At 60.7% G+C, this 57,671-nt stretch carries 44 protein-coding genes and 3 tRNA genes (2 of these 47 running past the window's edge); 33 read left to right on the plus strand and 14 right to left on the minus strand.

The window, feature by feature from the left end; genetic code table 11:
* From ptsP to recD, 11 genes are all read left to right on the plus strand, one after another.
* Positions 1-305: the final stretch of a phosphoenolpyruvate--protein phosphotransferase gene (gene ptsP / locus ACMGF7_RS12390; RefSeq protein ID WP_049240055.1), read on the plus strand. It extends 1,942 nt beyond the left edge of the window; the window shows 305 of its 2,247 coding nt (coding positions 1,943-2,247); the start codon falls outside the window, past its left edge; the stop codon is at positions 303-305.
* A 222-nt stretch (positions 306-527) separates the two neighbouring features.
* The gene (lgt, locus tag ACMGF7_RS12395) at positions 528-1,400 is read left to right on the plus strand and encodes a prolipoprotein diacylglyceryl transferase (protein WP_019455719.1); all 873 of its coding nucleotides are present in this window, start codon (positions 528-530) and stop codon (positions 1,398-1,400) included.
* Between the two features lie 7 nt (positions 1,401-1,407).
* Positions 1,408-2,202 (plus strand): thymidylate synthase, encoded by a 795-nt coding sequence (gene thyA, locus ACMGF7_RS12400; RefSeq protein ID WP_016929918.1) that lies wholly within the window; start codon positions 1,408-1,410, stop codon positions 2,200-2,202.
* Positions 2,203-2,376: 174 nt separating this feature from the next.
* Entirely contained in the window at positions 2,377-2,880 is a 504-nt protein-coding gene (locus tag ACMGF7_RS12405; RefSeq protein ID WP_049240054.1) for a prepilin peptidase-dependent protein, read from the plus strand.
* The gene (locus tag ACMGF7_RS12410; protein ID WP_420286448.1) at positions 2,874-3,452 is read left to right on the plus strand and encodes a prepilin peptidase-dependent protein; all 579 of its coding nucleotides are present in this window, start codon (positions 2,874-2,876) and stop codon (positions 3,450-3,452) included. The genes ACMGF7_RS12405 and ACMGF7_RS12410 overlap by 7 nt, the downstream gene beginning before the upstream one ends.
* A complete protein-coding gene (locus ACMGF7_RS12415; RefSeq protein ID WP_049240052.1) occupies positions 3,449-3,895 on the plus strand; it encodes a YgdB family protein in 447 nt (148 codons plus the stop codon). The genes ACMGF7_RS12410 and ACMGF7_RS12415 overlap by 4 nt, the downstream gene beginning before the upstream one ends.
* Positions 3,885-4,241, plus strand: coding sequence for a prepilin-type N-terminal cleavage/methylation domain-containing protein (locus tag ACMGF7_RS12420; protein WP_152903395.1), 357 nt, complete (start codon positions 3,885-3,887; stop codon positions 4,239-4,241). The genes ACMGF7_RS12415 and ACMGF7_RS12420 overlap by 11 nt, the downstream gene beginning before the upstream one ends.
* 31 nt (positions 4,242-4,272) lie before the next feature.
* On the plus strand, positions 4,273-7,644 hold the full coding sequence (recC, locus tag ACMGF7_RS12425; RefSeq protein ID WP_197764033.1) for an exodeoxyribonuclease V subunit gamma: 3,372 nt from the start codon (positions 4,273-4,275) through the stop codon (positions 7,642-7,644).
* A gap of 232 nt (positions 7,645-7,876) precedes the next feature.
* Positions 7,877-10,765: a pitrilysin gene (ptrA, locus tag ACMGF7_RS12430; RefSeq protein ID WP_420286757.1), complete on the plus strand. Its 2,889-nt coding sequence runs from the start codon at positions 7,877-7,879 to the stop codon at positions 10,763-10,765.
* On the plus strand, positions 10,762-14,313 hold the full coding sequence (recB, locus tag ACMGF7_RS12435; protein WP_164095806.1) for an exodeoxyribonuclease V subunit beta: 3,552 nt from the start codon (positions 10,762-10,764) through the stop codon (positions 14,311-14,313). Before ptrA ends, recB begins: the two co-directional genes overlap by 4 nt.
* Positions 14,310-16,160, plus strand: coding sequence for an exodeoxyribonuclease V subunit alpha (gene recD, locus ACMGF7_RS12440; RefSeq protein ID WP_049240049.1), 1,851 nt, complete (start codon positions 14,310-14,312; stop codon positions 16,158-16,160). The genes recB and recD overlap by 4 nt, the downstream gene beginning before the upstream one ends.
* Positions 16,161-16,198: 38 nt before the next feature.
* On the opposite strand, the gene argA is transcribed toward recD, so the two are convergent.
* The gene (gene argA, locus ACMGF7_RS12445; RefSeq protein ID WP_004931881.1) at positions 16,199-17,524 is read right to left on the minus strand and encodes an amino-acid N-acetyltransferase; all 1,326 of its coding nucleotides are present in this window, start codon (positions 17,522-17,524) and stop codon (positions 16,199-16,201) included.
* 239 nt (positions 17,525-17,763) lie between these two features.
* Here argA and amiC point away from each other — a divergent pair, with 239 nt between their 5' ends.
* On the plus strand, positions 17,764-19,017 hold the full coding sequence (amiC, locus tag ACMGF7_RS12450) for an N-acetylmuramoyl-L-alanine amidase AmiC (protein WP_004931882.1): 1,254 nt from the start codon (positions 17,764-17,766) through the stop codon (positions 19,015-19,017).
* A gap of 90 nt (positions 19,018-19,107) precedes the next feature.
* Here amiC and ACMGF7_RS12455 read toward each other — a convergent pair.
* The 3 genes from ACMGF7_RS12455 to ACMGF7_RS12465 all read right to left on the minus strand — a co-directional run bounded on the left by ACMGF7_RS12455 (position 19,108) and on the right by ACMGF7_RS12465 (position 19,461).
* Positions 19,108-19,184 (minus strand) — tRNA-Met (locus ACMGF7_RS12455).
* Between the two features lie 65 nt (positions 19,185-19,249).
* Positions 19,250-19,326, minus strand: a tRNA-Met gene (locus tag ACMGF7_RS12460).
* Between the two features lie 58 nt (positions 19,327-19,384).
* Positions 19,385-19,461, minus strand: a tRNA-Met gene (locus ACMGF7_RS12465).
* Between the two features lie 216 nt (positions 19,462-19,677).
* On the opposite strand from ACMGF7_RS12465, the gene mltA reads away from it, so the two are divergent.
* Positions 19,678-20,814, plus strand: coding sequence for a murein transglycosylase A (gene mltA / locus ACMGF7_RS12470; protein ID WP_004931884.1), 1,137 nt, complete (start codon positions 19,678-19,680; stop codon positions 20,812-20,814).
* Positions 20,815-20,898: 84 nt separating this feature from the next.
* Positions 20,899-21,705: a tRNA cyclic N6-threonylcarbamoyladenosine(37) synthase TcdA gene (gene tcdA / locus ACMGF7_RS12475; RefSeq protein ID WP_004931886.1), complete on the plus strand. Its 807-nt coding sequence runs from the start codon at positions 20,899-20,901 to the stop codon at positions 21,703-21,705.
* Here the strand turns inward: tcdA and csdE are convergent.
* The gene (gene csdE, locus ACMGF7_RS12480; protein ID WP_044030600.1) at positions 21,696-22,130 is read right to left on the minus strand and encodes a cysteine desulfurase sulfur acceptor subunit CsdE; all 435 of its coding nucleotides are present in this window, start codon (positions 22,128-22,130) and stop codon (positions 21,696-21,698) included. The two genes, tcdA and csdE, sit on opposite strands and share 10 nt — an antisense overlap.
* A gap of 19 nt (positions 22,131-22,149) precedes the next feature.
* Positions 22,150-23,355, minus strand: a complete 1,206-nt coding sequence (csdA, locus tag ACMGF7_RS12485) for a cysteine desulfurase CsdA (protein WP_420286449.1) — start codon at positions 23,353-23,355, stop codon at positions 22,150-22,152.
* A gap of 196 nt (positions 23,356-23,551) precedes the next feature.
* On the opposite strand from csdA, the gene ACMGF7_RS12490 reads away from it, so the two are divergent.
* The 4 genes from ACMGF7_RS12490 (at position 23,552) to rlmM (ending at position 26,622) form a co-directional block, all read left to right on the plus strand.
* Complete coding sequence (locus tag ACMGF7_RS12490) at positions 23,552-23,776, plus strand: YgdI/YgdR family lipoprotein (RefSeq protein WP_025304050.1); 225 nt, start codon at positions 23,552-23,554, stop codon at positions 23,774-23,776.
* Between the two features lie 385 nt (positions 23,777-24,161).
* Positions 24,162-25,079: a transcriptional regulator GcvA gene (locus ACMGF7_RS12495; RefSeq protein WP_004931894.1), complete on the plus strand. Its 918-nt coding sequence runs from the start codon at positions 24,162-24,164 to the stop codon at positions 25,077-25,079.
* A gap of 51 nt (positions 25,080-25,130) precedes the next feature.
* Entirely contained in the window at positions 25,131-25,526 is a 396-nt protein-coding gene (locus ACMGF7_RS12500) for a DUF423 domain-containing protein (RefSeq protein ID WP_004931896.1), read from the plus strand.
* The gene (gene rlmM, locus ACMGF7_RS12505; RefSeq protein ID WP_004931897.1) at positions 25,519-26,622 is read left to right on the plus strand and encodes a 23S rRNA (cytidine(2498)-2'-O)-methyltransferase RlmM; all 1,104 of its coding nucleotides are present in this window, start codon (positions 25,519-25,521) and stop codon (positions 26,620-26,622) included. The genes ACMGF7_RS12500 and rlmM overlap by 8 nt, the downstream gene beginning before the upstream one ends.
* Positions 26,623-26,662: 40 nt before the next feature.
* On the opposite strand, the gene xni is transcribed toward rlmM, so the two are convergent.
* The 3 genes from xni to queF form a co-directional block, all read right to left on the minus strand.
* Positions 26,663-27,421 carry a flap endonuclease Xni gene (gene xni / locus ACMGF7_RS12510; RefSeq protein WP_049241677.1) on the minus strand — a complete coding sequence of 253 codons (759 nt, stop codon included), beginning with the start codon at positions 27,419-27,421 and terminating at the stop codon, positions 26,663-26,665.
* Between the two features lie 54 nt (positions 27,422-27,475).
* Positions 27,476-28,840 (minus strand): nucleotide 5'-monophosphate nucleosidase PpnN, encoded by a 1,365-nt coding sequence (ppnN, locus tag ACMGF7_RS12515; protein ID WP_021505658.1) that lies wholly within the window; start codon positions 28,838-28,840, stop codon positions 27,476-27,478.
* Between the two features lie 192 nt (positions 28,841-29,032).
* Positions 29,033-29,878: an NADPH-dependent 7-cyano-7-deazaguanine reductase QueF gene (gene queF, locus ACMGF7_RS12520; protein WP_004931905.1), complete on the minus strand. Its 846-nt coding sequence runs from the start codon at positions 29,876-29,878 to the stop codon at positions 29,033-29,035.
* 63 nt (positions 29,879-29,941) lie between these two features.
* Here queF and syd point away from each other — a divergent pair, with 63 nt between their 5' ends.
* Positions 29,942-30,490, plus strand: a complete 549-nt coding sequence (syd, locus tag ACMGF7_RS12525; RefSeq protein ID WP_004931906.1) for a SecY-interacting protein — start codon at positions 29,942-29,944, stop codon at positions 30,488-30,490.
* A 609-nt stretch (positions 30,491-31,099) separates the two neighbouring features.
* Here the strand turns inward: syd and ACMGF7_RS12530 are convergent.
* On the minus strand, positions 31,100-32,338 hold the full coding sequence (locus tag ACMGF7_RS12530) for an MFS transporter (RefSeq protein ID WP_015378900.1): 1,239 nt from the start codon (positions 32,336-32,338) through the stop codon (positions 31,100-31,102).
* 178 nt (positions 32,339-32,516) lie between these two features.
* Here ACMGF7_RS12530 and ACMGF7_RS12535 point away from each other — a divergent pair, with 178 nt between their 5' ends.
* The 5 genes from ACMGF7_RS12535 to ACMGF7_RS12555 all read left to right on the plus strand — a co-directional run bounded on the left by ACMGF7_RS12535 (position 32,517) and on the right by ACMGF7_RS12555 (position 42,680).
* Positions 32,517-32,843: a YqcC family protein gene (locus ACMGF7_RS12535; RefSeq protein ID WP_028127529.1), complete on the plus strand. Its 327-nt coding sequence runs from the start codon at positions 32,517-32,519 to the stop codon at positions 32,841-32,843.
* Between the two features lie 146 nt (positions 32,844-32,989).
* Entirely contained in the window at positions 32,990-38,965 is a 5,976-nt protein-coding gene (locus ACMGF7_RS12540; RefSeq protein WP_420286450.1) for an alpha-2-macroglobulin family protein, read from the plus strand.
* A 49-nt stretch (positions 38,966-39,014) separates the two neighbouring features.
* Entirely contained in the window at positions 39,015-41,363 is a 2,349-nt protein-coding gene (gene pbpC / locus ACMGF7_RS12545) for a penicillin-binding protein 1C (protein WP_049241684.1), read from the plus strand.
* 60 nt (positions 41,364-41,423) lie between these two features.
* Positions 41,424-42,194 (plus strand): tRNA pseudouridine(65) synthase TruC, encoded by a 771-nt coding sequence (truC, locus tag ACMGF7_RS12550; protein WP_015378897.1) that lies wholly within the window; start codon positions 41,424-41,426, stop codon positions 42,192-42,194.
* Positions 42,195-42,227: 33 nt separating this feature from the next.
* Complete coding sequence (locus ACMGF7_RS12555; RefSeq protein WP_197764040.1) at positions 42,228-42,680, plus strand: flavodoxin; 453 nt, start codon at positions 42,228-42,230, stop codon at positions 42,678-42,680.
* A gap of 57 nt (positions 42,681-42,737) precedes the next feature.
* Here the strand turns inward: ACMGF7_RS12555 and ACMGF7_RS12560 are convergent, their stop codons facing one another.
* The 4 genes from ACMGF7_RS12560 to map all read right to left on the minus strand — a co-directional run bounded on the left by ACMGF7_RS12560 (position 42,738) and on the right by map (position 47,646).
* On the minus strand, positions 42,738-43,127 hold the full coding sequence (locus ACMGF7_RS12560) for a DUF3461 family protein (RefSeq protein WP_004931929.1): 390 nt from the start codon (positions 43,125-43,127) through the stop codon (positions 42,738-42,740).
* A gap of 129 nt (positions 43,128-43,256) precedes the next feature.
* Positions 43,257-44,081: a 2,3,4,5-tetrahydropyridine-2,6-dicarboxylate N-succinyltransferase gene (gene dapD / locus ACMGF7_RS12565; protein ID WP_004931932.1), complete on the minus strand. Its 825-nt coding sequence runs from the start codon at positions 44,079-44,081 to the stop codon at positions 43,257-43,259.
* A 42-nt stretch (positions 44,082-44,123) separates the two neighbouring features.
* A complete protein-coding gene (gene glnD / locus ACMGF7_RS12570) occupies positions 44,124-46,778 on the minus strand; it encodes a bifunctional uridylyltransferase/uridylyl-removing protein GlnD (protein WP_164095969.1) in 2,655 nt (884 codons plus the stop codon).
* Between the two features lie 73 nt (positions 46,779-46,851).
* On the minus strand, positions 46,852-47,646 hold the full coding sequence (gene map / locus ACMGF7_RS12575) for a type I methionyl aminopeptidase (protein ID WP_004931936.1): 795 nt from the start codon (positions 47,644-47,646) through the stop codon (positions 46,852-46,854).
* Between the two features lie 345 nt (positions 47,647-47,991).
* Between map and rpsB the strand changes: the two genes are divergently transcribed.
* The 9 genes from rpsB to bamA all read left to right on the plus strand — a co-directional run.
* The gene (rpsB, locus tag ACMGF7_RS12580) at positions 47,992-48,717 is read left to right on the plus strand and encodes a 30S ribosomal protein S2 (protein ID WP_004931937.1); all 726 of its coding nucleotides are present in this window, start codon (positions 47,992-47,994) and stop codon (positions 48,715-48,717) included.
* A gap of 129 nt (positions 48,718-48,846) precedes the next feature.
* Positions 48,847-49,698 carry a translation elongation factor Ts gene (gene tsf, locus ACMGF7_RS12585; RefSeq protein WP_004931939.1) on the plus strand — a complete coding sequence of 284 codons (852 nt, stop codon included), beginning with the start codon at positions 48,847-48,849 and terminating at the stop codon, positions 49,696-49,698.
* A gap of 148 nt (positions 49,699-49,846) precedes the next feature.
* The gene (pyrH, locus tag ACMGF7_RS12590; RefSeq protein WP_004931940.1) at positions 49,847-50,572 is read left to right on the plus strand and encodes a UMP kinase; all 726 of its coding nucleotides are present in this window, start codon (positions 49,847-49,849) and stop codon (positions 50,570-50,572) included.
* A gap of 119 nt (positions 50,573-50,691) precedes the next feature.
* Positions 50,692-51,249 (plus strand): ribosome recycling factor, encoded by a 558-nt coding sequence (frr, locus tag ACMGF7_RS12595; protein ID WP_004931943.1) that lies wholly within the window; start codon positions 50,692-50,694, stop codon positions 51,247-51,249.
* A gap of 157 nt (positions 51,250-51,406) precedes the next feature.
* The gene (ispC, locus tag ACMGF7_RS12600) at positions 51,407-52,603 is read left to right on the plus strand and encodes a 1-deoxy-D-xylulose-5-phosphate reductoisomerase (protein WP_049241690.1); all 1,197 of its coding nucleotides are present in this window, start codon (positions 51,407-51,409) and stop codon (positions 52,601-52,603) included.
* A gap of 277 nt (positions 52,604-52,880) precedes the next feature.
* Positions 52,881-53,639, plus strand: coding sequence for a (2E,6E)-farnesyl-diphosphate-specific ditrans,polycis-undecaprenyl-diphosphate synthase (gene ispU, locus ACMGF7_RS12605; RefSeq protein ID WP_049241692.1), 759 nt, complete (start codon positions 52,881-52,883; stop codon positions 53,637-53,639).
* A 9-nt stretch (positions 53,640-53,648) separates the two neighbouring features.
* Entirely contained in the window at positions 53,649-54,491 is an 843-nt protein-coding gene (gene cdsA / locus ACMGF7_RS12610) for a phosphatidate cytidylyltransferase (RefSeq protein WP_004931949.1), read from the plus strand.
* Between the two features lie 27 nt (positions 54,492-54,518).
* Positions 54,519-55,874 (plus strand): sigma E protease regulator RseP, encoded by a 1,356-nt coding sequence (rseP, locus tag ACMGF7_RS12615; RefSeq protein ID WP_420286758.1) that lies wholly within the window; start codon positions 54,519-54,521, stop codon positions 55,872-55,874.
* 35 nt (positions 55,875-55,909) lie between these two features.
* A protein-coding gene (gene bamA / locus ACMGF7_RS12620; protein WP_004931955.1) for an outer membrane protein assembly factor BamA crosses the window boundary here: on the plus strand, positions 55,910-57,671 show its 5' portion. Its footprint extends 665 nt past the window's final position; only the first 1,762 of its 2,427 coding nucleotides appear in the window; the start codon lies at positions 55,910-55,912; its stop codon lies beyond the right edge, outside the window.

Below are 57,671 nucleotides of genomic sequence, written 5' to 3' on the forward strand. Positions count from 1 at the left end.
TGCAGGTGCTGAACTTGATCGCCGAGCAGGGGAACGCGGCCGGGCTGCAGCTTAGCCTCTGCGGTGAGTTGGCCGGCGATCCCATGGGCGCGCTGTTGTTGGTAGGCATGGGCTATCGCAATCTGAGCATGAATGGCCGCAGCGTGGCGCGCATCAAATACCTGCTGCGACATATCGACCTGGCCGACGCCGAAATGCTGGCTCACCGGGTGTTGAACACCCAGATGACCACCGAAGTGCGCCATTTGGTGGCGGCGTTTATGGAGCGGCGCGGCATGGGGGGGCTGATCCGCGGGGGCCGCTAACCGCCGCGCGGTGTGATTTTTTTACAGAACTTTTCCCACCCTGCCGGACCGGACCGCGCTAAGCCTATGTTATGATGCGCAACCTCAGCGCGGCGCATGCTCGTCGCCTTGCAGACCGCAGCGGCCAATGCTGTCGCTTGCAAGGCGCGGGATAATCTCCGTCGCCGCTTGGCACCTGCCGCCCCCGCATGGGGAAAAATAACAGACATGTTGTGGTGATAGATGAGCAATAGCTATCTGGCGTTTCCTAAATTTGATCCGGTCATTTTCTCCATTGGCCCGGTTTCTCTGCATTGGTACGGCCTGATGTACCTGGTCGGCTTCGTTTTTGCCATGTGGCTGGCGGTGCGTCGCGCCAACAAGCCGGGCAGCGGCTGGACCAAAGACGAAGTGGAAAACCTGCTCTACGCCGGCTTCCTGGGCGTATTCGTCGGCGGCCGCGTAGGCTATGTGCTGTTCTACAACCTGCCGCTGTTCCTGGATAACCCGCTCTATCTGTTCAAGGTCTGGGATGGCGGCATGTCGTTCCACGGCGGCTTGATGGGGGTGATTCTGGTGATGTTCTGGTTCGCTCGCCGCACCAAACGCACCTTCTTCCAGGTTTCCGATTTTATCGCGCCATTGATCCCATTCGGCCTGGGCGCCGGCCGCCTCGGCAACTTTATCAACGGCGAACTGTGGGGCCGCGTCACCACCGATACCCCTTGGGCGATGTTGTTCCCAAGTTCGCGCAGCGAAGACGTGGCCCTCGCCGCCGCCGATCCCTCTCTGTTGCCGCTGCTGAATCAGTACGGCGTGCTGCCGCGCCACCCGTCGCAGCTGTATGAACTGCTGCTGGAAGGCGTGGTGCTGTTTATCATTCTGAACCTGTTTATTCGCAAGCCGCGGCCGATGGGCGCCGTATCCGGCCTGTTCCTGATCGGGTATGGCGCATTCCGCATCATCGTTGAAGCGTTCCGCCAGCCGGATGCTCAGCTCGGCCTGTTCGACGGCGTGATCAGCATGGGGCAGATCCTGTCCATCCCAATGGTGGTGGCCGGTGTTATTATGATGATTTGGGCGTACCGTCGTCGCCCGCAGCAACAAGTGTCGTGAGGGACAAATGAAACAGTATCTGGATTTGATGAACAAGGTGCTCGCCGAGGGCACCCCTAAAGCCGACCGTACCGGCACTGGCACATTGTCGATTTTCGGCCACCAGATGCGTTTCAACTTGCAGGAAGGTTTCCCGTTGGTGACCACCAAGAAATGTCATCTGCGTTCGATCATTCATGAGCTGTTATGGTTCCTGAACGGCGATACCAACATCGCCTACCTGCGTGACAACAAGGTCACCATTTGGGACGAGTGGGCCGATGAAAACGGCGATCTCGGCCCGGTGTACGGCAAACAGTGGCGCGCCTGGGGCGCGGCGGACGGCCGTCAGATCGATCAGCTGAGCAACGTGCTCCAACAGCTGAAGCAAGATCCGGATTCGCGTCGCATCATTGTTTCCGCCTGGAACGTCGGCGAGCTGGATCAGATGGCGTTGGCGCCGTGCCACGCGTTCTTCCAGTTCTACGTGGCGGATGGCAAGCTCTCTTGCCAGCTGTACCAGCGTTCCTGCGACGTCTTCCTCGGCCTGCCGTTCAACATCGCCAGCTACGCGCTGTTGGTGCACATGATGGCGCAGCAGTGCGATCTGGAAGTGGGCGATTTCGTCTGGACCGGCGGCGATACCCACCTGTACAGCAATCACATGGAACAGACTCAGCTGCAGCTGACGCGTGAACCGCGTCCGTTGCCGAAACTGGTGATCAAACGCAAACCGGCTTCACTGTTCGATTACCGTTTCGAAGACTTCGAGATCGAAGGTTACGATCCGCATCCGGCCATCAAGGCGCCGGTCGCGATCTAACCTTAACCGCATCACACCAGGGGCGCAGCGATTGCGCCCCTTTTTTTATCCGCATTGCGTACCGCGCCGCATTTTTTTGTCGCGGTCTGCCGTCGTAGAGAAAACATTGCGCAGCTTGCCGCAGCGCTTGCGCATGTGGCTTTACCGCGTTGTTACGGCCCTTACACTGGCGGCATGAACGACAATACTCTCTCGAACATCGATGATCGCCAACGGGGCATGACGCTAATTGAGCTATTGGCGGCGATCCTGATAGCCGGCATGCTCTCCGGCTGGGGCGTCGGCCAATGGCGCTATCATCAGCAAGCGCTGCGGCTGGAACACACGGCCCAACAGCTGCTGGCGTTTTTGCTGCGACTGCAGGCGGACGCCAACTGGCGTAACCGCACGACGCTGCTGTGGTTCAAGAATGGCACGCCCTGGTGTCTGGGCGGCGGTGTGCCACCGACGGATTGCGCTTCCGCCGAAGGCTCCGTTTTCTTGCCGCCTTATCGTGACGTTGCGCTGAGCGGCTACTCCGGCAAAGAGATTGGGTTTTATGGTTTGCGCAATACTGCGCAGGCGGGGCACATCCTTCTCAGCAACGACGCAGGCAGCCTGCGGCTGGTGCTGTCCGGCCGTGGGCGGCTGCGTTTGTGCAGCGAAGGGCAGTGGGTCAGGGGCATTGCGCTATGTTGAATTTAGCACGCGGTTTTACCTTGCCGGAAGTGATGTTGGCGTTGCTCTTCGGCAGCGTGATCGCGCTCGGCGCGGCAAAAACTTACCCGCTGTTACGTCAACAGAACGTGGCCGTCGGTCAGCACTTTCGGCTGGAGTCAACGCTGCGACAGCTGGCGTTCGGCATTGAGAAAGATCTGCGCCGCGCCGGTTTTTGCGCCGGACAGTGCGCTGGCCGGCCGCTGCTGATAGGCCAGGCATCGGGAGAGGCGGCGGGCAGCTGCGTTATCGTTGCCTACGACATTGCTCGCAGCGGGCAATGGCTCACTTCGGGTGAGGATGCGGGCTATTTCGGTTATCGGCTACGCAATGGCGGCCTGGAAGGGCAGCGCGGCGTGAGCCAATGCGATGGCGACGGCTGGGAGCGGCTGCTCGATCAGGACGAAGTGCGCATTGAGCGGTTTCATGTGGCGATAGAGCGGGGCGATCACGGCGCGGCGTTGGCTCGCCTGACGCTGACGGGGCGCTCCGCCAGCGATACGCGTATCAGGCGTAGTCTGAGCGGGAGCGTCGAAATGGCGGCGCTGCCATGAACCGGCGAACTCAGCGAGGCGGTAGCACCCTGGCGGCGGTGATGTTGCTGTTGGCGCTGGGGCTGATGTTGCTCAATGCTCAGCATCGGCAATTGGATAACGCGCTGTTACTGGCCGCCGATCAGCAGCGTTACCTCCAGGCTTACAATCAGGCCGCTTCGGCGCTGAGTTGGGGCATGAGCCAGCGTTGGCCGCGCGCCGAGCTGAGTGCAGCGGCCTGGTTATGCAGGCAGCGCGTGGAACTGACGGCTTGCGCTCGGCTGTCAGCCAGAGCGGGCGTGGTGACGGTACGCGGCCTTGGTGAGATGCGCGGCGGTGAACCGGTATGGCTGTATCAATGGGGCACCTTTGACGGCGCGGAGGCTGCTGGTAAGTTGCAAGCACAGCCGGGCGGTCGGCTGGATTTTTGCCCCGAGAAAAGGTTGGCCGACTGTGACGGCTAACGCTCGGGCAGCGCGGATATCCCGCAACGGCTTCAGCCTGCCGGAAGTGTTGGTGGCGGCCTTGCTGTTCTCGGTGTCGCTGCTTGGCTTGTTACAGTATCATCAGGTGCTGTTGCAGTCGTTCCAGCGCCAGTGGCACTACCGGCAAGCCTGGGGGCTGGCGCACCAGCAGTTGGAGGCGTTCGCCGTCACCGGCCGGCTCGAGGCTGAACCGCTGCCGGAAGGGTGGCGGCGCGAGACGGCACTTGACGATGCGGGGAGTGATTGCCGCCGATTGGTGGTCAGGATCCAAACGCCGCAGCGGCAGTGGGCAACGCTGAGCCGCTGGTATTGCGCCCGTTTTTGAGCCGTATGTCTTTTGTTTTAAAGGAGTCATCATGTTCACGGTTTATCATTCCAATCAGCTGGATTTGTTGAAAACGCTGACCAGCGCGCTGATAGCCAGAGATCCGTTGACCGATCCTTTTCAACAGGAGGTGGTGCTGGTGCAAAGCCCCGGCATGGCGCAATGGCTGCAGATGCAGCTGGCGGAACAGTTCGGTATCGCAGCCAATGTCGCGTTTCCGCTGCCGGCGACCTTCATTTGGGACATGTTCACCCGGGTGTTGCCGGATATTCCGAAAGAGAGCGCCTTCAGCAAAGATGCCATGACCTGGAAGCTGATGTGGTTGTTGCCGGAGATGCTGACTCAGCCGGCGTTTGCGCCACTGCAGCACTATCTGACCGATGATGGCGACAAGCGCAAAATCCACCAGTTGGCCGGCCGGGTCGCCGACCTGTTCGACCAATATTTGGTTTATCGCCCGCAGTGGCTGGAGAGCTGGCAGCGCGGCGAGCGCATCGACGGTCTGGCGGAGGCTCAGCAATGGCAGGCGCCGCTCTGGGCGCGACTGGTGGAATACACGCGCGAACTGGGGCAGCCGGAATGGCACCGCGCCAATCTGTACAGCCGCTTTATCCACGCGCTGGAGCAGGCAAAAACATGCCCGCCCGGTTTGCCGCCGCGGGTGTTTATCTGCGGTATCTCGGCATTGCCGCCGATCTACCTGGAAGCGCTGCAGGCGCTGGGGCGGCATATCGACATCCACCTGATGTTCACCAACCCCTGTCGCTACTATTGGGGTGATATTCAGGATTACGCCTTTCTGGCCCGCTTGCAGAGCCGCAAGCGTCGTCACTACCACCAGGCTCGCGAGCAAGGGCTGTTCCGCGAGCCGGATGACGCGGCGCGCCTGTTTGACGCCGAAGGGCAGCAGCAACTCAGCAACCCGCTGCTGGCCTCCTGGGGCAAGCTGGGGCGCGATCACCTTTACCTGCTGTCGCAGATGGAAGGGGCGCAAGAGGTCGACGCCTTTGTCGATATCCCGGCCGATACCATGCTGCATGCCGTTCAGCGCGATATGCTGGAACTGGAAGACCATGCGGTAATCGGTATTACCGCGGAAACGCTGGAAAGCAGCTTCAGCAAACGTCCGCTTGATGAGAACGACCGCTCCCTCAGCCTGCACGCCTGTCACAGCCCGCAGCGGGAAGTGGAGGTTTTGCACGATCGGTTGCTGAGCATGCTGGCGCAGGATCCGTCGTTGACGCCGCGCGACATCATCGTGATGGTGGCGGATATCGACAGCTATACGCCTTACATTCAGGCGGTGTTCGGCAATGCCCCCGCCGAGCGCTACCTGCCGTTTGCCATTTCCGACCGCAAAGCGCGCCAGGCGCATCCGGCGCTGCAGGCGTTCATTTCACTGCTCGATCTGCCGCAAAGCCGCTTTACCTCGGAACAGGTACTGGCGCTGCTGGAGGTGCCGGCCCTGGCCGCCCGTTTCGCCATTGGCGAAGAGGGGCTGCGCCTGCTGCGTCATTGGGTCGGTGAATCCGGCGTGCGCTGGGGCCTGGACGATGATAACGTGCGCGAACTGGATCTGCCCGCCACCGGCCAACATACCTGGCGCTTCGGCATTACGCGCATGCTGCTTGGCTATGCGATGGACAGCAATGCCGGCGATTGGCAGGGCATTTTGCCTTACGACGAATCGAGCGGGTTGGTCGCCGAACTGGCGGGGCAACTGGCAGACCTGCTGGCGCAGCTCAGCCACTGGCGGCAAATCTTGAGCGAAGCGCGCCCGCTCGAGGCGTGGTTACCGCTGTGTCGGCAACTGCTGGATGCCTTCTTCGCAGCGGACAGCGACACCGAAGTGGTGCTGGCGCTGATCGAACAGCAGTGGCAGCAGGCCATCAATTTTGGCCTGGCGGCGCGCTATCCCGATGAGGTGCCGTTGACCATTCTGCGCGACGATCTGGCGGCGCGCCTCGATCAGGAGCGCATCAGCCAGCGCTTCCTCGCCGGGCAAATCAACTTCTGCACGCTGATGCCGATGCGTTCCATTCCGTTCAAGGTGGTGTGCCTGCTGGGCATGAACGACGGCGTGTATCCGCGCACGCTGCCGCCGCTGGGCTTTGATCTGATGGCGCAGCAGGTCAAACGCGGCGACCGCAGCCGCCGCGATGACGACCGCTATCTGTTCCTGGAAGCGATTCTGTCCGCTCAGCAGCGGCTGTATATCAGCTTCATCGGCCGTTCCATTCAGGACAACAGCCCGCGCTACCCTTCGGTGCTGGTCACTGAGCTGCTTGAGTACCTGGAGCAAAGCTATTGCCTGCCGGGAGATGAGGAACTCAGCGCAGACGACAGCGCCCGGCGGGTTGGTGAGCACTTGCTGAAGTGGCATGCGCGCATGCCGTTCGCCGCCGAGAATTTCTTGCCGGGCTCGGAGGCGCAAAGCTATGCCGCCGAGTGGCTGCCCGCCGCCGATGGTCGCGGTGCGGCGCATCCGGCGTTCAACCAGCCGCTGCCTGCCGAAGCGCTGCAGCAAATATCGTTGGATGAGCTGCTGCGGTTTTACCGCCATCCGATTCGCGCGTTTTTCCAATTGCGTTTGGGCGTCAGTTTTATTCTGGAAGAGACTGAGCTGCCGGACGAAGAGCCCTTCACGCTGGATAACCTCAGCCGCTACCAGTTTAACAGCCAACTGCTGAATACCCTGATCGACGGCGACGATCCCGAACGGTTGTTCCAGCGGGTGCGTGCCGCCGGCGGCTTGCCCTATGGCGCCTTCGGCGAGATCTATTGGCAAAAGCAGCAGGAAGAGATGAGCGAACTGGCCGAGCAGGTGCGTGCGGAACGCGCAGAGAGCCATAGCCTGGAGCTGGATATCGATATCGCCGGCGTACGTCTCAGCGGCTGGCTGCATCAGGTGCAGGATGACGGGCTGTTGCGCTGGCGGCCCGCTACGCTGTCGGCGGTGGACGGCATATTGCTGTGGCTGGAGCACCTGGTGTACTGCCGCGCCGGCGGCACCGGCGAGAGCCGCATCTACGGCCGCAAAAACTCCGTCTGGCGCTTTGCCGCGCTGGCGCCTGAAGAGGCGCAGGCGCAGTTGGCGGAGCTGCTGGCGGGCTATCAGCGCGGTCTGTGTCAGCCGCTGCTGTTGCTGAACAAAAGCGGCTGGGCGTGGCTGAGTCAGTGCTATCAGCCGGAAACGCAGCAAATCGACTGGGAGGAAGAAGCGCAAATTAAGGCACGCGCCAAATTGCTGCTGGCCTGGCAGGGCGATCAGCGCATTCCCGGCGAAGGGGAAGATCCCTACGTGCAGCGAGTGTTCCGCCAATTGGATAATGAATACTTAGCGCAAATACTGGCCGAAACAGAGCGTTATCTGCTGCCGGTAGCGCGACATAACCTGGGGTAACAATCCCCCGGTGGTGCTGTACGGCGGGAGGTGGTAAAAATAACGAAGGTTATATTCAACCATTGGGGTGATTCCCGGTCTTACATAACGTACAGGCATATACACGCCGTGTTTCGGGCCGCCACATTGGCGAAGAACCCGGCGAGTACAGATTTGGTTATGTGGTTTTGATGCACGTCGCCAACGTCAGGGAGTGGGCGTAGCGACGTCAGAATAGGGGTTTATTTTGGATATGCGCAGACAGTTGGCCCGTATCACCGGGCTGGTACTATTGGCTATGTGTTGGGCACCGTTGAGTTGGGCCGCGCAAGGATGGCAACCGCTGGCGGAGAAGATCAACAAGAGCGAACACGATCCGCGTCAGTATGAAGCGATCAAGTTGGCTAACGGCATGACGGTGTTGCTGGTGTCCGATGCCCAGGCGCCGAAATCGCTGGCGGCGCTGGCATTGCCGGTTGGGTCGCTGGAAGATCCGAACAGCCAACTGGGATTGGCGCACTATCTGGAACATATGGTGCTGATGGGCTCCAAACGCTATCCAGAGCCGGAAAACCTGTCCGAATTCCTGAAAAAGCACGGCGGCAGCCACAACGCCAGCACGGCCTCTTATCGCACCGCCTTCTATCTGGAAGTGGAAAATGACGCGCTGGAGCCGGCGGTCGACCGCATGGCCGACGCCATTGCCGAGCCGCTGCTGGATCCGGGCAATGCCGATCGCGAGCGCAACGCGGTGAACGCCGAGTTGACGATGGCGCGTTCGCGCGACGGCATGCGCATGGCGCAGGTCGGCGCGGAAACCCTGAACCCGGCGCACCCGAGCGCGCGCTTCTCCGGCGGCAATCTCGATACGTTGAAAGACAAGCCGGACAGCAAGTTGCACGATGAACTGACCGGCTTCTATAAGCGTTACTATTCCGCCAATCTGATGATGGGCGTTTTGTACGGTAATCAGTCGCTGCCGCAGTTGGCTGGCATTGCGGCGAAAACCTTTGGCCGCGTGCCGAATCATGACGCCAGCGTGCCGCCGATCACCGTGCCGGCCGTCACGCCGGAACAGCAGGGCATCATCATTCACTATGTGCCGGCGCAGCCGCGCAAGCAGCTGAAGGTCGAGTTCCGCATCGATAACAACAGCGCCGCGTTTCGCAGCAAAACCGATACCTACATCAGCTACCTGATCGGCAACCGCAGCAAAAACACCCTGTCTGACTGGCTGCAGAAGCAGGGGTTGGCGGACGCCATCAATGCCGGCGCCGATCCGATGGTGGATCGCAACGGCGGCGTCTTCGCCATCAGCGTTTCACTCACTGACAAAGGCCTGGCCCAGCGCGATGAGGTCGTCGCCGCCATTTTCAACTACCTGAAAATGCTGCGCAGCGAGGGCATCAAGCAGAGCTACTTCGATGAAATCTCGCATGTTCTGAACCTGGACTTCCGTTATCCCTCGATCACGCGCGACATGGACTATATCGAATGGCTGGTGGACACCATGCTGCGCGTGCCGGTTGAGCATGCGCTGGACGCGCCTTATCTGGCCGACCGTTATGATCCAAAGGCGATCGCCGAACGCCTGGACGCCATGACGCCGCAAAACGCGCGCATCTGGTTCGTCAGCCCGGATGAACCGCACAACAAGACGGCCTATTTCGTCAACGCGCCTTACCAGGTCGACAAAATCACGCCGCAGCGCTTTACGCAGTGGCAGCAGTTGGAGAGCGGCATTTCCCTGTCGCTGCCGGCGCTCAACCCGTATATCCCGGATGACTTTACCCTGACCAAGCCATCGCACGAGTTCAAAAAACCGGAAATGGTGGTGGATAAACCCGGCCTGCGCGTGTTGTACATGCCGAGTCGTTACTTCGCCGACGAGCCGAAGGCCGACGTCACCGTCGCTTTCCGCAACGCCAAAACCATGGATTCCGCGCGCAATCAGGTGCTGTTCTCGCTGACGGATTATCTGGCCGGCCTCGCGTTGGATCAGTTGAGCTATCAGGCATCGGTCGGTGGGCTGAGCTTCTCGACCTCGCCGAACAACGGTCTGATGTTTAACGCCAACGGTTTCACCCAGCGTTTGCCGCAGTTGCTGACGGCGCTGATCGAGGGGTATTCCAGCTTCACGCCGACGGAAGATCAGTTGGCGCAAGCCAAATCCTGGTATCTGGAGCAGCTGGACGCCGCCGAGAAGGGCAAGGCGTTTGAGCTGGCCATTCAGCCGGTGCAGATGGTTTCCCGCGTGCCGTATTCCGAACGCAGCAAGCGCCGCGAAGTGCTGAAGACGTTAACGCTGAAAGACGTGCTGGCCTATCGCGACAGCCTGCTGGCCGAGGCCACGCCGGAGCTGCTGGTAGTGGGCAACATGAGCAAGCAGCAGGTCGACACGTTGGCGTCGACGCTGAAACATCGTCTGGGCTGTACCGGGAGCGAATGGTGGCACGGCGAAGACGTGGTGGTGGACAAGGATCATCTGGCCAACCTGCAACAGGTGGGCAGCAGCACTGACTCGGCGCTGGCGGCGGTTTATGTGCCGATCGGCTACGACGAAGTGACCGGCATGGCCTACAGTTCGCTGCTGGGGCAGATTATTCAGCCGTGGTTTTACAGCCAGCTGCGCACGCAGGAGCAATTGGGGTACGCGGTCTTCGCTTTCCCGATGTCGGTGGGGCGCCAGTGGGGTGTGGGCTTCCTGTTGCAGAGCAACAGCAAACAGCCGGCCTACCTGTACCAGCGCTATCAGGATTTCTACCCGAAAACCGAGAAACGCCTGCGCGACATGAGCGAGGCGGACTTTGAACAGTACAAACAGGCGCTCATCAATGAGCTGAAACAGCGGCCGCAAACCCTGAGCGAAGAGGCCAGCCGGTTCGCCAACGATTTCGATCGCGGCAACTTCGCCTTCGATACTCGTCAGAAACTGATCGCGCAGGTGCAACAGCTGACGCCGGCCAAACTGGCGGATTATTTCCACCAGGCGGTGATCCAGCCACAGGGGCTGGCGGTGCTGTCGCAGGTTAGCGGCAGCGGGCAAGACAAGGCGGATTACGCGGCGCCTAAGGATTGGGTCACCTATCCGAACGCGTCGGCATTGCAGCAGATTTTGCCGCGTAAAGTGGCAACACCATGACGGAAATTGCCCCGCAGAGGCTGGAGCCGCTGTCGTTGCCGCTGTTCGGCGAACGCCTGATAGAAGCGTCGGCGGGCACCGGCAAAACTTTTACCATTGGCGCGCTGTATCTGCGCTTGCTGCTGGGGTTGGGCGGTGACGCGGCGTTTCCCCGCCCGCTGACGGTCGAAGAAATCCTGGTGGTGACCTTTACCGAGGCCGCCACCGAGGAGCTGCGCGGGCGCATCCGCGACAATATCCACGGGCTGCGCATCGCCTGCGTGCGCGGTGTCAGCGCCAACCCGTTGTTTTCGGCGCTGATGGAAGAAATTGACGATTTGAGCGACGCCGCCTCGCAGCTGCTGGCGGCGGAGCGGCAAATGGACGAAGCGGCGATCTACACCATTCACGGCTTTTGCCAACGGATGCTGACGCACAACGCCTTCGAGTCCGGCATGTTGTTTGAACAAACGCTGGTGCAGGACGAGCTGCCGCTGCGGCGGCAGGCCTGTGCCGATTTCTGGCGTCGCCACTGCTATCCGTTGCCGCTGGGCGTGGCGCGTGCGGTCAGCCAGGAATGGAGCGGCCCGGAAGCGTTGCTGGCCGATCTCTCCGGCTATCTGCACGGCGAAGCGCCGGCGCTGCGTCGGCCGCCGAAAGACGAAGAAACCGTCCTGATGCGCCACGAGCAGATCGTCGCGCGCATCGACGCCATCAAGGCGCAATGGCGGGCGGAGGCGGGCGATCTGGAGGCGTTGATCGCCCAGTCCGGCGTCGATAAGCGCAGCTACAGCAGTAAACACCTGCCGAACTGGCTGAACAAGGTCGGCGAATGGAGCGGGCAGGAGACTCAGGACTACCAGCTGCCGAAGGAACTGGATAAATTTCGCCAGTCGGTGCTGCTGGAGAAGACCAAGAAGGGCGAGCCGCCGCGTCATGCGCTGTTCACGGCGATAGATGAGCTGTTCGATGAACCCTTGACGCTGCGCGACCTGATCATGGCGCGTGCGCTCAGCGAGATCCGCACCTCCATTCAGCAGGAAAAACGCCAGCGCGCCGAGCTGGGGTTTGACGACCTGCTCAGCCGGCTGGACGGCGCCCTGCAAAGCGGCGGCGGCGAACAGCTGGCGCAGGCGATCCGCCAGCGATACCCGGTGGCGATGATCGATGAATTCCAGGATACCGATCCGCAGCAATACCGTATTTTCCAAAAACTTTACGTCGGCCGGCCCGATTGCGGCCTGCTGCTGATCGGCGATCCCAAGCAGGCGATTTACGCCTTTCGCGGCGCCGACATCTTTACCTACATGCGTGCGCGTTCAGAGGTGAGCGCCCACTATACGCTGGAGACCAACTGGCGCTCGTCGCCGTCGATGGTCGCCAGCGTCAATCACCTGTTTTCTCAGGTAGAAAAACCTTTCCTGTTCGGCCAAATCCCCTTTATTGAGGTTAACGCGGCGGAAAAGAACCAAGGGCTGGCGTTTGAATTGCACGGCACGCCGCAGCCGGCGATGCAGTTCTGGCTGCAGCAGGGAGAAGGCGTGGGTGTAAGTGATTACCAACAGCTGATGGCGCGCCTGTGCGCCACGCAAATTCGCGACTGGCTCAGCGCCGGGCAGCAGGGGCTGGCGCGGCTGCAGAGCGGCAAGGCGTCACGGCCGGTACAAGCCTCCGATATCACGGTGCTGGTGCGCAGCCGCAATGAGGCGGCGTTGGTGCGCGATGCGCTCAGCGCGCTGTCTATCCCGTCGGTCTACCTGTCCAACCGCGACAGCGTGTTTGACACCCCGGAGGCCAAAGACCTGCTGTGGTTGCTGCAGGCGGTGTTGGCGCCGGAGCAGGAGCGCACGCTGCGCAGCGCCATGGCCACCGGGCTGATGGGGCTGGACGCGCCGACGCTTGACGGCCTGAGCCGCGATGAGCGCGCCTGGGACGCGCTGGTTAATGAATTCGACAATTACCGCACGCTCTGGCTGCGCCGCGGCGTGTTGCCGATGCTGAGCGAGGTGATGAAAGCGCGCCAACTGGCGGAGAACCTGCTGGCCAGCGCCGGCGGCGAGCGTCGCTTGACCGACGTGCTGCATCTGGGGGAGCTGTTGCAAGAAGCGGCGGCGCAGCTCGACAGCGAGCATGCGCTGGTGCGCTGGCTGGCGCAGCAGATCGCCCAGCCTAATCGCCAGTCCGACAATCAGCAGCTGCGGCTGGAGAGCGACCGGCATCTGGTGCAGGTGATCACGATCCACAAGTCCAAGGGGCTGGAGTTCGATCTGGTGTGGCTGCCGTTCGTCGGCAACTTCCGCCAGCAGCAGCAGGCGCTGTATCACGATCGCCACAGTTTCCAGGCGTTGCTGGACCTCGACGCCAATGAAGAGAGCCAGGCCTGGGCGGAGGAGGAGCGGTTAGCGGAAGACCTGCGTCTGCTGTACGTGGCGCTGACCCGCTCGGTGTACCACTGCAGCATCGGCATCGCGCCGTTGTTCCAGGGCACGCGCAAGAAGCAGGGCGATACCGATCTGCACCGCAGCGCATTGGGCTATCTGGTGCAGGGCGGGCAGCCCGGCGACGCAGTGTATCTGCAGGAGCGGCTGCAGCAATTGGCGGGTGGCGGCATTGCGCTGTCGCTGGTTGAATCGCCGGACGAGGCGCCTTGGCAGCCCCAGACGGCGTTGGCCGAAGCGCTGGCGGCGAAAAGCTTTACCCGGCGGATCCAGGATTTTTGGCGGGTGACCAGCTATACCGGTTTGCAGCAGCACGGCGCGAGCCTGATGCAGGATCTGCTGCCGCGTCTGGATATCGACGCTGCGGGGGAGCGGAGTGAGGAGAGTGAGCCAGCGCTTACACCGCATACCTTCCCGCGCGGCGCGACGCCCGGCACCTTCCTGCACAGCCTGTTCGAAACGTTGGACTTCACCCAGCCGCTCGACGAACAGTGGTTGCTGGAACAGCTGCAACAGCAAGGGTTCGCTGAACACTGGCAACCGATACTGCTGGCGTGGATGCAGGTGCTACTCAACACGCCGCTCGATGGCAGCGGCGTGACGCTAGCGGCGTTAACGCCGCAGCACAAGCAGGCCGAGCTGCAGTTCTATTTGCCGATCAACCGGCTGTTGCAGGCGAAGGAGCTCGATGCTCTGGTGAAGCGTTACGATCCGCTTTCCGCCCGCTGTCCGGCGCTGGATTTCCATCAGGTGCAGGGCATGCTGAAAGGCTTTATCGACCTGGTGTTCTGTTGGCAGGGCAAATACTACCTGCTGGACTACAAGTCCAACTGGTTGGGGGAAGACAGCAGCGCCTATACCCGGCCGGCGATGGAGCAGGCGATGGCGGAGCATCGTTACGATCTGCAATATCAGCTGTATACGCTGGCGCTGCACCGTTATCTGCGTCATCGGCTGCCGGATTACGATTACCGGCACCATTTCGGCGGGGTGATTTATCTGTTCCTGCGCGGCGTGGATGCGGCGCACCCGGGCAACGGCATTTTCACCTGTCTTCCCGAGTTTGAGCTGGTGGCGGGGATGGATCGCTTGTTCAGCGGCGAGGCTGCGGCGACGGAGGAAGGATCATGATCGCACTGCTGGAGCAGGCGGTGGCGCTTGGCGTGCTGCGCCCGCTGGACGTGCAGTTCGCCCGCGTGGTGGCGAACGAAGACGAGCCCGATATTTTGCTGGCCGCCGCCTGCCTGAGCGCAGAGGCGGGGGCCGGTCACGTCTGCCTGATGCTGGAACAGCTGCAGGCGGACACGCTGTTTGAAGGGCGCCAGCCGGCGCTGGCGCTGGCGCTGTGGGTGGCGGCCGGGCGACCGGATAGCGCGCGTTGGCAGCAGCGCCTGGCGGCCAGTGCGGCGGTCGGAGACGGCAGCGGCGCTACGCCGTTGGTGCTGCGCGGGCCGCGTTTATATCTGCAGCGCATGTGGCAAAACGAAGGCGAAGTGGCGGCGTTTATCGGCGGTGAAGGCGAATCGCTGGCGGTGCCGGAGGCGGAGCTGCGTGCCATTCTCGATCGCTTGTTCGGCGCGGCGAGCGACGAGCCCGACTGGCAGAAAATCGCCGCAGCGGTGGCTGCAACGCGGCGCATTGCTGTCATTTCCGGCGGGCCGGGCACCGGTAAAACCACCACCGTCGCCAAGCTGTTGGCGGCGCTGGTGCAGCTCGATGAAAGCGCGCGCTTGCGCATTCAGCTGGCGGCGCCGACTGGCAAGGCGGCGGCGCGTCTGACGGAGTCGCTTGGCAGCGCCAGCCGTCAGCTGGCGTTGACCCCGGCGCAGCAGGCGCTGTTCCCGACGGAGGCGGCGACGTTACACCGCCTGTTGGGGGCGCAGCCGAACAGTCAACGCATGCGCTATCACCGCGGCAACCGGCTGCATTTGGATGTGCTGGTGGTGGATGAGGCCTCGATGGTCGATCTGCCGATGATGGCGCGCCTGATTGCCGCGCTGCCTGATCGGGCGCGGGTGATTTTCCTCGGCGATCGCGATCAGCTGGCCTCGGTGGAGGCCGGCGCGGTGCTGGGGGACATTTGCCGTTTTGCCGAGCAGGGATACAGCGATGCGCGCGCGGCGGAGCTGAGCCGCCTGACCGGTTGTGCGATCAAAGGGCAGCAGGCTGACGCGGAAGCGGCGGTGCGTGACAGCCTATGCCTGCTGCGCAAGAGCTATCGCTTCGATGCCCGCTCCGGCATCGGTCAGCTGGCGTTGGCGGTTAACGCCGGTGCCGGGGAGCGCGCGCTGGCAGCCTTAAGCGGCAGTTTCGGCGATGTCGCGGGCTATGCGCTGGCAACGAGCGAAGAGTATCAGGCGCTGCTGGACGCGTGCGTGGCGGGCTACCGCGACTATTTGCGGTTGGCCGCCGAGGGCGCGGATGCGGCGGCGGTGCTGGCGGCCTTTGGCCGCTTCCAGGTGCTGTGCGCGCTGCGTGAAGGGCCGTTTGGCGTTGCCGGCCTGAATGAACGTATTGAGATAGGGTTGCAGCGCGCCGGCCTGATCGACCGCAAACCGGGCGTGCTCGGCCGCTGGTATCGGGGGCGGCCGGTGATGATCGGCCGCAACGACAGCGCGCTGGGGTTATTCAATGGGGATATCGGCATTACGCTGCCGGATGAGCGCGGCGAGCTGCGCGTGCATTTCCAACTGCCTGATGGAAGCATCAAGTCGGTGCAGCCGAGCCGTTTGCCGGCGCATGAAACCGCCTATGCCATGACGGTGCACAAATCTCAGGGATCGGAGTTTGACCATACGGTGCTGGTGTTGCCGAATCACTTCCTGCCGGTGCTGACGCGTGAATTGGTCTATACCGCGATCACCCGCGCGCGTAAGCAGCTCTCGCTGTATACCACGGAGGCGGTGCTGCTGCGGGCCATTCGTATGCCGACCCAGCGCCGCAGCGGATTGGCTGAACGGCTGCAGGCAACGGAATAAGCATTGAAGGGGCGCGGTAGCGGCCGCGCCCACAGTGATTACAGATCCGCCAGCAGAATTTTGGAGCGGCGTTGGTAGTTGTACAGCGCCTGTTTCTGCATCGGCAGCACGTCGACCTCCGCCGGAGTGAATCCGCGCTCCTGGAACCAGTGGATGCTGCGGGTGGTCAGTACGAACAGCTTCTTTAATCCCATCTGCCGCGCCTGGTTTTCCACCCGCTGCAGCAGCATTTCGCCGCGCGAAGAGCTGCGGTAGTCGGGATGCACCGCCACGCAGGCCATTTCACCGATTTTTTCCTCCAGGAACGGGTACAGCGCCGCGCAGGCGATGGTCAGGTTGTCGCGTTCGATAATGGTGAATTTGTCGATCTCCATCTCCAGCTGTTCACGCGAACGGCGCACCAGAATACCCTGCTGCTCGAGCGGCCGGATCAGCTCCAGGATGCCGCCGATGTCGTTGATCGTCGCCCGGCGCACCTGTTCGGCGCTCTCCATCACGATTTGGGTGCCGATGCCGTCGCGTGAGAACAGTTCTTGCACCAGCGCGCCGTCCTCCTGATAGCTGATCAGGTGGCTGCGGCGTACGCCGCTGCGGCAGCCTTTCACCGCGCCGCGCAGGAAGCGCACGGTGCCGGAATGGTAATCGCCGCCTTCCTCCAGCTCTTCAAGGCGCTTTTGCGCGTCGTTGGGGAACAGCTCGGAAAGGATGTTGCCTTCCGCGTCGGTCACGCCCTGCGAGGAGCAGAAACCGATCATTTTTTCCGCTTTCAGTTTGATCGCCAGCTGAGTCGCGACTTCCTCCGAAGTCAGGTTGAAGCTCTCGCCGGTGACCGAAACCGCGACCGGGCCGATCAGCACGATGGCGTTGCTGTCGAGCTGACGGTGGATCGCTTCTTCATCGATGCGGCGAATGCGGCCGCTGTGGCAGTAGTCGATGCCGTCATCGACGCCCAGCGGCTGCGCGATGATGAAGTTGCCGCTGACCACGTTGATATGTGCGCCTTGCAGCGGCGTGTTGTTGAGGCTCATCGACAGCCGGGCGGTGATGTCGAGCTGCAGCAGGCCGGCGGCCTGCTTGACCAGCTCGAGCGTATGGGCGTCGGTCACACGGGTGTGTTTGTGGTAGATCGGCTCATAGTTATGCTGAGCCAGATTGGCGTCGATCTGCGGCCGTGCGCCGTAAACCACCACCAGGCGAATGCCCAGGCTATGCAGCAACCCGATATCGTTGACGATGTTGGAGAAATTCTCGTGTTCGATGGCTTCCCCGCCGAGCATGATGACAAACGTCTTGCCGCGGTGGGCGTTGATATAGGGGACTGAGTGACGGAATCCTTGCACCAGCTCTGTACTACGTTCCTTCACGGCCAAACCTCTTTGCATATTTATACGATATTTTTGTATTTTTATTCTTTTATTGCGCCGATGGCAAGTGGGAAATCGTCATGAAGCGTGCGCTAAGGGCGCTAAATCGTTAATAAATTGAAAAACCATAAAAAGATTTTCTGATGACAGGGCTGGAATGATTGGTTAAAGTTTTCGGCATCCCCATTTCATTGGTGTTTTTTTCATCTGTTGTAAACAGCTATTACTGCCGGAGCCGCATGCCAAACGCTAATCACAATCTGGGCCGCCGTCGTTTATTACAGGGCGTTGCCGCCAGCTGGTTGCTGAGTGTGAGTCGTACGGGCTTCGCCGCATCATCGCACGTGATCGCCGTGCGCGTCTGGCCATCCTCCACCTATACCCGCGTCACGCTGGAATCCAACGTCGAGCTGAAATACAAGCAGTTCGCCCTGACCAATCCCGATCGCGTGGTGGTGGATATCGAAGGCGTGCATCTCAACAGCGTGCTGAAAGGCATCGCCGGGCAGGTGCGCGCCGACGATCCTTATCTCAAGCAGGCGCGCGTCGGCCAGTTCGATCAGAATACCGTGCGGCTGGTGCTGGAGCTCAAACAAAGCGTCAGCCCGCATATTTTCACGTTGGCGCCGGTGCCGGAGTATCGCAACCGTCTGGTGATGGATCTCTATCCGACCAAGGGCGGCAGCGGCGGCGAGGAATATGATCCGCTACTGGCGTTACTGGAAGATTACAACAAGGGCGATCTGGAGCGCACGCTCCCGCCGGAAGCGCCGCAGGCCGGCAAAGCGGGGCGCGATCGGCCGATCGTCATCATGCTGGATCCCGGCCACGGCGGCGAAGATCCCGGCGCGATCGGCAAGTACAAGACGCGTGAGAAAGACATCGTACTGCAGATTGCCCGCAAGCTGAGCGCCATGATCAAGCGCGAGCCGAACATGAAAGTGTTCATGACGCGCAACGAAGACGTGTTTATTCCGCTCAAGGTGCGCGTCGCCAAGGCGCGCAAGCAGCGCGCCGATCTGTTCGTTTCGATTCACGCCGACGCCTTCACCAGCCGCGCCGCGCGCGGGTCATCGGTGTTCGCATTGTCCACCAAAGGCGCCACCAGCTCGGCGGCCAAGTTCCTGGCGCAGACGCAGAACGCCTCGGACCAAATCGGCGGCGTCAGCAAGAGCGGCGACCGCTATCTCGACCACACCATGTTCGATCTGATCCAGACCGCGACCATCAACGACAGCCTGAAATTCGGCAAGGAAGTGTTGAACCGGATGGGCAAAATCAACCGGTTGCACAAGAATCGCGTCGATCAGGCCGGTTTTGCGGTGTTGAAGGCGCCGGATATCCCGTCGATCCTGGTGGAAACGGCGTTTATCAGCAACATCGAAGAGGAGCGCAAGCTGCGCACCAGCCATTTCCAGCAGCAGGTGGCGGAGTCGATTCTGGCGGGCATCAAGGCTTATTTCGCCAACGGCGGCGCGCTGGCGAGTCGATAACGGCAGGGCCGGGCGCGAGTCCGGCTATTTTCGCGGATTGCAGATACAAAAAAACACCCGTCAGGGTGCTTATCTGTTGTCATCAAGAGTTGGTTGCGGGGGCCGGATTTGAACCGACGACCTTCGGGTTATGAGCCCGACGAGCTACCAGGCTGCTCCACCCCGCGTCCGTCTTGATGCGGTATTACGACGAAACCACCGTTCATGTTATGCCGCTGGTACGACATTCGGTTGGTTGCGGGGGCCGGATTTGAACCGACGACCTTCGGGTTATGAGCCCGACGAGCTACCAGGCTGCTCCACCCCGCGTCCGTGTAATACTTTGTTATCGAAACCAAACGAAAAATACCGCCAATGCGGCATCGGTTGGTTGCGGGGGCCGGATTTGAACCGACGACCTTCGGGTTATGAGCCCGACGAGCTACCAGGCTGCTCCACCCCGCGTCCGATGGATGCGCACTATACTCTCCATGCGTTTTGTTGCAAACCCTTTTTGCATTTTATTGCCCTAAACCCGTTTTTCTGCTGAATTTGCCCGCAATTTGCCTTCTTTTTCATCACCATCCTCCGTGCGGCTTTTTTTATTTGCAGCGATTCCTTTATCAATGAGCGTTTGTTATCGTTCAGCCGGTAGATCATATCAGTTTGAGAGTGTGCGCGATGAAAGGACGTTGGGGCAAATACCTGCTGGGCGGGTTGATGGTGGCGGTGTTGGCGGGCTGTTCGTCCAAGCCGACCGATCGGGGTCAGCAATATAAGGACGGCCGTCTGGATCAATCGCTGGAGCTGGTCAATCAGCCCAACGCCAAAGGTTCGCCGGTCAACGCCAAGGATTACTCGGATCAGCTGATGGAGATCAAGTACGCGTCGCCTTCGCTGTTTAACCGCAACAACAGCACCTATCAGGCGGTGCAAAGCTGGATGGCGTCCGGCGCCGACACGCGCATGCTGAGCCAGTACGGCCTCAGCGCTTACCAGATGGAAGGCGTCGACAATTACGGCAACGTGCAGTTTACCGGCTACTATACGCCGGTGGTGCAGGCGCGCTATACCCAACAGGGCGAGTTCCGCTATCCGCTGTACCGCATGCCGCCGAAGGGCAGAGGCCGCTTGCCGGATCGCGCGGGCATCTACTCCGGCGCGCTCGACGATCGCTATATCATCGCTTACACCAACTCGCTGATGGACAACTTCATGATGGAAGTCCAGGGCAGCGGTTATGTCGACTACGGCAACGGCCAGCCGCTGGTGTTCTTCGGCTACGGCGGCAAGAACGGCCACGCCTATCGCAGCATCGGCAAGGTGCTGATCGATCGCGGCGAAGTGGCCAAGGCGGACATGTCGATGCAGGCGATCCGTCAGTGGGCGGATACCCACAGCGCCGCAGAGGTGCGTGAGCTGCTGGAGCAGAACCCGTCGTTCGTGTTCTTCCGCCCGGAAGCTTTTGCGCCGGTGAAAGGCGCCAGTGCGGTGCCGCTGATCGCCAAAGCCTCGGTGGCTTCCGACCGTTCGCTGATCCCGGCGGGCACCACGCTGCTGGCCGAAGTGCCGCTGCTGGACAACAAGGGTAAATTCACGGGAAAATACGAGATGCGTCTGATGGTCGCGCTCGACGTGGGCGGCGCCATCAAGGGCCAGCATTTTGACATGTATCAGGGCATCGGGCCGGAAGCCGGCCACTCGGCGGGGTACTACAACCACTACGGCCGCGTCTGGGTGCTGAAGAACAACGGCGGTGGCCAGCTGTTCAGCGCCAATCAGTCAAACGGCGGCGGTTCGTTGTTGGCCACCCGGTAAACGCGCGCGGTGTGAAAAGATTGACCCGCAAGGGCCGGATTTTCCGGCCCTTATCATTTGCATTACGAAGGTAATTAAAGCGTTATGAGCACAGCTTATTCGGAAGCCTATCTGCAGCGTTTCGGCGGCACGGCGCGGTTGTACGGCCAGCAGGCGCTGGCGGTGTTCGCGCAGGCACACGTCTGCGTGATCGGCATCGGCGGCGTGGGTTCCTGGGCGGCTGAGGCGCTGGCGCGCACCGGCATCGGCGCCATCACCCTGATCGACATGGATGATGTCTGCGTCACCAATACCAATCGTCAAATCCACGCATTGCGTCAGCATGTCGGGCAATCCAAAACCGAGGTGATGGCGGAGCGCATCCTGGCGATTAACCCGGAATGCCGGGTGACCTGCATCGATGATTTCATTACCCCGGACAACGTCGCCGAGCTGCTGGACCATAACTTCAGCTATGTCATCGACGCCATCGACAGCGTGCGGCCGAAGGCGGCGCTGCTGTCCTACTGCCGCCGTTTCAAGATCCCTGTGGTGACTACCGGCGGCGCCGGCGGGCAAATAGACCCGACTAAAATCGAAGTGGCCGATCTGGCGAAGACCATTCAGGATCCGCTGGCCGCCAAACTGCGCGAGCGGCTGAAGCACGATTTCAACGTGGTGAAAAACGGCAAGGGCAAGCTGGGCATCGACTGCGTCTTCTCCAGCGAGCCGCTGGTTTATCCGCAGCCGGACGGCTCGGTATGCGCTTCGCGCAGCACGGCGGAAGGGCCGAAAAGAATGGATTGCAGCGCAGGTTTCGGCGCGGCGACCATGGTCACCGCCACCTTCGGCTTCGTCGCCGTGTCGCACGCGCTGAAAAAGATGGTGGCGAAGGCGGCGCGTCAGGCGTAACGGGCGGCGATCGCCTTTACGGCGGCGGCCAACGCCGCCAGGCCGCTGGCGCGGGTTGCGCTCAGCTGCGCGCGCAATGCCAGGCGGTCGAACAGCGCCAGCGGATCCATTGCGGCGATCTGCGGCGGCGTTTTCCCTTCCACTTCGGTCAGCAGCACCGCCAGCAGGCCGCGCACGATGCGGCCTTCGCTGTCGCCATAGAAGTGCAGCGTGCCGTCTTCCAGCAACTGGTGCCCCAGCCAGACGCGGTTTTCACAACCGCTCAATGCCATTTCTTCACTGCGCAAGGCTTCCGGCAGCGGCGGCAGCCGTTTTGCGAGCATAATCAGCTGGCGGTAGCGGTCTTCCCACTGTTTCAGCGCGCTGAAGGTGGCGATCAACGCGTCGGCGGTGACCTCTCGGCCAAAAGGATGGGGGGCGAGCATAGCGTCTCCGGGAGTCAAGTCAGTCGGCCAGCAGATCGAGGGCGTGAGTTAACGCGCTGACCAGCGTATCGACGTCCTGTTGCGTATTGTAGGGAGCGAACGACGCGCGCAGCGTGCCGCTGACGCCTAACGCCGCCATCAGCGGCTGCGCACAGTGCTGGCCGGCGCGCAGCGCAATGCCTTGCTCCGCCAGCAGCGTGATGATGTCGCTGTGGTGTACGCCGGCGATATCGAACGCCAGCAGGCTGGAACCGGAACTGCGGAAGCTGCGAAAGCCCGGCAGCTGCGCCAACCGCTGTTCCGCCCGGTCCGCCAGCTCGCGGCTGTAGCGCTCCGCCGCCGCCATATCCTGTTCGCTGAGCCAGGTGAGCGCAGCGGCCAATCCCAGCACGCCGGCGATGTTTGGCGTGCCGGCCTCGAAGCAGTGCGGCGGCTTTTGCGGGGTAAAGCCGTCGAACGACGTCTGGATCAGCATCTTTCCCCCTCCTTGCCACGGCGCCATCTGCGCCAGCAGCTCAGCTTTGCCGTACAGCGCGCCGATGCCGGTCGGGCCATACAGCTTGTGGCCGGAGAAGGCGTAAAAATCGATGTCGAGCCGCTGTACGTCGGCCGGGTCGTGCACCACGCCCTGGGCGCCGTCGATCATTACACGCGCGCCGGCGGCATGGGCCAGCGCGATAGCCGGCGCCAGATCCGGGCAGCCGCCGGTGACGTTGGACATTTGCCCCAGCGCCAACAGGCGGGTTTTGTCATTGAGCAGGGCGGGCAGCTGCGCCAGGTCCGGCAACCGATCGGCGCCGATCGGCAGTTTCACCACCCGCGCGCCGGTTTGCTCCGCCACCATCAGCCAGGGGATCAGGTTGGCGTGGTGTTCCGCTTCGCTCACCAGAATTTCATCATCTGGCTGCAGACGCGGGCGCAGGTAGCTCTGTGCCACCAGGTTGATCGCCTCGGTGGTGCCGCGCGTCCAGACGATGTCGTCGGCCGACGGCGCATGGATCAGTTGCGCGACCTGGCCGCGCGCCTGCTCGAAACGGGCGGTCAGATCCTGCGCCGCCCGATGCTGGCTGCGGTGCACGGTGGCGGCGTCGTCGCGATAAAACTGCTGCGTGGCGTCGATCACCGCCTGCGGTTTCAACGCGGTGGCGGCGCTGTCCAGATAGATGCCGTCCTGCGCGAGCGCGGGAAACTGTTGGCGAAAAAGGCTGGGGTTAAAAGGCGTCATACCCTGATTGTCACTGGCTTGAGTCGATGGGTGATCCTGTCCTATTTTGCCGCCGGAGACAAGCGTTCGCGCCGATTAGGACTTATCGCCTGGCAAAATTGGGAAAGTTTGTTATGCTATTAAACGTGCGCTTATTAATCGCATCTATACACATAAAAGGTATTTATCAGCATTTAAAACTACAAAGGAGTCCTCAATGAAGAAAACAGCCGCAGTTCTCTCTGCCCTGATGCTTACGTTCACCCTGGCCGCCTGTTCCAGCAACTACGTGATGCATACCAATGACGGACGCACCATTGTCGCTGACGGTAAGCCTAAAGTGGACAACGACACCGGCATGATCAGCTATAAAGACGCCAACGGCGTCGAGCAACAGATCAACCGCGCCGATGTGAAAGAGATGGTTGAAAGCAACCAGTAATCGTCAGGCAAAAAAAAGCACCGCAAGTTTTGCGGTGCTGCATAAAATCACTATGGACAGACAGGGTAAATGTACAGGAAGTGAAAAAACAGTAGCCTAGCTACCATGTCCGGAATCGCCGGACAATTTGCAAACACAACATCACAACCACAAGCCAAAAGTTCATCGGCGTCCTCGACACCCACTCCCTTTTCGTTCCGGCCCGGGAAGTGCCGCCACTATAGGTATTTGCTGGCGCATCCTCAACGGACAAATTATAATGGCTCGGATAAAAAAAACTAATGGCAATACGCCGTTAGCGTTTACCGATGGCTTGCCACGCAAAGCCACCCGATTTTCGGCGCCGAATCATTCGGATTAATGTTACACAAAAGTAGCTAATTTAATGTCTAAACGCTTACCTCCCCTCAATGCGCTGCGCGTGTTCGATGCGGCCGCTCGCCACCTGAGTTTCACCAAGGCGGCGGAAGAGCTGTTCGTGACCCAGGCCGCGGTGAGCCACCAGATCAAGTCGCTGGAGGACTTCCTCGGGCTGAAGCTGTTTCGTCGGCGCAACCGCTCGCTGCTGCTGACCGAAGAGGGGCAAAGTTACTACCTCGATATCAAGGAGATCTTCTCTTCGATCAACGAGGCGACGCGCAAGCTGCAGGCGCGCAGCGCCAAGGGGGCATTGACCGTCAGTCTGCCGCCGAGCTTCGCCATTCAGTGGCTGGTGCCGCGCCTTTCCGGCTTTAACTCAGCTTATCCGGGGATCGATGTGCGCATCCAGGCGGTGGACCGCGAAGAAGACAAGCTGGCGGACGACGTCGATGTGGCGATTTTCTACGGCCGCGGCAATTGGCCGGGGTTGCGCGCCGAGCGCCTGTATGCGGAATATCTGCTGCCGGTTTGTTCGCCGAGCCTGCTGACCGGCGATCATCCGCTGAAAACCGCAGACGATCTGGCTTATCATACGTTGCTGCATGACGTTTCACGCCGCGACTGGCTGGCCTATACGCGCCAGCTGGGGTTGCAACACATCAACGTGCAGCAGGGGCCGATCTTCAGCCACAGCGCCATGGTGGTGCAGGCGGCGGTGCACGGCCAGGGCGTGGCGCTGGTGAATAACGTGATGGCGCAAACCGAGATCGAAGCCGGTCGCCTGGTGTGCCCGTTCAACGATGTGTTGGTCAGTAAAAACGCTTTTTATCTGGTATGTCATGACAGCCAGGCAGAACTGGGTAAAATAGCCGCCTTCCGGCAGTGGATCCTGGCGCGCGCCGCCAGCGAACAAGAGAAGTTCCGCTTCCGCTACGAACAATAAGGCCGGCCGCCGCCTTGCCGCGGCCGGTGATTTTTAATGGGATAGATCACGATGAGCAGCCGTTCCATGCTGGTTTTCGCCGCTATCAGCGGCTTTGTGTTTGTCGCGTTGGGCGCATTCGGCGCGCATGTGTTAAGCGGCACGCTGGGCGCCAACGAAATGGCCTGGATCCGCACCGGGCTGGAATATCAGGGGTTCCACACCCTGGCCATCCTGGCGCTGGCGGTCGCAATGCAGCGCCGCGTGAGCCTGTGGTTTTACTGGAGCGGAGCGCTGTTGGCGTTCGGCACCGTGTTGTTCAGCGGCAGCCTCTATTGCCTGGCGCTGTCGCACCTGAAGGTCTGGGTATATATCACGCCGGTTGGCGGCGTGTGCTTCTTGATCGGCTGGATATTGATGTTGATTGGCGCTTTGCGTCTGAGGAAAAAGGCCGAGCGCCATGAATAAGATTGCGTTGTACTGCCGCCCCGGCTTCGAAAAAGAGTGTGCGGCGGAGATCACCGATAAAGCCGCCCAGCTGGAGATTTACGGCTTTGCGCGGGTAAAAGAGCACAGCGGTTACGTGTTGTTCGAATGCTATCAGCCGGACGATGCCGACCGTTTGGCGCGGGAAATTCCGTTCCGCGAACTGATTTTCGCCCGCCAGATGATCGTGGTGGGGGAGTTGCTGCGCGATCTGCCGCCGGAAGATCGGGTATCGCCGATCGTCGGCATGTTGATCGGCGTGGTCGATCGCGGCGGCGAGCTGCGGGTGGAAGTGCCGGACACCAACGAAAGCAAAGAGCTGATGAAGTTCTGCCGCAAGCTGACGGTGCCGCTGCGCGCCGCGATGCGCGAGCAGAAGGTGCTGATGGCGCGCGAGAACCCGACTCGCCCGGTGGTGCATGTATTTTTCATCGCGCCGGGCTGCTGCTACGTCGGTTATTCCTACAGCAACAACAACTCACCGTTCTATATGGGCATTCCGCGTCTGCGTTTCCCGGCCGATGCGCCGAGCCGCTCGACGCTGAAGCTGGAAGAAGCGTTCCACGTGTTCATCCCCGCCGACGAGTGGGACGAGCGCCTGGCCAGCGGCATGCACGCAGTCGATCTGGGGGCCTGCCCGGGCGGCTGGACCTATCAGCTGGTGAAACGCAGCATGATGGTGCATTCGGTGGATAACGGCCCGATGGCGCCGAGCCTGATGGAAACCGGCCAGGTGACGCACCACCGCGCAGACGGCTTCAAGTTTGAGCCGAACAGCAGCAAGATCTACTGGCTGGTGTGCGACATGGTGGAGAAACCGGCGAAGGTGACCAGCCTGATGATTCAGTGGCTGGTGAAAGGCTGGTGCCGTGAAGCGATCTTTAACCTCAAGCTGCCGATGAAAAAGCGCTACGAGGAAGTGTCGCAAAACCTGATGAGCATCCGCGAAGCGTTGGGCGCCGCAGGCATCAGCGCTGAAGTGCACGCCAAGCAGCTGTATCACGATCGCGAAGAGATCACCGTACACGTGCGCCGCATGTGGTCGGCGGTGCCGGGCCGCCGCGACGAGCGCGATTAACCGCGTGAAGCCTTGATGAAGGGCGCTGCTTGCAGCGCCCTTATTGTATCGGCAGACGCAGCTGCTGCAGGTTGCCGTCCAGCGACAGATCGGTGCGCAGCGTGGCGACTTGTTTGCTGACGTAGGCCAGCTCGCGGTGCTGCTCCAGCTTACCGCGCCATTTTTCCGGCACCTGCCCCAGGTGCTGATAAAGCCCGTCCAGACTGCCCGACTGCTGCAGCAGCAGCACGGCGGTTTTCGGTCCGATGCCGGCCACGCCGGGGATCTTGCTGCTGCCGATCCCCGCCAACCCCCAGTAGTCCGGCAGCTGCTGCGGCTGCACGCCAAACTCCTGTTGCACGAAAGGCATATCCAGCCAGCGTTTCTGGAAGTAATCGCGAATTTGTACGTTCGGCGCCAGCAGTTGGCAATAGCCTTTGTCGGTGGAGACGATGGTCACCTGGTGGCCGCCGCCGGCGACCTTCGCCGCCAGCGTGGCCGCCAGATCGTCCGCCTCATTGCCGGGCGAATGCCAGCTGGCGACGCCCAACTCGGCGAAGGCCTCGCGCAGCTGCGGCATCTCCTGCTGCAGGTTTTCCGGCATCGGCGAGCGCCCGGCCTTGTAGTCCGGCAGAATTTGGTGGCGCCAGCTGTCGCTGCGGTCGTCCTCGTCGAATACCGCCACCGCGTGGGTCGGGCGGCTGTGCTGGAGCAACTGCTGCAGCGCGTGGCGGCAGGCGTTGACGCAAGGGGAGCCCTGCACGGCGTGAATGCGGCGGATGAGGTTCAGGGCGTCGACAATCAGTAGGTGTATCATCATGGGCGGTAAGGTCAGAAAAAACAGGGCGGCCGTTACGCCGCCCGGGATTGAGGGTCAGGCGACGATTTCGTAGCAGGGCACATAGGCGCTGCCCGGCAGCTTCATGCGGTGCTGGGCGACAAAGCCCTGCAGCAGGCTGTCCATCTGCTTCATCATTTGCGGTTCGCCGTGCAGCTTGTACGGGCCGAACTGCTCAATGGCGTGGATGCCGTTTTCCTTCACGTTGCCAGCCACGATGCCGGAGAAGGCGCGGCGCAGCGCGGCGGCCAATTGCTCCGGCGGCTGGTTCGGATACAGGTTGAGGTTCGCCATGTTCTCGTGGGTCGGCTCGAACGGCAGCTGCAGATCCGGCGCGATGCGGATCGACCAGTTAAAGCTGTAGGCATCGCCGGTGTTGCGGCGGTTTTCCTTCACCAGCGGCATGGCTTTTTTCATCTGCCGCGCCACTTCCGCCGGATCGTCGATGATGATGGTGTAATGGCGGCGCGCTTCGTCGCCCAGCGTGTTCATGATGAACTCGTCCAGCACGCGGAAGTAGTCGGCGCTCTCTTTCGGCCCGGTCAGGATCAGCGGCAGCACCTGTTCACTGTTCTCCGGGTTCATCAGGATACCCAACAGGTACAGCAGCTCTTCGGCGGTGCCGACGCCGCCCGGGAAGATAATGATGCCATGCGCGATGCGCACGAAGGCTTCCAGGCGTTTTTCGATGTCCGGCATGATCACCAGCTCGTTCACCAGCGGGTTAGGCGGCTCGGCGGCGATGATCGAAGGCTCGGTCATGCCGATAAAGCGGCTGTTGCGGTAACGCTGCTGCGCGTGACCGACCGCCGCGCCTTTCATCGGCGCTTCCATGGCGCCCGGCCCGCAGCCGGTGCAGATGTTGAGCTCGCGCAGGCCCAGCTGGCTGCCGACCTTGCGCGCGTACAGATATTCGTTCTCGTTGATCGAGTGCCCGCCCCAGCACACCACCATGTTGGGATCTTCATCCAGATGCAGCGTGCGCGCATTGCGCAGGATCGAAAATACCAGGTTGGTGATGTGGGCCGAGTTTTCCAGGTTCAGGTGCTGGAAACGGCCGGCGCTGGCGATTTGGCCGTGCACGAACAGGATGTCGCGCAGCACGGCGAACAGGTTGGCCTGCAGCGAACGGATGATGCGGCCGTCGACGAACGCCTCTTCCGGCGGGTTGACCAGCTCCAGCTTCACCCCGCGCTCGCGGCGCAGCACGTTGATGTCGAAGGTTTCATAGCGCGACAGCAGCTGTTTGCTGTTGTCGGTTTGGCTGCCGGAGTTCAACACGGCCAACGAACAGTTGCGGAACAGGCGGTACAGGTCGCTGCTGGCGGTGCGCTTCAGCATGTCTACTTCCAGCTGCGACAATAAATCCATAGAGCCAAGCGGGCTGATGTGTGTAATCAAGGTAACTCCTTTGCACCCGGTGCGGGGCGGTAGTAATCCATACGCAGCAAAACAGCATCTCGTTATGGTTGGCGTGCTGCGGCGCAGCGGGCGCTCTGCCCGGCCGCAGCCTCGTTTTAACCTTACCGCCGTCCCTGGGCTTTTACCAACATAAACCGCTCGTTAGCTCAGTTGTTGAGCAATGTTTCGCACTTATTGGCGCGCCAGGCGGCCGTGCGCGGGAGCGAATACGACGTTGCTGCGCCACGGGTTGATGTCCAGCCCGCCGCGGCGGGTGTAGCGGGCGTAAACCGTCAGGCTTTGCGGCCGGCAGTAGCGCATCAGATCGTTGAAGATGCGCTCGACACACTGCTCGTGGAATTCGTTGTGGTGGCGGAAGGAGACCAGGTAGCGCAGCAGCGCTTCGCGATCGATCTTGCCGCCGCGGTAGCTTATCTGCACCGAGCCCCAGTCCGGTTGATGGGTGATCAGGCAGTTGGACTTCAGCAGGTGGCTGACCAATTGCTCTTCCACCACCTCTTCACCGGCGGCGTTCAGCAGGTAGTCGGCGTTGAACTCATAATTGTCGATGCGGATATCCTGCTGGTCGATGCAGTCGCCGGCCAGACGGGCGATCGGTGTGCCTTCCAGCTGCTCGACGCTGAACAGGGTGACGCTTACCTCGCCCTGGGCACAGGCAGACAGATCGCGCTGCAGGGTGCTGCGCACCGTTTCCCAATCGGCGAACGGGGTTTGGTTGAAGCTGTTGAGATACAGTTTGAAGCTTTTCGATTCGATCAGGTTCAGGCTGTCGGCGTTGAGGCTGATCTCGCCGACCGCCACCTGCGGCAGCCCGTTGGCGTTCAGCCAGGAGAGTTCGTACAGCGTCCAGATATCCGCGCCGTGAAAGGGCAGGTTGTCGGGATACAGCCCCAGCGGCTCGCGGTTCATGCTGCGCGGCACCGCCTGCAGCAACGTGGCGTCGTAGCGATCGCGGTAGGCGGTGGGTTTGCCCAGCGTCAGCCCTGACAGGGCCTGGTGGTCTTGATAGGAGGACATCTGCTGTCACCTCGCTCAGAGATAGGTACAATGGCCATCAGTTTAACGTATGCGAGAAAGAATATGGACCATGATGTATCGCACGCTCTGCGTGAATTCACTCAACGCTATGTCGAGTTGTGGCAGCAAGCGCGCGGCCACGCGCCGGCCAGCCAGGCGTTGTACGGCGTGCCGTCGCCCTGCATCGTGGAGAATCGCGAGGACGAGGTGTTGTGGTTGCCGCAGCCTTTCGAGCCGGCGGCGACGCTGGAGAAGGTAGAAGCCGCGCTGGAGCTGCGTTTGCAGCCGGATGCGCACCGTTTTTACACGCAGCAATACGCGGGCGACATGAGCGCGCAATTTGGGGAGCATCGCCTGAGCCTGCTGCAGGTCTGGAGCGAGGAGGATTTTATCCGCCTGCAGGAGAACCTGATCGGTCATCTGGTGACGCAAAAACGTCTCAAACTGTCGCCAACGCTGTTCCTGGCGACCACCGAATCTGAGATGACGATGGTGTCGCTGTGCAACGTTAGCGGCAACGTGGTGCTGGAACAATTCGGCAGCGATAAGCGCACCTTGTTGGCGGCGACGCTGGGGAATTTCCTCGATGCGCTGCGCCCGGTGCTGGACTGAAGCGCGGCGGATTCGCCGTCGCCCGTGTAAGAGATCTCTCACACGGGGTGTGAGAGATCGCTCTTAATTTTTCCCACCTTTTTCCAGACTATGAGATTATTGTTATCCAGATCAATTGGTTAGAATTTCTTTAGGATAACTCTTAGGCTTAATTTAGTGTGAGACGCCTCCCAAACCCTTGTGATTCCGGGGAATTTAAGCGATCTTATCGTTACCGGAACGGAACCGGCGGAGCAGGAAAGCATCAGGATGATGCAGCTTCAGGACGAAGAAAGGGATGCGCTCAGGCAAGAGCGAAGGATGGCGTCAGGAGATGCCCAGGATGTTTCAGGATAGAAACCAGGGACACCTCCAGGACGGAGATTGAGAGCCGGCACAGGACTGTCGGCGGGTCAGGAAGGCTGAGGAACCGCGTCAGGACGATGCTGCAGGATGATGCAAGGACCACTTGGTCAGGATGGCCGCAGGAAAAGTTTTCAAGGATTGAGCAGGGAGCACGCTGTGTAGCGGGATGGCTATAAAACGAACCGGGGGCACTGTTAACGCAGTGCCCCCAACTTTTTGTTCTATCCCGCCGTGCGTGCTTCTCTGCTTAATCCATCGCCAGCGTTAACCAATCGCGCCCAGCGTATCGCCTGCGCCCTGTTTTTTCGGCAGTAGGAACAGCGTGGCGTAGATATCCAGCAGGTAAATCGCCGCCAGCAGGCTGATAGCGGCGGTGAACGACACCTGCGTCACCAGCGCGCCGATCACCAATGGCCCCAGGCCGCCGACGCCGCGCCCGAGATTGAACAAGATGTTTTGCGCGGTGGCGCGCGCCTGTACCGGGTAAGTATCGGAAATCAACGCGCCGTAGCCGCCTATCATGCCGTTAACGAACATGCCCATCACGGCGCCGGCGAACAACATCAGCATCGGGTCGCTCAACTGGGCGTAGCCGATCACCATCACCACCGCGCCGACCTGATACAGCACGAAAATCTTCCAGCGGGCGAAGCGGTCGGCCAGCACGCCAAACAGCCAGATGCCGAACGTCATGCCCACGACCGTCACCGCCGTCCACAGGCCGGACTTGGTGAGCGAGAAACCAAAGTTTTTCGCCAGGTAAGTCGGCATCCAGATCATCAGCCCGTAGTAACCGAAGTTCTGCACCGAACAGAGAATGAAGATGCCGATGCTGGCCTTGCCGGTGGCGCGATCCTTAAACAGCAGGCGCAAACGCTGCAGGAAGGAAAGCGGCTGCCCGGCGTCTTTCTGCCGCACGAATTCCTCCGGTTCGCCCAGCGTGCGGCGGATCAGAAATGACGCCAGCGCCGGCAGCAGGCCGACCAGGAACATGCCGCGCCAGCCGATGTGTTCCAGCAGCAGCGGCGTCAGGAAAGCGGCCGCCAGCACCCCCAACTGCCAGCCCATGCCGACGTAAGCCGAAGCGCGGTTGCGCTTCTCCGCCGGCCAGGCTTCGGCGATCAGCGCCATGCCGATGCCGAACTCGCCACCCAGCCCGATGCCCGCCAGGGTGCGATAGGCCAGCAGATCCCAATAGCCTTGCGCCACGGCGCACAGGCCGGTGAACAGGGAAAACATCAGGATGGTGATCGTGAGTACCCGGATACGGCCGAAACGATCGCTGAGGTGGCCGAAGATCACGCCGCCCAGCACCGCGCCGATCAGCGTCCAGGTGACCAGCGAACCGGCGGCCGATGAGGATAATCCCAATTCGATGCTGATGGCCGGCAGCATAAAGCCGAGGATCAGCAGGTCAAACCCGTCCATGGCATAACCGGTGACCGAGGCCAACATGGCCTTACCGGGCGTCGCGTGGTTTTTTTTCTCTGTTATTACGGACATGAATCTTTATCTGTGTGGTGAATTCGGTGGGCCTATTGTGCCGCGCGACGGCGAACGTCACCAGATAAAAACGGCGAGCTGTCTCAGGCGCGCCGAATTTGGACTATAAAAATGCTATGCTTTGCCGCCTTTCAGCCAGAGCGCTGAATACCATGATGAAAAGAGATCGGGAATGCAGATGAGTATACATAACCAGGTGCGCCGCAGTTTGCAGGCGATTGAACAATCCATGCGCGATCTGGCGCTGTGGCAGGCCGCGCCCCCTGAGCATGAGGCTTTCTCCAGCACCGAGCCGTTCTGCATCGACAGCATGTCGGCCGAAGCCTGGCTGCAGTGGGTGTTCTTGCCGCGCATGTATGCGTTGTTGGACGCCGAGGCGCCGTTGCCGACGCGCTTCGCCATCACGCCTTATTTCGAAGAGGCGTTGAAAGATCGTGAACCGAGCAGTCTGCCGCTGCTGGTGCTGCTGCAACAGCTGGATTTGATGTTGAATAAAGAGCCGTAATGCGCTGGCGGCGCGCAGATTTTTGCCGCCCGGCAGTGTAGAGTACTCGCGCGGATGCCGGGCAGGAGAGCCGACGGCGTCTTTCGGCTCGGTTTAACCGCGGCGGTTGACCGGGAGCTGCATTAGGATGATGAGGTGCTGCAATAATGGATTTATTAAGGTTTATCCTGCGTTTGCCTTTTACCCTGGTTAAGGGCGTTTGTCGCCTGCTGGGCGGGGCGTTGTCGCTGTTGGGGCGGTTGCTGAGACCGCTGGTCGGCAACCTCAGCTGGCGTGCGCCGGCCTGGTGGGCTGTGCTGCCGCGCGGTTTTTTGCGGCTGGAAAGCGGCGTGGATAAACACCCGAAAGCGGTCGGTCTGAGCCTGCTGCTGCTGGCAGGCGTTGCGGGCGGCGCATTTTACGGTTGGCACTGGTGGCAAAACCGGCCCCAACCGATTGAACCGGCGCCGATGGTGGTTCAGGAGATCAACGCCGAGTTGTCCAACCCCGAGCCGATAGACTACGCCGCCGCCCGGCAGGCGCCGCAAACGGTGAGCCTGACCTTCAGCGGCTCGGCTGCGCCGATAACCGCGGCGGGCAAAACCGTGAGCGCCGGCATCACTCTGAAACCGTCGGCGGAAGGGCAGTGGGCATGGAGCAATGAGTCGACACTGGTGTTCACGGCGAAAAAGCCGCTGCCGATGGGCGCGAAATATGAGGTGACCCTTGAACCCGCCACGTTGCTGGCGCCGCAGATCAAGCTAGTCAAAACCCGTTATGCCTTCACCGTGCCCGCGTTCGATTACCGCCTGGGGCAGGCCGAGTATTACCGCGATCCGCAAAATGCGCAAAAACGCAGCGCGATCTTCAATTTGCAGTTCAACGCGCCGGTTGACGTCGGCAGCTTTGAAAAACAGATTTCGCTGGGATTGAAAGAAGGCAGCGCCACCTCCGAGAAAAAGCTGAATTTCTCTCTGGTCTATGACGAGAAAAAACTGAACGCCTGGGTGCATTCCGAGCCGCTGCAGGCGCTGGATCAGGGCGGGGCAGTGCATCTGACCGTCGGCAAGGGCGTTAAATCGACGGCGGCCGGCAATACGGTCGAAGAGGCGAAAAGCAACTGGGTCAAAGTACCGACGCTGTACAGCCTGGCGCTGAGCGACGCCAGCGCCCAGGTGGTGGATACCGACGGCGGCCAAGGGCAGCGTGCCCTGGTGGTCGGTTTCAGCGATGCGGTGAAGGATAAAGAGCTGGCGCGGGCCGCGAAAGCCTGGCTGCTGCCGCAGCACGATCCGAGCGATGCCGAGACCGCCAACGATGCCGACGATTTCTATCAATGGACGATCGACAGCGTCGGTAAAAACGTGCTGGCGCAGGCGACGTCGCTGCCGTTGACGCTTAACGAGGCGGAAGAGGCCTACCAACCGCAGTTCAGCTTCCGTTTCGACGCCCCGGCGCACCGCTTTGTGCTGCTCGAGATCGATAACCAGCTGGTTTCCGCCGGCGGTTACAAAATGCCGAAGAAGGTTTACCGCGTGGTCGAAGTGCCGGAGTTCCCGAAATCGCTGCAGTTCATGTCGCAGGGCTCGCTGCTGTCGGTCAACGGCGACAAGCAGATCAGCGTGGCGGCGCGCAACGTGGCGGGCCTGCGGCTGGACATCAAGCGGGTGATCCCGAGCCAGCTGCAGCACATCGTCTCCTTCAAAAGCCGGGAATACTCCTCCACGGAATTCAACCGGCTCAACGACGAATATTTCACCGAGCATTTCAAATACCAGACGGCGCTCAACAACGAGCGGCCGGGGGACGTGAACTATCAGGGCATCGATCTTTCCCGCTATCTCTCCACCAACGCCAGTTCCCATCGCGGGGTGTTCCTGCTGACGCTGTCTGAATGGCAGCCGAACCGAAAACCGGCGGCGGAAGAGGCGGGCACCGAGCAGGATCAGGAACAGGACGAGAGCGAAGGAGAAGAGCAGCCCGACGTCGGCGATTCGCGCTTTGTGGTGGTGACCGATCTGGGCATCGTCGCCAAGAGCTCGCAGGACAAAACGCGCGACGTCTTTGTGCAGTCGATCCAAAGCGGCGCGCCGGTCAGCGGCGCCACCGTGTCGGTGGTGGCCAAAAACGGCGTGACGCTGCTCAGCCAAACCACCGGCGCCGATGGGCACGTGCGTTTCCCGGCGCTGGATGTGTACACCAACGAGCGCCAGCCGGTGATGTTCCTGGTGGAGAAAGAAGGGGATGTCTCCTTCCTGCCGACCGGCAGCTATAACGATCGCGGGCTGGATTTCTCGCGCTTCGACGTTGCCGGTGAACAAACGCCGACCGATCCGCGCACGCTCAGCAGCTACCTGTTCTCCGATCGCGGCGTTTATCGGCCGGGGGATACCTTTAACATCGGCCTGATCACCCGCGCCGCCGACTGGGGCGTTGGCCTGGCCGGCGTGCCGGTGCGCGCCGAAATCCGCGATCCGCGCGATAAGCTGATGTCCACCGTGCCGCTGACGCTGGGCGCCAGCGGTTTCAACGAACTGAGCTATACCACCGATGAAAATTCGCCTACCGGCGAGTGGAACGTCTATCTGTATCTGATCGGCAAAAATAACGACACCTCCACGCTGCTCGGCCATACCGCAGTCAATGTGAAGGAGTTCGAACCGGATCAGCTGAAAGTGAAGCTGGCGTTGACGCCTGACCGCCAGCAAGGCTGGGTAAAACCGTCCGAGCTGAAGGCCAGCATCGATGTGCAGAACCTGTTCGGCACCCCGGCGCAGGATCGCCGCGTGACCACCAGGCTGACGCTGCGGCCGATGTATCCGAGCTTCGATCGCTTCCCGGATTATGCGTTCTATGAAAACCGACAAAACAGCGACGGGTTCGAGACCGAGCTGGAAGATCGCACCACCGATGAGCACGGCGCGGCCGATATTCCGCTCGATCTGAAATCCTACGCCGACGCCACCTATCAGCTGCAATTGCTGTCGGAGGCGTTCGTTGCCGGCGGCGGGCGCTCGGTGGCGGCTACCGCCCGTACGCTGGTTTCGCCTTACGATTACCTGATTGGGGTGAAGGCCGACGGCGATCTGGGCTACATCAACCGTGACGCGGAGCGGCATCTGAACGTGATCGCCATCGATCCGGCCCTGAAACAGATCGCCATGCCGAACCTGAAGCAGGTGTTGATCGAGCAGAAATACATTTCGGTGCTGACCAAACAGGATTCGGGCGTTTACAAATACCAGTCGAAGATGAAGGAAGTGCAGCTGTCGGAACAACCGCTGGCGCTGAGCGAGCAGGGCGCGGATCTGCGGCTGGCGACCGATAAGCCGGGCGACTTCGTGCTGGTGATTGAAGATGCGCAGGGCAAGACGCTCAATCGCGTCGCCTACAGCGTGGCCGGCAACGCCAACCTGAGCCGTTCGCTGGATCGCAATGCCGAACTGAAGCTGAAACTCAACCAGGCGGAATACCAGCCGGGCGAGGAGATCGAGGTGGCGATCAACGCGCCTTATACCGGCAGCGGCTTGATCACCATTGAAAAGGACAAGGTTTACGCCTGGCAGTGGTTCCACACCGACACCACCAGCTCGGTGCAGACGATCCGCGTGCCGGCCGGCATGGAGGGCAACGGCTACATCAACGTGCAGTTCGTGCGCGACATCAACTCCAGCGAGATCTTCATGAGCCCGCTGAGCTACGGCGTGATGCCGTTCAAGATCAGCACCAAGGCGCGCCAAAACAGCCTCGAGGTGACGGCGCCGGAGGTCATCAAGCCGGGTGAAAACCTGACGATGACGGTCAAGACCGATGCGCCGCAGCAGGTGGCGCTGTTCGCCGTCGATGAGGGCATTCTGCAGGTGGCGCGTTACCGCCTGAAGGATCCGCTGGAGTTCTTCTTCAGCAAGCGCGAACTCAACGTGAGCAGCTCGCAGATCCTCGATCTGATCCTGCCGGAATTCAGCAAGCTGATGGCGCTGACCGCGGCGCCGGGCGGCGATGCGGGCGAAGGGCTGGATCTCAACCTCAACCCGTTCAAGCGCAAGCGCGATAAGCCGGTGGCCTATTGGTCCGGCATTACCGAGGTCAGCGGCGAGAAACAGTTCGTCTATCCGGTGCCGGATTACTTCAACGGCAAGATCCGCGTCATGGCGATTTCGGTGACGCCGGAGAAAATCGGCAAGGCGCAAACCGCCGCCACGGTGCGCGACAGCTTCATCATGACGCCGAATGTGCCGGCGATGGTGGCGCCGGGCGATGAGTTCGACGTCAGCGTGGGCGTCAGCAACAACCTCGAAGGGCTGAACGGCCAGTCGGTGGCCGTCAATGTTCTGTTGACGCCGCCGCCGCAGCTGGAGGTGGTGGGCAACGCGACGCAAAGCCTGACGCTGGCGGAAAAACGCGAAGGCGTGATCACCTTCCGCCTGCGCGCCAAAGCCGTGCTGGGCGATGCGCCGTTGGTGTTCGACGCCCGTTACGGCGACCAGGCCAGCCGTCGCACCGTCAGCACCTCGGTACGGCCGGCGGCGCCGTACCGCACCCAGTCGGTGATGGGGCGCATGAGCGGCGGCAGCCAGAACGTCGACGGCCTGCGCCAGATGTTCGACGCCTTCGCGCAACGCCGGGCGGCGGTGTCGAATTCGCCGCTGGTGCTGACCAGCGGGCTGGCGCAATACCTGGCGGATTACCCGTATTACTGTTCCGAGCAGATCGTCAGCCGCTCCATTCCGCTGATGCTGCAGAGCCGTCATCCGGAGATGAAAAGCAGCCTGAGCCAGGCGGAAGTCAGCAAGCAGCTGCGCAATCTGCTGGGCGTGCTGCGCGCCCGTCAGAACGACAGCGGGGCGATCGGCGCCTGGCGTTCGTCGCCGGATGCCGATCCTTTCGTCACGCCTTATGTGGTGCAGTATCTGCTCGAAGCCAAAGCGGCGGGCTACGCCCTGCCGGAAGGCATGCTGGATGAAGCCAACGGCGCGTTGCGCGAGCTGGCGGCCAGCGGATTCGACGATCTGTATCTGCTGCGCCTGCGCAGCTGGGCGGTTTACCTGCTGACGCTGCAGGGCGAAGTGACCACCAACTCGCTGGCGGCGGTGCAGGATACGCTGCAAAAACGCTATGGCGAGGGCTGGAAAACCGATCTGAGCGCGCTGTATCTGGCCTCTTCCTATCGCCTGTTGAAGATGGACGACGAAGCCGCCGTGCTGCTGCAACCGAGCTGGCAGCAACTGAGCAAAGCGTATGACAGCGCCTGGTGGACGCAGAACTATTTCGATCCGCTGGTGCAGGATGCGACGCGGCTGTATCTGATTACCCGTCACTTCCCTGAGAAGGTGACGTCGATTCCGCCGCAGGTGCTGGAGAATATGGTCAAGGCACTGAAAGAAGAGCGTTACACCACCTATTCCTCTGCAATGAGCATCCTGGCGCTGGAAAGCTATTCGGCCCAGGTGGCGGCGCAATCCGCCAATGCGGACGCGTTAGGCATCGTGCAGGTGGGCAAAAGCGGCGGCGACCCGCAGCGCATCAGTGAGCTGCAGGGGCTGTTCGTTCAGGGGCAGTTCAATGCCGATGCCACCGCCGTGCGCTTCACCAACGGCGGCAGCGCGCCGGCCTGGTATGTGGTGACGCAGGCCGGTTACGATCTGAATGCGCCGCAAAAAGCGCTGTCGCGCGGGATTGAGATCGTCCGCGATTACACCGACGAACAGGGCAAGCCGGTGACGCAGGTGATGCTGGGGCAGAAGATCAACGTCCATCTGAAGGTGCGCGCCAACTCGAAAGAGGGGCAGAGCAACCTGGCGATCGTCGATCTGCTGCCGGGCGGGTTCGAAGTGGTGCAGCAGACGCCGCCGGAGCCGGCCGACGCCGGCGAGGAGAGCGACGAGCATGGCGGCTGGCAGTCGCCGCTGGCCGCATCTGGCTCCACCTGGGCGCCGGACTACAGCGATATCCGTGAAGATCGGGTGATCATCTACGGCAGCGCCGGCACTGAGGTGCAGGAGTTCGTTTATCAAATCAAAGCCACCAATACCGGCAGCTTTATTGTTCCACCGGCCTACGGCGAAGCCATGTACGACCGTGAAGTGCAGGCCATGTCGGCCGGCGGCGGCAAGCTGGCGGTGGTGCCGGCGGGCAACGACTAGGCCGTATCCGGCGTCAGGCCAGCGTCTGGCGCCGGAATGTTGAGAACGTATGAAGATCCTGACCGGGCGCGTGCTGCAAAACGGCTTGATGGCGGTGTTTTTACTGGCGCTGCTGTTGACCGCAATTCGGCTGTGGCCGCATCCGCCCCTGTGGCAGGGGTTGCCGCAGTCTTCCGTTTATTACGACAGGCACGGCGCGCTGCTGCGCATTACGCTGGCCAACGACGATCGCTACCGGCTGTGGACCCCGCTGGAGCAAGTGTCGCCGCTGGCGGTGCGCGGATTGCTGCTGCACGAAGATCGCTGGTTCTACTATAACCCCGGCTTTAACCCCGTCAGCCTGATGCGCGGTTTCTGGCGCAGCTATGTCGCCGGCGGCAAAATGCAGGGCGGTTCGACCATCAGCATGCAGCTGGCGCGGATGCGCTGGCATCTCAATACCCGTACGCCGGGCGGCAAGCTGCTGCAGGTGCTGCGTGCGGTGCAGCTGGAACTGAGCTACTCCAAGCGCGATATCCTGGAAGCCTATCTGAATTACGCGCCCTACGGCCGCAACATTGAAAGCATCGGCGCCGCCAGCCTGATCTATTTCGCCAAGTCGCCGCGGGAGTTGACTCTGCCGGAGGCGCTGACGCTGGCGGTGTTGCCGCAGTCACCCAGCTACCGTCTGGAGCCGAAAACCGGCGTGCTCGGCGCCGCATTGACGCAGGCGCGCAACCGTCTGTTCCTGCGCTGGCAACAGGTTTACCCTACCGACGCCAGCCAGCAAACGCTGTTCCGCCTGCCGTTGGCGCTGCGGCAGCCTGAACAAGTGCCCTATATTGCGCCGCACTTTATCGAACAGCTGCGCCTGCAGACGCAGCAACTGGTGCAGCGCGATACCCGCGTCGACACCACGCTGGACGCCGGGCTGCAGCGGCTGGTCGAACGACAGGTCAACGCCTTTATCGCTCGCAACCGCAGCCGCGGTATCCAAAACGCCGCAGTGCTGCTGGTGGACAGCCGCGATATGGGGGTGCGCGCGCTGGTGGGTTCGGCGGACTATTACAATCGTCCGATTCAGGGGCAGGTGAACGGCACCAACGCCAAGCGTTCGCCGGGATCGACGCTGAAGCCGTTCATCTACGCGCTGGGCATGGAGCAGGGCGTGCTGCATCCGATGACCATTCTTAAAGACGTGCCTTCGTCGTTCGGCGCCTATGCGCCGGAAAACTTCGACCGGCGCTTTCTCGGCCCGGTGACCGCCACCGACGCGCTGAACTTCAGCCGCAATATTCCGGCGGTCTATATCGCCTCGCAGCTGCGTCAGCCAACCTTTTATCAGTTCTTGCGCCTGACCGGCGTCGCCAATATGGCCAACGAGAGCCACTACGGGCTGTCGCTGGTGTTGGGCGGCGGCGAGGTAACGGCGCAGGAATTGGCGAAGCTGTATGCGCTGCTGGCGAACCGCGGTGAGCTGCGGCCGCTGCGCATGCAGCTGAACCAGGCCGAATCGACGCCGGTGCGGCTGTTGAGCGAGGAGGCCAGTTTCATCACGCTGGATATGCTGCGCCAGCACCGGCGGCCGGGCGATACGCTGGCGCAGCGTTCTTCGTCGCTGCCGGTGTACTGGAAGACCGGCACCTCCTGGGGCTTTCGCGACGCCTGGAGCGTCGGGATTTTCGGCCCTTATGTGCTGGTGGTGTGGGAAGGCAACTTCGATGGGCGAGGCAACAATGCGTTGGTCGGCGCCGAAGCCGCCGCGCCGCTGTTTTTCAACATCATCGACAGCGTCAACGCCAGCTATCCCGGCCTGCGGGAACCGAAGCACCCGTTCCCCCAACGGCTGCGGCGGGTGGACATCTGTCTCGCCAGCGGCGATCTGCCGACGCCGTGGTGCCAGCAAAAGGGCAAGACCTGGTTCATTCCCGGCAAGTCGCCGATCAAGGTCGACAGCGTTTACCGGCCGGTGGTGCTGGATATTCACAGCGGTGAGGTCGTTTGCCCGCCGTATGATGCGGCGCAGACCCGCACCGAAATCTTTGAGTTCTGGCCTTCCGATCTGGCCAATGTGTTCGCTCAGGCCGGGTTGCCGAAGCGGGCGCCGCCGGTCAATCGCTGCAAGGACAACGGCATCGCCGTCGGCGGCAGCGCGCCGCGCATCACCTCACCGCTGAAGAACACCACCTATACCCTGCGTCAGTCGCAGCAGGGGCGGGATAAAATCGCCTTCAGCGCGGTGACGGACGCCGACAGCAAGACGGTGTACTGGTTCGTCGACGATATCTATCTCGGCAGCAGCGCCAGCAAAAAGCCGATCGACTGGCGGCCGATCAACAACGGGCGCTACCGCATTCGGGCGGTGGACGATCGTGGCCGCGCTGATACGCGCCTGGTGACCATCGAATGGGTGAACTAGCGTTGCGTGTCATGCCTGTTATACTCGCGCCCGAAACGGCTATTGACCTGGGAACGTGATGTGATTGAGATTTTGTATCAGGATGAACACCTGGTGGCGGTGAACAAACCGTCTGGCTGGTTGGTGCACCGCAGTTGGCTGGACCGTCATGAAACCCGTTTTATGATGCAGACGGTGCGCGATCAGCTCGGGAAGCACGTTTTTACCGTACACCGTCTCGATCGTCCGACCTCCGGCGTGCTGCTGATGGCGCTCTCCAGCGAGGTGGCGCGCCTGCTGTCGCAGCAGTTCGAACAACATCAGGTGCAGAAAACCTACCATGCGGTGGTGCGGGGTTACGTGCAGGAGGGGGCGACCCTCGACTACCCGCTGACGGCGGAACTGGACAAAATCGCCGATAAACATGCCGATGCCGACAAGGGGCCGCAGCCGGCGGTGACGCACTACCGGCCGTTGGCGCAGGTGGAGATGCCGGTGGCCGTCGGCCGCTACGACAGCGCGCGTTACAGCCTGGTGGAACTGCAGCCGGAAACCGGCCGCAAACATCAGCTGCGGCGCCATATGGCGCATCTTCGCCATCCGATCATCGGCGACAGCAAGCATGGCGATCTGCGGCAGAACCGCGGGATGGCGCAGCATTTCGGCTGCCCGCGCCTGATGCTGCACGCCAGCCATCTGCAGCTGACGCACCCGGTGACCGGCGAACCGCTGCAGGTGACGGCGCGCTGGGACGAAGACTGGCAAGGGGTGATGGCGCAGTTCGGCTGGGCGGGGCTATTCCCTGAACTTGCCGGGGTTGAGTTTAGCGCGGCTAACGGTCAGGATAGCTGACAATTTTTAAAGGTAATGAAGGGAGTAGGAGCCATGGCTCAGGTTGGTATCTTCGTGGGAACGGTCTACGGCAATTCGCTGCTGGTGGCGGAAGAGGCGCAAAACATCCTCAGCGAGCAGGGCCATGAGGTCAAACTGTTCGAAGAGGGCACGCTGGAGGCCTGGCAGTATTATCGTCAGCACTACGCGCTGGTGATCACCTCCACCACCGGGCAGGGCGATCTGCCGGACAGCATCGCGCCGCTGTTCCACGCTATCCGCGATCGGGTTGGCTATCAGCCGGAGCTGCGCTATGGGCTGATCGCCCTCGGCGACAGCAGCTATGACCACTTCTGCGGTGCCGGGCGCGCGTTCGACGCGCTGCTGCAGGAGCAGGGCGCCACCCGCGTTGGCGAAGTGCTGGAGATCGATGCGATGGAACAGCCGGAGCCGGAAGTGGCCGCCTGCCCGTGGGTCGAGCAGTGGGGCACGCTGCTGCAATCGTAAAGTAAAAAGGCGCCGCAAAAGGGCGCCTTGGCGATGATGCGGGTCAACCGATCCGCATTATTTGCCGCGGGTGAGTTTTTCCAGATCGGCTTCGATCTCGGCAATCTTGTGCGACACCACGCCTTCGAGATGGCGCAGGTCGTCGAGGATTTTACGCTTCAGATCCACTTCCACCTGATCGCGCTGGCACAGCTGATCCAGCTCGTCGATTACATAACGCAGGTTCGGGTTGATCTCGTGAATTTCCTTGTAGCCCTGGCCGGCGTTGTCCGCCACCACGGTTTTACGCTGGCGCGGGTACTTGAATTTCACGCTCTTGGCGAAGAACTCGCCCTTGTCCTTGCGGAAATAGATCTTGAGGATGTCGTTGTTGGCCTCTTGACGCAGGCTATAGCGATCGACGTCTTCCGGTTGATTGATGCCCAAACTCTTCAAGTTATCGTACATACTGCGCCCTCTTTAGATGTGATCGTTATATTCCACGACTGCGATTATGGCGGAAAGCGAGATCTGCGACTGTGACTGCCAGCGAAACGCAGACAAAAAAATAGCGGGTGAATCACCCGCTATTTCAATTTAGTCGATAGTGCGCAATAACTCATTAATGCCGACTTTACCGCGCGTTTTGGCGTCGACCTTCTTGACGATCACCGCGCAGTACAGGCTGTAAGAACCGTCTTTCGACGGCAGGTTGCCGGAAACCACCACCGAACCCGCCGGCACGCGGCCGTAATGGATTTCGCCGGTTTCGCGATCATAGATGCGGGTGCTCTGGCCGAGGTATACGCCCATCGAAATCACCGAGCCTTCTTCCACGATCACGCCTTCCACCACTTCGGAACGCGCGCCGATGAAGCAGTTGTCTTCGATGATGGTCGGGTTGGCCTGCAGCGGCTCCAGCACGCCGCCGATGCCGACGCCGCCGGACAGGTGAACGTTTTTGCCGATCTGTGCGCAAGAACCGACGGTAGCCCAGGTGTCGACCATGGTGCCTTCGTCGACGTAGGCGCCGATGTTAACGTAAGACGGCATCAGCACGGTGTTGCGAGCGATGAACGCGCCCTGGCGCACGGTGGCCGGCGGCACGACGCGGAAGCCTTCCTTCTGGAAGCGCGCTTCGTCGTAGTCGGCGAATTTCATCGGCACTTTGTCGTAGTAGCGGGTTTCCGCGCCGTCCATCACCTTGTTGTCGTTGATGCGGAAAGAGAGCAGCACGGCTTTCTTCAGCCACTGATGGGTGACCCATTGACCGTCGATCTTCTCGGCGACGCGCAGGGCGCCGCTGTCCAGCAGGCCGATCACCTGGTTTACCGCTTCGCGCGTTACGGTGTCTACGTTCGCCGGAGTGATGTCCGCACGGCGTTCGAAGGCGCTTTCAATAACGTTCTGTAATTGCTGCATGCTGTTCTCTTTCCTGATGTTGTCGGTAAAAAGTTACTTGTATCACATTTTATCGTTTGGGGTGAGGGCCTCTGTCAACCGTTGCTCCAACTTTCTGCGCGTTTCTTGGTCGAGCGCGCGCCGCTCGCCGTCGGCCAGGATAAACAAATCCTCGACCCGCTCGCCGATGGTGGAAATGCGCGCGCCGTGCAGCGACAGCCCCAGATCGGCGAACACTTCGCCCACCCGCGCCAGCAGGCCGGGTTGGTCGAGCGCGGTCAGCTCCAGGTAGCTGCGGCGATCGGTGTGGGTCGGCAGGAAGGTGACCTCGGTCGGCACGCTGAAGTGGCGCAGCTTGGATGACGGCCGGCGTACGCGCGGCGGCTGGTATTCCCGCTGGGTGATGGCCTGCAACAGCGCCTGGCGGATCGCCGCGTGGCGATCCTGCGCCAGCGGGCTGCCGTCCGGCTCCAGCACGATAAAGGTGTCCATCGCCATACCGTCGCGGTTGGTGAAGATCTGCGCGTCGTGCACGCTCAGGTTGCGGCGATCCATCTCTCCGGCGACGGCGGCGAACAGGTAAGGGCGATCCGGGCTCCAGATGAAGATCTCGGTGCCGCCGCGCGTCGCCTGGCGGCTGACCAGCACCAGCGGCTGGGTGGAGTCGTGGGCCAGCAGGTGGCGGGCGTGCCAGGCCAGCTGATTCGGCGAGTGGCGCAGGAAGTAATCGGCGCGGCAGCGGCTCCAGATGCGGTGCAGCGCCTCTTCGTCGATGTTGTCCATGCGCAGCAGCGCCAGCGCCTGCAGGCGATGGTGGCGCACGCGTTCGCGCAGATCCGGGCTGTTTTGCATGCCGCGGCGCAGCTGTTTTTCGGTGGCGAAATACAGCTCGCGCAACAGGCTCTGTTTCCAGCTGTTCCACAGGGTTTCGTTGGTGGCGCAGATATCCGCCACCGTCAGACACACCAGATAGCGCAGGCGGGTTTCGCTCTGTACTTCGCTGCTGAACTGCTGGATCACCGTCGGATCCTGAATATCGCGGCGCTGCGCGGTGACCGACATCAGCAGGTGGCAGCGCACCAGCCAGGCCACCAGCTGGGTTTCTCGCGAGTTGAGGCCGTGCAGTTCGGCGAACTCCACCACGTCTTCCGCGCCGAGGATCGAGTGATCGCCGCCGCGCCCTTTGGCGATATCGTGGAACAAGGCCGCCAGCAGCAGCAGTTCCGGGTGCGGCAGGCGCGGGTACAGCTCCACGCACAGCGGATGGCGCGGCCGGGTTTCAGGCTCGGCGAAGCTCTCCAGCTTCTGCAGCACGCGGATGGTGTGTTCGTCAACGGTATAGGCATGGAACAGGTCGAACTGCATCTGCCCGACGATCTTGCCCCACTGCGGCATATAGGCCCACAGCACGCTGTGACGGTGCATCGGCACCAGCGCGCGCGACACCGCGCCGGGGTGGCGCAGGATGGCCATAAACAGATCGCGCGCCTCCGGGATGGTGCACAGCGGCTGTTTCAGGTGGCGGCGCGCGTGGCGCAGCTGGCGCACGGTGGTGGAATAAATGCCTTTGATCTCGCGGTTGCGCACCATCAGGTAGAACATGCGCATGATGGCTTGCGGCTCGCGGATGAACAGCGTTTCGTCGCGCAGATCGATCAGATCGCCGCGCAGCTGGAAATCGTCGTTCAGCGGGCGCGGCTTTTCGGTGGCGTCCAGCGCCAGGATGGCTTCGTCGAACAGCTGCAGCAGCATGTGGTTCAGCTCGCTGACGCGCCGCGTCATGCGGTAGAAGTCTTTCATCATGCGCTCGACCGGCTCGTTGCCTTCGCCTTCATAGCGCAGCAGCTGCGCCACGCTGAGCTGACGATCGAACAGCAGACGGTTGTCGTAACGCGGCAGCACCAGATGCAGCGCGAAACGGATGCGCCACAGGAAGCTCTGGCATTCGTTCAGCTCGTTGCGTTCGGCCTGGGTGAGGAAACCGAAGCCGACCATTTCGTCCAGCGAGGTGGCGCCGAAGTGGCGACGCGCCACCCACAGCAGCGTGTGGATGTCACGCAGGCCACCGGGGCTGCTTTTGATATCCGGTTCCAGGTTATAGCTGGTGCCGTGGTAGCGCTGATGACGCTCCTGCTGCTCGCTGATCTTGGCGTGGAAGAACTGCGGCGAGGGCCAAAAGCCGTCGCTGAAGATATGCTTTTGCATCTGCAGGAACAGCGCAACGTCGCCGCAGATCATGCGCGATTCGATCAGGTTGGTGGCCACGGTCAGATCCGCCAGCCCTTCCAGCAGGCACTCTTCCAGGGTGCGCACGCTGTGGCCCACTTCCAGCTTGAGATCCCACAGCAGGGTGATGAATTCGCCGACCCGCTGCGACTGTTGCTCCGTCAGCCGGCGCTGGCTGAGCACCAGCACATCGATATCCGACAGCGGATGCAGCTCGCCACGGCCGTAGCCGCCGACCGCCACCAGCGCGGTTTCCGGGATATCTGCGAAGCCGTAGAACGTCCACAGCCGGCGCAGCAGGCGATCGATGAAGTCGCTGCGCGCCGCCACCAGGCTTTCGGCGCTGGATCCGGCGTTGAACGCCGCCGCCAGCCACAGCTGGAACTGCTCCAGCCGCTGTTTCAGCAGCGGGCAGGTGAGCTCGTCGTCGCCGTAGACGCTGGGAGAGGCGGGCGGCATCGGCACGGCCGGTTGAAGGAGATTGTCAGACATAGTGCGCAGCCCATAAAAAAGGCCGGCATAAGCCGGCCTGGTGACATTCTGCACGCGGCGTGCGCCGCAGTGCTTACATCTCGTGCGTAATGATGTTGGGGATGGTGTCATCCTTGCGCAACGTCATTATCTCGCAGCCGTTATCAGTGACCACAATAGTATGCTCATACTGCGCCGACAAGCTGCGATCTTTGGTTTTTACCGTCCAGCCGTCTTTCATGGTGCGGATGCGGTAGTCGCCGGCGTTGACCATCGGTTCGATGGTGAAGGCCATGCCCGCCTGCAGCACCACGCCGCCGTCGTCCGCGTCATAGTGCAGTACCTGCGGCTCTTCATGGAACACTTCGCCGATGCCGTGGCCGCAGTACTCGCGCACCACGGAGAATTTCTCGGCCTCGACGAATTGCTGGATGGCCTTGCCCAGGGTGCGCAGACGGATGCCCGGTTTGACCATCTTCAGCGCCAGATACAGGCTTTCCTGAGTGACGCGGCACAGGCGCTCGCCCAGAATGGTCGGTTTGCCGACGATGAACATCTTCGAGGTGTCGCCGTGGAAACCGTCTTTAATTACGGTCACGTCGATGTTGACGATGTCGCCGTCTTTCAGCGTTTTGTCGTCGCTCGGGATGCCGTGGCACACCACTTCGTTCACCGAGATGCACACGGATTTCGGGAAGCCGTGGTAGCCGAGGCAGGCGGAAATGGCCTGCTGTTCGTTGGTGATGTACTCGTGACAGATACGGTCCAGTTCGCCGGTGGTCACGCCAGGTTTGACGTGCGGCTCGATGATCTCCAGCACTTCGGCGGCCAGGCGGCCTGCCACGCGCATTTTTTGGATGTCATCAGGTGTTTTAATTGAGATTGCCATGAAATTCGTCCGCAGGTGTCGTTATCGTCGACAATAAGAAGCAGTGACTTATGGTATCAGCCCGGCCGGGGGCTGCCAAATTTCATTTCCTGACGCCCGGCGAAACGCAACAAAAGTTGGTGTCGGCAGCGGGTTTATGGTATAAAGCGCGCCGGCGATCCGCGACTTGGTTCTTGTGACCAGGCAGGAATTGGCCGAAAATACTTTAACTGCACTCATTTTGTGTAAATAACACACACGTATCGGCACATCCGCCGGGGTGCCCTGAGGTGACTTGTCGCCGCCAGGGTCGGCGTTATGGGATACGTGGAGGCATAACCCCAATTAATCTATAGAGGTTTAATCATGGCAACTGTTTCCATGCGCGACATGCTCAAGGCTGGTGTTCACTTCGGTCACCAGACCCGTTACTGGAACCCGAAAATGAAGCCTTTCATCTTCGGCGCTCGTAACAAGGTTCACATCATCAACCTGGAGCAGACCGTACCAATGTTCAACGCCGCTCTGGCTGAACTGACCAAGATCTCTTCCCGTAAAGGCAAGATCCTGTTCGTTGGTACCAAGCGCGCAGCAAGCGAAGCGGTAAAAGACGCTGCTAACAGCTGTGACCAGTTCTTCGTGAACCACCGCTGGTTGGGCGGCATGCTGACTAACTGGAAAACCGTTCGTCAGTCCATCAAACGTTTGAAAGATCTGGAAATCCAGTCTCAAGACGGCACCCTGGACAAGCTGACCAAGAAAGAAGCGCTGATGCGCACTCGTGAACTGGCCAAGCTGGAAAACTCCCTGGGCGGTATCAAAGACATGGGCGGCCTGCCAGACGCACTGTTCGTTATCGATGCCGATCACGAACACATCGCGATCAAAGAAGCCAACAACCTGGGTATCCCGGTATTCTCTATCGTTGATACCAACTCTAACCCAGACGGCGTTGACTTCATCATCCCTGGTAACGACGATGCAATCCGTGCAGTAAACCTGTACCTGACTGCCGTTGCTGCCGCTGTGCGTGAAGGTCGTTCTCAAGATCTGGCCGTTCAGGCGGAAGAAGGCTTCGTAGAAGCTGAATAATAAGGCAAGCTCGTCACTGAGCCCTTATTAACCAGGTATTGACATATGTTGGTTAGGGGGGCCTGTAAAGGCCCCCTTTGCTTATCTGAATGAGAACTGTCTCCACGCGAGATAACCGAGGAAAAATAAATGGCTGATATTACCGCTGCCCTGGTAAAAGAACTGCGCGAGCGTACCGGCGCTGGCATGATGGATTGCAAGAAGGCGCTGGTTGAATCCAACGGCGACATCGAGCTGGCAATCGAAAACATGCGTAAGTCCGGTGCGATCAAAGCCGCTAAAAAAGCAGGCAACGTGGCTGCTGACGGCGTGATCAAAACCAAGATCGAAGGCAACTACGGCATCATTCTGGAAGTTAACTGCCAGACTGACTTCGTAGCAAAAGACGCCGGTTTCCAGGCGTTCGCCGACAAAGTGCTGGATGCCGCTATGGCTGGCAAAATCACTGACGTTGACGTGCTGAAAGCACAGTTCGAAGAAGAGCGCGTAGCGCTGGTGGCAAAAATCGGCGAAAACATCAACATTCGTCGCGTTGCTTCCCTGGAAGGCGAAGTGCTGGGCAGCTACCTGCACGGCGCGCGTATCGGCGTTCTGGTTGCGGCTAAAGGCGCTGACGAAGAGCTGGTTAAGCAAATCGCAATGCACGTTGCGGCGAGCAAGCCAGAGTTCGTGAAGCCAGAAGACGTGTCTGCTGAAGTGGTAGAAAAAGAGTACCAGGTTCAGCTGGACATCGCCATGCAGTCCGGCAAGCCGAAAGAAATCGCAGAGAAAATGGTTGAAGGCCGCATGAAGAAATTCACCGGCGAAGTTTCTCTGACCGGTCAGCCTTTCGTTATGGATCCGAGCAAGTCTGTTGCTCAGGTGCTGAAAGAGCACAACGCTGACGTGACCAACTTCATTCGCTTCGAAGTGGGCGAAGGCATCGAGAAAGTCGAAACCGACTTCGCTGCTGAAGTTGCCGCGATGAGCAAACAGTCTTAATGACTGTCGATGGAACCGCCGTCTGGCGGTTCCATACTATCCAGCCAGAATTACACCGGTGGCAGGTCCTGCGGCGTGATATTCACCCCAGGCGCGTTTCATCGGCTGAAATCCCCAATACTAATACTGCTTCTTAGGACAGAACACCATGGCAACCAATGCAAAACCCGTATATCAGCGTATTCTGCTTAAACTGAGTGGCGAAGCCCTGCAAGGTGCAGAAGGTTTTGGTATCGACGCCAGCGTTTTGGATCGCATGGCTCAGGAAGTGAAAGAGCTGGTCGAACTGGGAATTCAGGTCGGTGTAGTTATTGGCGGCGGGAACCTGTTCCGCGGCGCGGGCCTGGCGCAAGCCGGCATGAACCGCGTAGTGGGCGACCACATGGGAATGCTGGCTACCGTGATGAACGGCCTGGCTATGCGTGATGCACTGCACCGTGCCTATGTGAACGCCCGCCTGATGTCGGCGATCCCGCTGAACGGCGTGTGTGACAATTACAGCTGGGCAGAGGCGATCAGTCTGCTGCGCAACAACCGCGTGGTGATCTTCTCCGCCGGTACCGGCAACCCGTTCTTCACCACCGATTCCGCCGCTTGCCTGCGCGGCATCGAGATCGAAGCGGACGTGGTGCTGAAAGCCACCAAAGTGGATGGCGTCTACTCCGCCGATCCGGTGAAAAATCCGGATGCGACGCTGTATGAACAATTAACCTATCAGGACGTGCTGGAGCGCGAGCTGAAAGTGATGGATCTGGCGGCGTTTACGCTGGCTCGCGATCACGGTCTGCCGATCCGCGTGTTCAACATGAACAAGCCTGGCGCGCTGCGCCGCGTGGTGATGGGTGAGAACGAAGGTACGTTGATCAGCAAATAAGGCTGTTCACACCCCTTTTTCGGAGCGCGTGACGCCAGGCGCCGCGCGCTCTCCGAGTACGATTACGGGCTATACTTGAGTATCGCCTGCCAAGTAACCAGCTTCCAAGGGTTTGCAACGTGACTAATGAAATCAGAAAAGATGCTGATTCACGCATGGAAAAAAGCGTAGAAGCATTCAAAAACCAAATCAGCAAGATCCGCACCGGCCGCGCTTCGCCAAGCATTCTGGACGGCATCATGGTGGAATACTACGGCGCCGCTACGCCGCTGCGTCAACTGGCCAACGTGACCGTGGAAGACTCCCGCACGCTGAAAATCAACGTGTTCGACCGCAGCCTGAGCCAGGCCGTTGAGAAAGCGATCATGAGTTCCGATCTGGGCCTTAACCCGTCTTCCGCCGGTTCTGACATTCGCGTTCCGCTGCCTCCGCTGACCGAAGAACGCCGTAAGGATCTGATCAAGATCGTACGCGGTGAAGCCGAGCAGGGCCGCGTAGCGGTGCGTAACGTGCGTCGCGACGCCAACGACAAGGTCAAGGCGCTGCTGAAAGACAAAGAGATCAGCGAAGACGAAGAGCGTCGTTCGCAAGACGAGATTCAGAAAATGACCGACGCTTACATCAAGCTGGTCGACGCCGCGCTGGCGGAGAAAGAAAAAGAGTTGATGGATTTCTAATCAGCATCGCGCAGAAAAAAAGCGTCGCCTGGGCGGCGCTTTGTTTTTTGTGGCGCAGATCCCGTTTCATCGTACTGAAAGATCATGGACAAGCGGTGTCCAAGGTTCCACACTGGGACACCTCCGATCTCATCAGACAGTTATTCAGAGTGAACTCATGAAGCAACTGACCATTCTTGGCTCGACCGGCTCGGTAGGGACCAGCACCCTGGCCGTGGTCAGGGCGAATCCCGACCGTTTTGCGATCAAAGCGCTGGTGGCCGGCCGCAACGTCGCGGTCATGGCGCAGCAATGCATGGAATTCCGGCCCGCCTTTGCTGCTATGGCGGATGAAAACGCCGCCCGCGAGCTGCGCGCTATCCTGGCGGAAAACGGCGTCGCTACCGAAGTCTTGGCCGGAGAGCAAGCGGCCTGCGAGCTGGCCGCGTTGGATGACGTCGATCAGGTGACGGCAGCGATCGTCGGCGCTGCGGGGCTGTTGCCGACGCTGGCGGCGATCCGCGCGGGCAAGCAGGTACTGCTGGCCAACAAGGAGTCGCTGGTCACCTGCGGCCGTCTGTTTATGGACGCGGTGCGGCAAAGCCAGGCGCAACTGCTGCCGCTCGACAGCGAGCACAACGCGATTTTTCAGAGTTTGCCTGAGAGCATTCAGCGTCAGTTGGGATACTCTTCACTGGACAGTCATGGTGTCTCGCGCATCGTGCTTACCGGTTCCGGCGGCCCGTTCCGCACCACGCCGCTGGAACAGTTCGCCACGATGACGCCGGATCAAGCCTGCGCCCACCCGAACTGGTCGATGGGCCGCAAGATCTCGGTGGATTCCGCCACCATGATGAACAAAGGTCTGGAATACATTGAGGCCCGCTGGCTGTTTAACGCGTCGGCCGAACAAATGGAAGTGATCCTGCACCCGCAGTCGGTGATTCACTCGATGGTGCGCTATACCGACGGCAGCGTGCTGGCGCAGCTGGGTACGCCGGATATGCGTACGCCGATCGCCCACGCGATGGCGTATCCGCAGCGCGTGAACTCCGGCGTGGAAGCGCTGGACTTCTGCCGCATCGGTTCGCTGACCTTCGCCGAGCCGGAGCGCGAGCGTTATCCTTGCCTGTATTTGGCGATCGAAGCGTTCGATGCCGGCCAGGCGGCGACCACTGCGCTGAACGCGGCCAACGAAATCGCCGTGGCGGCTTTTTTGCAGCAGCAGATTCGCTTTACCGACATCGCGGCGGTCAACCGCCAGGTGGTGGAGCGTCTCGCACTGCAGGAACCGACCTGCATCGAAGCGGTCTTAGACATTGACCGCCAGGCGCGCGCCGCCGCTGAGGAGCGCGTTCGCGCGTTGTGCGGCTGATCACGGCGATTATCCGATTTTGCTCGTAATTCGCGCGTGCCGCAGCGGGGCCGTTTGTTCATGCCCCGCTGAGGTGGTATAGTCTGCGCCACCTGTCAGCGGTTATACCGTTGAATTATGGCTCGATTGGCGCTCTGTTCGCCAATGGCGACCCGGTTGCGCCGGGTATCGCAAGGGCAGGTTGAAAGCCGTGTCGGGCACACGGCTTTTTTTGCGTGTAAGGGTCTGATGTTCCGGAAAGGCAGTTATATTTCTACTGAGGAAATAAGTACGAGTTATGTCGTCCGCAAACCAACAAGAGGTTAATCCATCTTCCCCGGGGCCGCGCCATGTTGCCATTATCATGGACGGTAACGGACGCTGGGCCAAACGTCAGGGCAAGTTACGTGTCTTCGGTCATAAAGCAGGGGTGAAATCGGTTCGCCGCGCGGTCAGTTTTGCCGCCAGCCACCATTTAGATGCACTCACGCTTTATGCCTTCAGCAGCGAAAACTGGAACCGTCCGGTGCAGGAAGTCTCCGCCCTGATGGAGCTTTTTGTCCGTGCTCTGGATAGTGAAGTAAAAAGCCTGCATAAACATAACGTCAGGCTGCGGGTGATCGGCGATATCAGTCGATTCAGCGCGCGTTTGCAGGAGCGGATCCGCCGCTCTGAAGCACTGACGGAAAATAACGATGGCCTGACGCTCAATATCGCTGCCAACTACGGCGGCCGTTGGGATATCATTCAGGGAGTAAGGGAACTGGCCGAACAGGTACGGGGAGGGGAGTTGCACCCGGATCAGATCAGCGAGGAATTATTGAGCGAGCGGGTTTGCATGAGCGATCTGGCGCCGGTGGATCTGGTTATCCGCACCGGTGGCGAACATCGCATCAGTAACTTCCTGCTGTGGCAAGTCGCCTATGCTGAACTTTACTTTACTGATGTGCTCTGGCCTGATTTCGATGAACTTGTCTTTGAAGGTGCGCTGAATGCATTTGCACAACGTGAGCGCCGCTTCGGGGGAACAACACCTATCGGCGCCGATGCGTCCTAGGGAGAACTTTTGCTGAAGTATCGCCTCATAACTGCTCTGATTTTAATCCCGATCGTTATCGCGGCGCTGTTCCTGTTGCCGCCGCTGGCCTTTGCTCTGGTAACGCTCGTCGTGTGCATGTTAGCAGCCTGGGAGTGGGGCCAACTGGCCGGTTTTACCTCCCGTTCGCAGCGCATCTGGCTGGCGATACTGTGCGGTTTTCTGTTGGCGCTGATGATGCTCAGCGTTCCCGCCTACCATCAATCCGTGCCGCAGGTAAGCGGCTCGCTGTGGCTGTCGCTGGCCTGGTGGCTGGCGGCGCTGCTGCTGGTGCTGTTTTACCCCGGCTCGGCCGCCATCTGGCGCAATTCGCGCCCGCTGCGCCTGCTGTTTGGTCTGCTGACCATCGTGCCGTTCTTCTGGGGCATGCTGGCGCTGCGTCAGTTCGGCTATGAGCAAAACCCGTTTACCGGCGCCTGGTGGCTGCTGTACGTGATGCTGCTGGTGTGGGGCGCGGATTCCGGTGCCTATATGTTCGGCAAGCTGTTCGGCAAGCATAAGCTGGCGCCGAAGGTCTCGCCGGGTAAAACCTGGGAAGGGTTGATCGGCGGGCTGCTGACGTCGGCGGTGATCTCGTGGCTGTTCGGCCGCTACGCGCCGCTGAACGTGGTGCCGACCACGCTGCTGGCCTGTTCGGTGATCGCCGCGCTGGCTTCGGTGCTGGGCGATTTGACCGAAAGCATGTTCAAACGCGAAGCGGGCATCAAGGACAGCGGGCATTTGATTCCCGGCCACGGCGGCATACTGGATCGTATCGACAGCCTGACCGCGGCGGTGCCGGTGTTTGCCTGCCTGATGCTGTTGGTGTTTTAATCCGTCGATGACGGAAAGTGAGGGATGATGGTCAGCGTGCTTTGGAACCTGGTGGCGTTTCTGATTGCGCTCGGTATCTTGATTACCGTGCATGAGTTCGGACACTTTTGGGTTGCCCGTCGTTGCGGCGTGCGCGTTGAACGCTTCTCCATCGGCTTCGGCCGGGCGCTGTGGCGCCGCACCGATCGCCAGGGCACCGAGTACGTTATCGCTCTGATCCCGCTCGGCGGCTACGTGAAGATGCTGGACGAGCGCGTGGAGTCGGTGGCGCCGGAGATGCGCCACCAGGCCTTCAACAATAAAACCGTCTGGCAGCGCGCGGCCATCATCAGCGCCGGCCCCATCGCCAACTTCCTGTTTGCTATCCTTGCCTATTGGCTGGTGTTCATCATCGGCGTGCCGAGTTTCCGCCCGGTGATCGGCGAAATCGCGCCGCAATCCATCGCCGCCAAGGCCGAAATTTCGGCTGGCATGGAACTAAAGTCGGTTGACGGCATCGAAACGCCTGATTGGGAGTCAGTTCGTCTGGCGCTGGTGGCGAAGATTGGCGATGCGCAAACCGAAGTCGGCGTCGCGCCGTTCGGTTCTTCGCAGGTGGTGACCAAAACCCTGGACTTGCGCCAGTGGAACTTTGAACCGGACAAGCAGGATCCCGTTGTCGCGCTGGGCATTATGCCGCGCGGCCCGCAGATCGAATCCGTGTTGGCGGAAGTGCAGCCTAACTCGGCGGCGCAAAAGGCGGGTTTACAAGCGGGGGACAGGATCGTTAAAGTCGATGGTCAGCCGTTGGGTCGTTGGCAGACGCTGGTGAAGCGTATCCACGATGGCCCGGGGCAACCGCTGGCTTTGGAGATTGAAAGAAACGGCGCCCCCTTGTCTTTGACGCTGATACCGGATACAAAGCCGGTGGGAAAAGACAAATCGGTGGGGTTTGCAGGCATCATTCCAAAAGTGCTGCCGCTGCCGGACGAGTATAAAACGATTCGCCAGTATGGACCGTTCCCGGCGCTGTATCAGGCCGGCGACAAGACCTGGCAGCTGATGCGGCTGACGGTCAACATGCTGGGCAAATTAATAACCGGTGATGTAAAGCTGAACAACCTGAGTGGCCCGATCTCGATTGCACAGGGAGCTGGGGCGTCAGCCGGAGTCGGGTTCGTGTATTATCTGATGTTCCTGGCGTTGATTAGCGTCAACCTGGGTATCATCAACCTGTTCCCATTACCGGTGTTAGATGGTGGGCATCTCCTCTTCCTGGCGATAGAAAAGCTGAAGGGTGGGCCGGTTTCCGAGCGAGTACAGGACTACAGCTACCGCATAGGTTCGATCGTGCTGGTGTTGTTGATGGGTCTTGCACTTTTCAATGATTTTTCCCGCCTCTAGGGGCGGGGATAGGTTAGGAAGAACGCATAACAACGATGGCGATGAAAAAGTTGCTCATAGCGTCGCTGCTGTTTGGCAGCGCCACCGTATACGGTGCAGACGGGTTCGTAGTGAAAGACATTCATTTCGAAGGCCTGCAGCGAGTCGCCGTCGGTGCGGCGTTACTCAACATGCCGGTTCGCGTCGGCGATACCGTCACTGACGATGACATCAGTAATACCATCCGTGCCTTGTTTGCCACCGGCAACTTCGAGGACGTGCGCGTGCTGCGCGATGGTAATACCTTGATCGTGCAGGTGAAGGAACGTCCTACCATCGCCAGCATCACTTTCTCCGGCAACAAGTCGGTGAAGGATGACATGCTCAAGCAGAACCTGGAAGCCTCCGGCGTCCGGGTGGGCGAGGCGCTCGACCGCACCACGATCTCCAGCATTGAAAAAGGGCTGGAAGACTTCTACTACAGCGTCGGTAAATACAGCGCCTCGGTGAAAGCCGTAGTCACGCCGTTGCCGCGCAACCGTGTCGACCTGAAGCTGGTGTTCACGGAAGGGGTCTCCGCCAAGATTCAACAAATCAACATCGTCGGCAACCATGCCTTCACCAACGACGAACTGATCTCACGCTTCCAACTGCGTGACGAAGTGCCATGGTGGAACCTGGTCGGCGATCGCAAATACCAGAAGCAAAAACTGGCGGGCGATCTCGAAACCCTGCGCAGCTTCTATCTGGATCGCGGCTATGCCCGCTTCAACATCGATTCTACCCAGGTGAGCCTGACGCCGGATAAAAAAGGCATCTACATCACCATCAACATCACCGAAGGCGAGCAGTACAAGCTTTCCGATGTTGTCGTGAACGGCAATCTGGCCGGCCACTCGGCGGAAGTCGCTCAGATCACCAAAATCGAGCCAGGCGAGCTGTACAACGGCAGCAAGGTGACCAAAATGGAAGACAACATCAAAACGATGTTGGGCCGTTATGGTTACGCCTACCCGCGCGTCGGCACTCAGCCTGAGATCAACGACGCGGATAAAACCGTCAAACTGCACGTCAACGTTGACGCGGGCAACCGCTTCTACGTGCGTCGCATCAAGTTCGAAGGCAACGATACCAGCAAGGATTCCGTACTGCGTCGCGAAATGCGCCAGATGGAAGGCGCCTGGCTCGGCAACGAGCAGGTCGAGCAGGGCAAAGAGCGTCTGAACCGTCTGGGCTACTTCGAAACGGTTGACGTGGAAACCCAGCGCGTGCCGGGCACCGCCGATCAGGTCGATGTGACCTACAAGGTGAAAGAACGCAACACCGGTACCTTCAACTTCGGCGTCGGTTACGGCACCGAGAGCGGCGTCAGCTTCCAGGCGGGCGTGCAGCAGGATAACTGGTTGGGTACCGGGTACTCGGTCGGCATCAGCGGCACCAAGAACGACTATCAGACCTATACCGAACTGTCGGTCACCAACCCGTACTTCACCGTTGACGGTGTGAGCCTGGGCGGCCGCATCTTCTACAACGACTTTAAGGCGGATGACGCGGATCTGTCGGACTATACCAACAAGAGTTACGGTATCGACGGCACGCTGGGCTTCCCGATCAACGAAAACAACTCGTTGCGCACCGGCCTGGGCTACGTCCACAACGGCCTGTCGAACATGCAGCCGCAGATCGCCATGTGGCGTTACCTCGACTCGATGGGCGTGGATGCGAACAAAACCGACCGCGCCAGCTACTCGACCGACGACTTTACGCTGAACCTGGGCTGGACCTACAACAACCTGGACCGCGGCTACTTCCCGACCT

This window comes from Serratia sp. BNK-17, from assembly GCF_048684935.1.
Lineage (GTDB): Bacteria > Pseudomonadota > Gammaproteobacteria > Enterobacterales > Enterobacteriaceae > Serratia > Serratia nematodiphila.

Bases quoted from the DNA above. Each gene is read 5' to 3' on its own strand.
- rlmM (WP_004931897.1), top strand. From the start codon at position 25,519: ATGAATAAGATTGCGTTGTACTGCCGCCCCGGCTTCGAAAAAGAGTGT.
- recC (WP_197764033.1), top strand. From the start codon at position 4,273: ATGTTCACGGTTTATCATTCCAATCAGCTGGATTTGTTGAAAACGCTG.
- ACMGF7_RS12540 (WP_420286450.1), top strand. From the start codon at position 32,990: ATGGATTTATTAAGGTTTATCCTGCGTTTGCCTTTTACCCTGGTTAAG.
- ACMGF7_RS12530 (WP_015378900.1), bottom strand. From the start codon at position 32,338: ATGTCCGTAATAACAGAGAAAAAAAACCACGCGACGCCCGGTAAGGCC.
- amiC (WP_004931882.1), top strand. From the start codon at position 17,764: ATGCCAAACGCTAATCACAATCTGGGCCGCCGTCGTTTATTACAGGGC.
- ACMGF7_RS12490 (WP_025304050.1), top strand. From the start codon at position 23,552: ATGAAGAAAACAGCCGCAGTTCTCTCTGCCCTGATGCTTACGTTCACC.
- mltA (WP_004931884.1), top strand. From the start codon at position 19,678: ATGAAAGGACGTTGGGGCAAATACCTGCTGGGCGGGTTGATGGTGGCG.
- ispU (WP_049241692.1), top strand. From the start codon at position 52,881: ATGTCGTCCGCAAACCAACAAGAGGTTAATCCATCTTCCCCGGGGCCG.
- queF (WP_004931905.1), bottom strand. From the start codon at position 29,878: ATGTCCTCCTATCAAGACCACCAGGCCCTGTCAGGGCTGACGCTGGGC.
- ptrA (WP_420286757.1), top strand. From the start codon at position 7,877: ATGCGCAGACAGTTGGCCCGTATCACCGGGCTGGTACTATTGGCTATG.
- ACMGF7_RS12495 (WP_004931894.1), top strand. From the start codon at position 24,162: ATGTCTAAACGCTTACCTCCCCTCAATGCGCTGCGCGTGTTCGATGCG.
- rpsB (WP_004931937.1), top strand. From the start codon at position 47,992: ATGGCAACTGTTTCCATGCGCGACATGCTCAAGGCTGGTGTTCACTTC.
- ACMGF7_RS12535 (WP_028127529.1), top strand. From the start codon at position 32,517: ATGAGTATACATAACCAGGTGCGCCGCAGTTTGCAGGCGATTGAACAA.
- tcdA (WP_004931886.1), top strand. From the start codon at position 20,899: ATGAGCACAGCTTATTCGGAAGCCTATCTGCAGCGTTTCGGCGGCACG.
- lgt (WP_019455719.1), top strand. From the start codon at position 528: ATGAGCAATAGCTATCTGGCGTTTCCTAAATTTGATCCGGTCATTTTC.
- ispC (WP_049241690.1), top strand. From the start codon at position 51,407: ATGAAGCAACTGACCATTCTTGGCTCGACCGGCTCGGTAGGGACCAGC.
- ACMGF7_RS12415 (WP_049240052.1), top strand. From the start codon at position 3,449: ATGAACCGGCGAACTCAGCGAGGCGGTAGCACCCTGGCGGCGGTGATG.
- ACMGF7_RS12410 (WP_420286448.1), top strand. From the start codon at position 2,874: ATGTTGAATTTAGCACGCGGTTTTACCTTGCCGGAAGTGATGTTGGCG.
- dapD (WP_004931932.1), bottom strand. From the start codon at position 44,081: ATGCAGCAATTACAGAACGTTATTGAAAGCGCCTTCGAACGCCGTGCG.
- ACMGF7_RS12555 (WP_197764040.1), top strand. From the start codon at position 42,228: ATGGCTCAGGTTGGTATCTTCGTGGGAACGGTCTACGGCAATTCGCTG.
- rseP (WP_420286758.1), top strand. From the start codon at position 54,519: ATGGTCAGCGTGCTTTGGAACCTGGTGGCGTTTCTGATTGCGCTCGGT.
- recB (WP_164095806.1), top strand. From the start codon at position 10,762: ATGACGGAAATTGCCCCGCAGAGGCTGGAGCCGCTGTCGTTGCCGCTG.
- pyrH (WP_004931940.1), top strand. From the start codon at position 49,847: ATGGCAACCAATGCAAAACCCGTATATCAGCGTATTCTGCTTAAACTG.
- recD (WP_049240049.1), top strand. From the start codon at position 14,310: ATGATCGCACTGCTGGAGCAGGCGGTGGCGCTTGGCGTGCTGCGCCCG.
- pbpC (WP_049241684.1), top strand. From the start codon at position 39,015: ATGAAGATCCTGACCGGGCGCGTGCTGCAAAACGGCTTGATGGCGGTG.
- csdE (WP_044030600.1), bottom strand. From the start codon at position 22,130: ATGCTCGCCCCCCATCCTTTTGGCCGAGAGGTCACCGCCGACGCGTTG.
- glnD (WP_164095969.1), bottom strand. From the start codon at position 46,778: ATGTCTGACAATCTCCTTCAACCGGCCGTGCCGATGCCGCCCGCCTCT.
- ACMGF7_RS12405 (WP_049240054.1), top strand. From the start codon at position 2,377: ATGAACGACAATACTCTCTCGAACATCGATGATCGCCAACGGGGCATG.
- map (WP_004931936.1), bottom strand. From the start codon at position 47,646: ATGGCAATCTCAATTAAAACACCTGATGACATCCAAAAAATGCGCGTG.
- thyA (WP_016929918.1), top strand. From the start codon at position 1,408: ATGAAACAGTATCTGGATTTGATGAACAAGGTGCTCGCCGAGGGCACC.
- tsf (WP_004931939.1), top strand. From the start codon at position 48,847: ATGGCTGATATTACCGCTGCCCTGGTAAAAGAACTGCGCGAGCGTACC.
- syd (WP_004931906.1), top strand. From the start codon at position 29,942: ATGGACCATGATGTATCGCACGCTCTGCGTGAATTCACTCAACGCTAT.
- ACMGF7_RS12560 (WP_004931929.1), bottom strand. From the start codon at position 43,127: ATGTACGATAACTTGAAGAGTTTGGGCATCAATCAACCGGAAGACGTC.
- csdA (WP_420286449.1), bottom strand. From the start codon at position 23,355: ATGACGCCTTTTAACCCCAGCCTTTTTCGCCAACAGTTTCCCGCGCTC.
- ACMGF7_RS12500 (WP_004931896.1), top strand. From the start codon at position 25,131: ATGAGCAGCCGTTCCATGCTGGTTTTCGCCGCTATCAGCGGCTTTGTG.
- xni (WP_049241677.1), bottom strand. From the start codon at position 27,421: ATGATGATACACCTACTGATTGTCGACGCCCTGAACCTCATCCGCCGC.